At 62.0% G+C, this 57,671-nt stretch carries 49 protein-coding genes and 2 tRNA genes (1 of these 51 running past the window's edge); 16 read left to right on the forward strand and 35 right to left on the reverse strand.

Annotated elements, in window-relative coordinates:
- From ACYU81_RS00005 to hflX, 3 genes are all read left to right on the forward strand, one after another.
- On the forward strand, positions 1 to 490 hold a 490-nt coding region (locus ACYU81_RS00005), incomplete at its 5' end, for an AAA-type ATPase lid domain-containing protein (protein WP_460985806.1).
- A 141-nt stretch (positions 491 to 631) separates the two neighbouring features.
- Positions 632 to 1,123, forward strand: a complete 492-nt coding sequence (gene hfq / locus ACYU81_RS00010; RefSeq protein ID WP_449472323.1) for an RNA chaperone Hfq — start codon at positions 632 to 634, stop codon at positions 1,121 to 1,123.
- Between the two features lie 65 nt (positions 1,124 to 1,188).
- Complete coding sequence (gene hflX, locus ACYU81_RS00015) at positions 1,189 to 2,511, forward strand: GTPase HflX (RefSeq protein WP_460985807.1); 1,323 nt, start codon at positions 1,189 to 1,191, stop codon at positions 2,509 to 2,511.
- 4 nt (positions 2,512 to 2,515) lie between these two features.
- Here hflX and mazG read toward each other — a convergent pair whose 3' ends face one another.
- The 12 genes from mazG to ACYU81_RS00075 form a co-directional block, all read right to left on the reverse strand.
- Positions 2,516 to 3,304 carry a nucleoside triphosphate pyrophosphohydrolase gene (gene mazG / locus ACYU81_RS00020; RefSeq protein ID WP_460985808.1) on the reverse strand — a complete coding sequence of 263 codons (789 nt, stop codon included), beginning with the start codon at positions 3,302 to 3,304 and terminating at the stop codon, positions 2,516 to 2,518.
- Positions 3,305 to 3,548: 244 nt separating this feature from the next.
- Complete coding sequence (locus ACYU81_RS00025; RefSeq protein WP_460985809.1) at positions 3,549 to 4,967, reverse strand: ISNCY family transposase; 1,419 nt, start codon at positions 4,965 to 4,967, stop codon at positions 3,549 to 3,551.
- 262 nt (positions 4,968 to 5,229) lie between these two features.
- The gene (locus ACYU81_RS00030; protein WP_460985809.1) at positions 5,230 to 6,648 is read right to left on the reverse strand and encodes an ISNCY family transposase; all 1,419 of its coding nucleotides are present in this window, start codon (positions 6,646 to 6,648) and stop codon (positions 5,230 to 5,232) included.
- Between the two features lie 247 nt (positions 6,649 to 6,895).
- Positions 6,896 to 8,197 carry an MFS transporter gene (locus ACYU81_RS00035; protein WP_460985810.1) on the reverse strand — a complete coding sequence of 434 codons (1,302 nt, stop codon included), beginning with the start codon at positions 8,195 to 8,197 and terminating at the stop codon, positions 6,896 to 6,898.
- Positions 8,194 to 8,820 carry a retropepsin-like aspartic protease family protein gene (locus ACYU81_RS00040; RefSeq protein ID WP_460985811.1) on the reverse strand — a complete coding sequence of 209 codons (627 nt, stop codon included), beginning with the start codon at positions 8,818 to 8,820 and terminating at the stop codon, positions 8,194 to 8,196. The genes ACYU81_RS00035 and ACYU81_RS00040 overlap by 4 nt, the downstream gene beginning before the upstream one ends.
- A gap of 5 nt (positions 8,821 to 8,825) precedes the next feature.
- The gene (locus ACYU81_RS00045) at positions 8,826 to 9,611 is read right to left on the reverse strand and encodes an MBL fold metallo-hydrolase (RefSeq protein WP_460985812.1); all 786 of its coding nucleotides are present in this window, start codon (positions 9,609 to 9,611) and stop codon (positions 8,826 to 8,828) included.
- Positions 9,608 to 10,396, reverse strand: coding sequence for a TatD family hydrolase (locus tag ACYU81_RS00050; RefSeq protein ID WP_460985813.1), 789 nt, complete (start codon positions 10,394 to 10,396; stop codon positions 9,608 to 9,610). Before ACYU81_RS00050 ends, ACYU81_RS00045 begins: the two co-directional genes overlap by 4 nt.
- A 3-nt stretch (positions 10,397 to 10,399) precedes the next feature.
- Positions 10,400 to 11,968 (reverse strand): methionine--tRNA ligase, encoded by a 1,569-nt coding sequence (metG, locus tag ACYU81_RS00055; RefSeq protein ID WP_460985814.1) that lies wholly within the window; start codon positions 11,966 to 11,968, stop codon positions 10,400 to 10,402.
- A 44-nt stretch (positions 11,969 to 12,012) separates the two neighbouring features.
- Entirely contained in the window at positions 12,013 to 12,984 is a 972-nt protein-coding gene (locus ACYU81_RS00060) for an AAA family ATPase (protein WP_460985815.1), read from the reverse strand.
- A complete protein-coding gene (tmk, locus tag ACYU81_RS00065; RefSeq protein WP_460985816.1) occupies positions 12,981 to 13,607 on the reverse strand; it encodes a dTMP kinase in 627 nt (208 codons plus the stop codon). The genes ACYU81_RS00060 and tmk overlap by 4 nt, the downstream gene beginning before the upstream one ends.
- A complete protein-coding gene (locus tag ACYU81_RS00070; protein WP_460985817.1) occupies positions 13,604 to 14,767 on the reverse strand; it encodes a D-alanyl-D-alanine carboxypeptidase family protein in 1,164 nt (387 codons plus the stop codon). Before ACYU81_RS00070 ends, tmk begins: the two co-directional genes overlap by 4 nt.
- A 114-nt stretch (positions 14,768 to 14,881) precedes the next feature.
- Positions 14,882 to 15,928: a lytic murein transglycosylase gene (locus ACYU81_RS00075; protein WP_460985818.1), complete on the reverse strand. Its 1,047-nt coding sequence runs from the start codon at positions 15,926 to 15,928 to the stop codon at positions 14,882 to 14,884.
- 150 nt (positions 15,929 to 16,078) lie between these two features.
- On the opposite strand from ACYU81_RS00075, the gene ACYU81_RS00080 reads away from it, so the two are divergent.
- From ACYU81_RS00080 to ACYU81_RS00090, 3 genes are all read left to right on the forward strand, one after another.
- Positions 16,079 to 16,168: transfer RNA gene (locus tag ACYU81_RS00080), tRNA-Ser, on the forward strand.
- 64 nt (positions 16,169 to 16,232) lie between these two features.
- Positions 16,233 to 16,733 (forward strand): TIR domain-containing protein, encoded by a 501-nt coding sequence (locus ACYU81_RS00085; protein WP_460985819.1) that lies wholly within the window; start codon positions 16,233 to 16,235, stop codon positions 16,731 to 16,733.
- A gap of 2 nt (positions 16,734 to 16,735) precedes the next feature.
- Complete coding sequence (locus ACYU81_RS00090; RefSeq protein WP_460985820.1) at positions 16,736 to 17,614, forward strand: macro domain-containing protein; 879 nt, start codon at positions 16,736 to 16,738, stop codon at positions 17,612 to 17,614.
- A gap of 132 nt (positions 17,615 to 17,746) precedes the next feature.
- On the opposite strand, the gene ACYU81_RS00095 is transcribed toward ACYU81_RS00090, so the two are convergent.
- From ACYU81_RS00095 to ACYU81_RS00115, 5 genes are all read right to left on the reverse strand, one after another.
- Positions 17,747 to 18,064: a formate dehydrogenase subunit delta gene (locus ACYU81_RS00095; RefSeq protein WP_460985821.1), complete on the reverse strand. Its 318-nt coding sequence runs from the start codon at positions 18,062 to 18,064 to the stop codon at positions 17,747 to 17,749.
- 4 nt (positions 18,065 to 18,068) lie between these two features.
- Positions 18,069 to 20,915, reverse strand: coding sequence for a formate dehydrogenase subunit alpha (gene fdhF / locus ACYU81_RS00100; RefSeq protein ID WP_460985822.1), 2,847 nt, complete (start codon positions 20,913 to 20,915; stop codon positions 18,069 to 18,071).
- Positions 20,912 to 22,489, reverse strand: a complete 1,578-nt coding sequence (locus tag ACYU81_RS00105; protein WP_460985823.1) for a formate dehydrogenase beta subunit — start codon at positions 22,487 to 22,489, stop codon at positions 20,912 to 20,914. The genes fdhF and ACYU81_RS00105 overlap by 4 nt, the downstream gene beginning before the upstream one ends.
- Complete coding sequence (locus tag ACYU81_RS00110) at positions 22,486 to 22,938, reverse strand: NAD(P)H-dependent oxidoreductase subunit E (RefSeq protein WP_460985824.1); 453 nt, start codon at positions 22,936 to 22,938, stop codon at positions 22,486 to 22,488. Before ACYU81_RS00110 ends, ACYU81_RS00105 begins: the two co-directional genes overlap by 4 nt.
- A gap of 92 nt (positions 22,939 to 23,030) precedes the next feature.
- Positions 23,031 to 23,936: a LysR family transcriptional regulator gene (locus ACYU81_RS00115; RefSeq protein ID WP_460985825.1), complete on the reverse strand. Its 906-nt coding sequence runs from the start codon at positions 23,934 to 23,936 to the stop codon at positions 23,031 to 23,033.
- 206 nt (positions 23,937 to 24,142) lie between these two features.
- Here ACYU81_RS00115 and ACYU81_RS00120 point away from each other — a divergent pair, with 206 nt between their 5' ends.
- Together ACYU81_RS00120 and ACYU81_RS00125 are read left to right on the forward strand one after the other, a co-directional pair.
- Positions 24,143 to 24,382, forward strand: coding sequence for a hypothetical protein (locus ACYU81_RS00120; protein ID WP_460985826.1), 240 nt, complete (start codon positions 24,143 to 24,145; stop codon positions 24,380 to 24,382).
- A gap of 292 nt (positions 24,383 to 24,674) precedes the next feature.
- Complete coding sequence (locus ACYU81_RS00125) at positions 24,675 to 25,097, forward strand: DUF983 domain-containing protein (protein ID WP_460985828.1); 423 nt, start codon at positions 24,675 to 24,677, stop codon at positions 25,095 to 25,097.
- Positions 25,098 to 25,236: 139 nt separating this feature from the next.
- Here the strand turns inward: ACYU81_RS00125 and secA are convergent, their stop codons facing one another.
- A complete protein-coding gene (gene secA, locus ACYU81_RS00130; RefSeq protein ID WP_460985829.1) occupies positions 25,237 to 27,969 on the reverse strand; it encodes a preprotein translocase subunit SecA in 2,733 nt (910 codons plus the stop codon).
- Between the two features lie 634 nt (positions 27,970 to 28,603).
- Between secA and argJ the strand changes: the two genes are divergently transcribed.
- Together argJ and ACYU81_RS00140 are read left to right on the forward strand one after the other, a co-directional pair.
- A complete protein-coding gene (gene argJ, locus ACYU81_RS00135) occupies positions 28,604 to 29,830 on the forward strand; it encodes a bifunctional glutamate N-acetyltransferase/amino-acid acetyltransferase ArgJ (protein WP_460985830.1) in 1,227 nt (408 codons plus the stop codon).
- A complete protein-coding gene (locus ACYU81_RS00140) occupies positions 29,830 to 30,627 on the forward strand; it encodes an inositol monophosphatase family protein (protein WP_460985831.1) in 798 nt (265 codons plus the stop codon). The genes argJ and ACYU81_RS00140 overlap by 1 nt, the downstream gene beginning before the upstream one ends.
- Before the next feature lie 86 nt (positions 30,628 to 30,713).
- Here ACYU81_RS00140 and trxA read toward each other — a convergent pair whose 3' ends face one another.
- From trxA to ACYU81_RS00185, 9 genes are all read right to left on the reverse strand, one after another.
- The gene (trxA, locus tag ACYU81_RS00145; protein WP_449472362.1) at positions 30,714 to 31,034 is read right to left on the reverse strand and encodes a thioredoxin TrxA; all 321 of its coding nucleotides are present in this window, start codon (positions 31,032 to 31,034) and stop codon (positions 30,714 to 30,716) included.
- A 30-nt stretch (positions 31,035 to 31,064) separates the two neighbouring features.
- Positions 31,065 to 34,505, reverse strand: coding sequence for a double-strand break repair helicase AddA (addA, locus tag ACYU81_RS00150; RefSeq protein ID WP_460985832.1), 3,441 nt, complete (start codon positions 34,503 to 34,505; stop codon positions 31,065 to 31,067).
- Positions 34,486 to 37,461, reverse strand: coding sequence for a double-strand break repair protein AddB (gene addB / locus ACYU81_RS00155; RefSeq protein ID WP_460985833.1), 2,976 nt, complete (start codon positions 37,459 to 37,461; stop codon positions 34,486 to 34,488). The genes addA and addB overlap by 20 nt, the downstream gene beginning before the upstream one ends.
- Positions 37,454 to 38,164 carry a nucleotidyltransferase family protein gene (locus tag ACYU81_RS00160; RefSeq protein ID WP_460985834.1) on the reverse strand — a complete coding sequence of 237 codons (711 nt, stop codon included), beginning with the start codon at positions 38,162 to 38,164 and terminating at the stop codon, positions 37,454 to 37,456. Before ACYU81_RS00160 ends, addB begins: the two co-directional genes overlap by 8 nt.
- Positions 38,161 to 39,147: an aminoglycoside phosphotransferase family protein gene (locus ACYU81_RS00165; RefSeq protein WP_460988071.1), complete on the reverse strand. Its 987-nt coding sequence runs from the start codon at positions 39,145 to 39,147 to the stop codon at positions 38,161 to 38,163. Before ACYU81_RS00165 ends, ACYU81_RS00160 begins: the two co-directional genes overlap by 4 nt.
- Complete coding sequence (tsaE, locus tag ACYU81_RS00170) at positions 39,144 to 39,581, reverse strand: tRNA (adenosine(37)-N6)-threonylcarbamoyltransferase complex ATPase subunit type 1 TsaE (RefSeq protein ID WP_460988072.1); 438 nt, start codon at positions 39,579 to 39,581, stop codon at positions 39,144 to 39,146. Before tsaE ends, ACYU81_RS00165 begins: the two co-directional genes overlap by 4 nt.
- A 13-nt stretch (positions 39,582 to 39,594) precedes the next feature.
- The gene (locus ACYU81_RS00175; protein ID WP_460985835.1) at positions 39,595 to 41,943 is read right to left on the reverse strand and encodes a sensor histidine kinase; all 2,349 of its coding nucleotides are present in this window, start codon (positions 41,941 to 41,943) and stop codon (positions 39,595 to 39,597) included.
- A 262-nt stretch (positions 41,944 to 42,205) separates the two neighbouring features.
- Positions 42,206 to 43,615, reverse strand: coding sequence for an adenosylhomocysteinase (gene ahcY, locus ACYU81_RS00180; protein WP_460985836.1), 1,410 nt, complete (start codon positions 43,613 to 43,615; stop codon positions 42,206 to 42,208).
- A 362-nt stretch (positions 43,616 to 43,977) separates the two neighbouring features.
- Positions 43,978 to 44,538, reverse strand: coding sequence for a YqgE/AlgH family protein (locus ACYU81_RS00185; RefSeq protein ID WP_449472372.1), 561 nt, complete (start codon positions 44,536 to 44,538; stop codon positions 43,978 to 43,980).
- Positions 44,539 to 44,675: 137 nt separating this feature from the next.
- Here ACYU81_RS00185 and ACYU81_RS00190 point away from each other — a divergent pair, with 137 nt between their 5' ends.
- Positions 44,676 to 45,158, forward strand: a complete 483-nt coding sequence (locus ACYU81_RS00190; RefSeq protein WP_460985837.1) for a redoxin family protein — start codon at positions 44,676 to 44,678, stop codon at positions 45,156 to 45,158.
- Between the two features lie 76 nt (positions 45,159 to 45,234).
- Entirely contained in the window at positions 45,235 to 46,689 is a 1,455-nt protein-coding gene (locus ACYU81_RS00195; RefSeq protein ID WP_460985838.1) for an AMP nucleosidase, read from the forward strand.
- Positions 46,690 to 46,702: 13 nt separating this feature from the next.
- Here the strand turns inward: ACYU81_RS00195 and ACYU81_RS00200 are convergent, their stop codons facing one another.
- From ACYU81_RS00200 to ACYU81_RS00220, 5 genes are all read right to left on the reverse strand, one after another.
- The gene (locus ACYU81_RS00200; protein ID WP_460985839.1) at positions 46,703 to 47,464 is read right to left on the reverse strand and encodes an alpha/beta fold hydrolase; all 762 of its coding nucleotides are present in this window, start codon (positions 47,462 to 47,464) and stop codon (positions 46,703 to 46,705) included.
- Positions 47,461 to 48,156 (reverse strand): DUF2238 domain-containing protein, encoded by a 696-nt coding sequence (locus tag ACYU81_RS00205; protein WP_460985840.1) that lies wholly within the window; start codon positions 48,154 to 48,156, stop codon positions 47,461 to 47,463. The genes ACYU81_RS00200 and ACYU81_RS00205 overlap by 4 nt, the downstream gene beginning before the upstream one ends.
- 9 nt (positions 48,157 to 48,165) lie before the next feature.
- On the reverse strand, positions 48,166 to 49,191 hold the full coding sequence (locus ACYU81_RS00210) for an aspartate-semialdehyde dehydrogenase (RefSeq protein WP_460985841.1): 1,026 nt from the start codon (positions 49,189 to 49,191) through the stop codon (positions 48,166 to 48,168).
- A gap of 97 nt (positions 49,192 to 49,288) precedes the next feature.
- Positions 49,289 to 51,523, reverse strand: coding sequence for a S9 family peptidase (locus ACYU81_RS00215; protein ID WP_460985842.1), 2,235 nt, complete (start codon positions 51,521 to 51,523; stop codon positions 49,289 to 49,291).
- Positions 51,524 to 51,638: 115 nt separating this feature from the next.
- A tRNA-Val gene (locus ACYU81_RS00220) sits at positions 51,639 to 51,713 on the reverse strand.
- A gap of 137 nt (positions 51,714 to 51,850) precedes the next feature.
- On the opposite strand from ACYU81_RS00220, the gene ACYU81_RS00225 reads away from it, so the two are divergent.
- Complete coding sequence (locus ACYU81_RS00225) at positions 51,851 to 51,976, forward strand: entericidin A/B family lipoprotein (protein ID WP_097091531.1); 126 nt, start codon at positions 51,851 to 51,853, stop codon at positions 51,974 to 51,976.
- A 28-nt stretch (positions 51,977 to 52,004) separates the two neighbouring features.
- Here ACYU81_RS00225 and ACYU81_RS00230 read toward each other — a convergent pair whose 3' ends face one another.
- Complete coding sequence (locus ACYU81_RS00230) at positions 52,005 to 52,193, reverse strand: hypothetical protein (protein WP_449472385.1); 189 nt, start codon at positions 52,191 to 52,193, stop codon at positions 52,005 to 52,007.
- A 199-nt stretch (positions 52,194 to 52,392) separates the two neighbouring features.
- On the opposite strand from ACYU81_RS00230, the gene hslV reads away from it, so the two are divergent.
- Both hslV and hslU read left to right on the forward strand, forming a co-directional pair.
- A complete protein-coding gene (gene hslV, locus ACYU81_RS00235; RefSeq protein WP_449474625.1) occupies positions 52,393 to 52,935 on the forward strand; it encodes an ATP-dependent protease subunit HslV in 543 nt (180 codons plus the stop codon).
- Between the two features lie 132 nt (positions 52,936 to 53,067).
- Positions 53,068 to 54,369: an ATP-dependent protease ATPase subunit HslU gene (gene hslU, locus ACYU81_RS00240; RefSeq protein ID WP_460985843.1), complete on the forward strand. Its 1,302-nt coding sequence runs from the start codon at positions 53,068 to 53,070 to the stop codon at positions 54,367 to 54,369.
- Positions 54,370 to 54,502: 133 nt separating this feature from the next.
- Here hslU and proS read toward each other — a convergent pair whose 3' ends face one another.
- On the reverse strand, positions 54,503 to 56,029 hold the full coding sequence (gene proS / locus ACYU81_RS00245) for a proline--tRNA ligase (protein WP_460985844.1): 1,527 nt from the start codon (positions 56,027 to 56,029) through the stop codon (positions 54,503 to 54,505).
- A gap of 81 nt (positions 56,030 to 56,110) precedes the next feature.
- On the reverse strand, positions 56,111 to 56,710 hold the full coding sequence (phaR, locus tag ACYU81_RS00250) for a polyhydroxyalkanoate synthesis repressor PhaR (RefSeq protein ID WP_460985845.1): 600 nt from the start codon (positions 56,708 to 56,710) through the stop codon (positions 56,111 to 56,113).
- Between phaR and ACYU81_RS00255 the strand changes: the two genes are divergently transcribed.
- Positions 56,709 to 57,671: the 5' portion of an alpha/beta fold hydrolase gene (locus ACYU81_RS00255; protein ID WP_460985846.1), read on the forward strand. The gene runs 126 nt beyond the window's last position; 963 of the gene's 1,089 nt are visible here — the first part of the coding sequence; it begins with the start codon at positions 56,709 to 56,711; its stop codon lies off the right edge, out of view. The genes phaR and ACYU81_RS00255 overlap by 2 nt on opposite strands.

Here is a 57,671-nt window from a genome sequence, read left to right on the forward strand (position 1 = left end):
GTTCTATCGCCTCAACGTCGTGCCCCTGATCATCCCTTCCTTGTCGGAACGGCGAGATGACATACCACCGCTGGTTGAGCATTATCTCGCACGTTTCGCGGCCGAACGGCGGGTGCCATCGCCGGAGATCGCCAGCGATGCCATGGCCGCGCTTCAGGCGAACGAATGGCCCGGCAACGTCCGCCAGCTGCGCAACGTCATCGAACGAACGATGATCCTTGCTCCGGGCGAGCGGATTGGCCGGATCGAGCTCGACATGCTGCCTAGCGAACTTTCGAGCAATGGCGCGGGTGAAGGGATGGGTCAGTCCGCGATCATGGGGGCGCCGTTGCGGGAGGCGCGGGAAAGTTTTGAACGTGAATATCTGCGCATTCAGATCAGGCGATTTTCCGGCAACATATCCCGAACGGCCACATTCATCGGCATGGAACGGTCTGCGTTGCACCGCAAGCTCAAGCTGCTTGGGATCACGGACGGCAAAGACAATTGATGCAAGGAGATGAGCCATAGCCCATCTGGGGCATGGACGCCCCTTCGCAATTGCGGTAGCTTTCTGATTGCCCCCGGTGAGCGGGGGCGGGCAAGACACCCTGCCCAGGGGTGCAAGAGCGGGTAACGTCCCGCCAATAAGGTGAAGACCATGGCAGAAAAACTCAATAATCTTCAGGACATATTCCTGAACAACCTGCGCAAGAGCAAGACGCCCGTGACCATGTTCCTGGTAAAGGGCGTGAAGTTGCAGGGGATCATCACCTGGTTTGATAACTTTTCGGTTCTGTTGCGGCGCGACGGGCAATCGCAGCTTGTCTACAAGCACGCGATTTCCACGGTGATGCCCGCTCAGTCGATGGACCTGACCGACCTTCGCAAGGCGAGCGACGGCAATTCAAAGCCCAAGCTGCTTCAGGAAATATTCCTGAGCGCCGTTCGCAAGTCCGGTAGCCCGGTCACCATGTTTCTGGTCAACGGCGTGATGTTGCAGGGCGAGATCGCTGCTTTCGATCTTTTCTGCATGCTGCTGGAGCGCGACGGCATGGTGCAGCTTGTCTACAAGCATGCCATCTCCACTGTCCAACCTCTCCATGCGCTCGACCTGAGTGGCGAAGGCGAGGGCGAGGATTGATCAATCTATTTCGGTACGACCCGCCTTCTGATGAGGCGGGTCGGCGCTTGATGCGTTAGCCGCTCATGGCCGTCTTCAACAGGGACTCTGCCGACGAAGTATCGCGCGGCGCGCGTGCCGTAGTCGTGCGCGCTGAAACTCATGGGGTGGAACGGCGCGACAGTGATGCCCGGCTGGAGGAGGCGAAAGGCCTCGCTCTGGCTATCGGCATTGATGTGCGCGCCGCGCAGGCGTTTCGTGTGCGGGATCGGAAGCCCGCAACGCTGTTCGGAAGTGGCCAGGTCGATCAGATCGCGACGCTTGCGCGGATGGAAGATGCCGAACTGGTCATTGTCGACAACGCGTTGAGCCCGGTTCAGCAGAGCAATCTTGAAAAGGCGACCGAAGCCAAGGTGATCGACCGAACCGGGTTGATCCTGGAAATCTTCGGCGAACGCGCGGCCACCAATGAAGGACGGCTTCAAGTCGAACTGGCCCATCTTGATTATCAGGCGGGCAGGCTGGTGCGCAGTTGGACCCACCTGGAACGGCAGCGTGGCGGCTTTGGGTTCCTGGGTGGTCCTGGTGAAACGCAGATTGAGGCTGACCGGCGGATGATCCGGGATCGCATGGCAAAGATCAGGCGTGAACTTGACCAGGTGACCCGTACCCGCAGCTTGCATCGGGCGCGGCGGCAGCGGGCTCCCTGGCCCGTGATCGCGCTCGTCGGCTATACCAATGCTGGCAAGTCCACGCTTTTCAACCGGATGACGGGCGCCGATGTCATGGCGGAAGATTTGCTGTTCGCCACGCTGGACCCTACCATGCGCCAGATCGCCTTACCGGGATTGGACAAGGCGATATTGTCGGACACCGTCGGTTTTGTCTCGGACCTTCCTACACAGTTGATCGCAGCGTTTCGCGCCACGCTGGAAGAAGTTCTGTCAGCTGACCTCATCATACATGTCCGCGACATCGCCCATCCTGATAGCGAGGCACAGCGCGATGATGTGCTGGATGTGCTGAGTGAGCTTGGTGTGGCGGGAGAGGGTGCTGGAGCGGGGGACGACGTCCCCCCGATTATCGAGGCGTGGAACAAACTTGATCTGCTGGGTGAGGAAGAAGCTGCGCAACTTCGGGAAATCGCGGAGCGGCGCGGAGATGTCGTGATCCTTTCCGCCCTGACCGGAGATGGCGTGGATGATCTGCAACGATGCATAAGCGCCAGACTGACTGCTGGGGCGCAAATCCATCAACTTCGAGTGCCGTTGGCAGATGGCGCTGCCGTTGCCTGGCTTCACGAGCATGGTGAAGTGATAGCTAGCGAAACGGTGGACAGCGACCTCGTCGTTAAAGTTCGGCTGTCTGACTCTGCGCTTGCCCGGTTCACCAAGCGCGCGAGCTCTTGATCGGTTATCGGCGGGCCAATTCGCATTTGGCTTGCTGCCAAAGAGCTTCCTTTCCATCGAGGTCCAAGCTCTGGAAGTGTGATCCTGCGGCCTGTTCCATGACGCGGAAGCGGGCTTCGAATTTCGCGTTTGCGGCCCGTAACGCAGCTTCCGGATCGACCTTCAGGTGTCGGGCCAGGTTGACCACGGCAAATAACAGGTCGCCAACCTCCTCCTGATGTTCTTCGGGTGATGCGGCGTCGTGAACTTCCTGCAATTCCTCCTCGATCTTCGCGACGACTCCTTGGGTGTCGGGCCAGTCGAAACCCGTGCGGGCGGCGCGCTTCTGGAGCTTTTCGGCGCGCAGTAGTGCGGGGAGCGCGTTGGCGACGCCAGCAAGAGCGCTGCTGTCGGGTTCTCTGGCAGCGCGTTCGGCTGCTTTGATCGCTTCCCATTGAGCATGGCCATGTTCGCGTTCGGCACCTTCGCCGAAGATGTGCGGATGGCGGCGGATCATCTTGTCGGTGACGCCGTCGATGACGGCTTGAAGATTGAAGTGCCCGGCTTGTTCGGCCATGCGACTGTGGAAGGCTACCTGTAGAAGGAGGTCGCCGAGTTCGTCGCAGAGCGCGGGCATGTCGTTGCGTTCGATGGCGTCGGCGACTTCATAGGCTTCCTCGATCGTGTAGGGGGCGATGCTGGTGAAATCCTGCTGGATGTCCCAGGGACATCCGGTGTCCGGGTCGCGGAGACGGGCCATGACGTTTGCGAGCGGCATGATGTCGGCGGGGCTCGCTTTGGTGCTGGATGACATGGGGGTCCTGAAATCAAGAAGGAGGTGGCGAGAAGATAGAGTTTTGATTGGGGGAAGGCTATCCCTTCCGGACTGATATGTTCCTGCCATGTAGAGAAGTCCCTATTTCCGCCATATAGAGATGTCACAGGTTGGGTAACAGCAGGGGCTGCGTGGAGCCATCGACACAGCGCAGCGCAGACCCTGCTGATGCGCTGACCTGGGGTTAGTAAACCATGGACCCGCTGCCCTGCAGTGGGCCCGGTCATGTCCTTTGCACGAAAGCGAGCGTGCCGCGTTCACGCAACGCCTCGTCACTGAGCCTGGGACCGCGCTTGAGCTTCGAGCCACCCAGTTTGCGGCGGTCGATCTTGGGCGGCGGTGCCGGTTCGGGGAAGAGATGCATTGGCTGGTCACGGCGGGCAGGGGCATCGTTGTTGCGTTTACGATGATGCGGCATGATCGCCTGCATCTGTCTGGCCAGCAGCAGCGCTGCGTCCAGATGCTTGTTCTCTACAATCGCAGGCTGGTTCACCTGCCGCATCTTGTCGAACTGGCGATAAGGCAGGACATGGCCCTCATGCTCGATCTCCAGTCGGCCGTCGGGATATTCGCAAATCGTCACCCGCTTGCGCGCCAGCTTCCTGGCGAGATCGTTCGGCTCCAGAATGAACATCGCCTTGTTGTAATGCAGCGTCAGCGCCGCCGTCACCGTCCGCTGCTCACGCCAGACCATGATCGAGCGCAGATCATCATGCGGGGCGAGGGGGCGGTGCAGATCGCGGGCATCGAAGGCAGGGCGGGCGAACCGTTCATTGTGCCTGGTCCTATAGCTGTCCAGGAAAGCGTTGGCACCGTCGATCGACGAGATGCCTTCCAGGCGCATCGCTTTGACCAGGCGATCCTGCAAGGTGGCGTTGGCACGCTCCACCCGGCCCTTGGCCTGCGGCGAATTGGCGCAGATGATCTCGATATTCAACGCATCCAGCGCCCGCCCGAAATGCGTCATGCCATCGCCGCGCGCCGCGCTGGCCTTGGCGTTTCGAAAAACACTGTGCTTGTCGGAATAGAAGGCCACCGGCTTGCCGTGCCGTTCGATATACGCGCGCGTCGCCTCCATATAGGCGAACGTGCTCTCGCTCTCGACCATCCTGAGGTGCATCAGTTCGCTCGTCGCGTCGTCGATATAGACGAGCAGGGTGCATTGCGGCCCGCGATCCTCGAACCACCAATGCTTCGAACCATCGATCTGGATCAGTTCACCCCGGCAATCCCGGCGGTAACGTGGCTGATATGGGCGAGGGCGCCGAGCCTGGCGATCCTTCCAGATGCCAGCCTCAATCATGATCTGCCGCAGCTTCTCCCGCGAAATGCGGACATCATGGCGTTCAGCCAGGTACTCAGCGGCCAGCGTGGGACCAAAATCATTATAACACGACCGAACCAACGCGACAATCTGATCGCGAATAGCATCGTCCAAACGCCGGTTACTCGGTCGACCGCGCCGGCGCGAAACGACCCCGGATGAGCCGTCCTCGAGATAACGTGTCAGAAGTCGATGCGCGTGGCGGCGACTGATACCCATAAGCCGCGCTGCTTCAGTGACCGTCATGCGGCCCGAAACCACATGCATCAGCGTCTCAACTCGCGAAAGCTCCTCGGTACTCATCTGCAACACCGCCATGTTCAATACCTCCGAACAGCCGGAGGGCACGGTAGCCCAAGTGAGACATCTCTACTTTGCGCGACTGTGACATTTGAACGTTGCTGCTACATGATATGTTCCTGCCATGTAGAGAAGTCCCTATTTCCGCCATATAGAGATGTCACAGGTTGGGTAACAGCAGGGGCTGCGTGGAGCCATCGACACAGCGCAGCGCAGACCCTGCTGATGCGCTGACCTGGGGTTAGTAAACCATGGACCCGCTGCCCTGCAGTGGGCCCGGTCATGTCCTTTGCACGAAAGCGAGCGTGCCGCGTTCACGCAACGCCTCGTCACTGAGCCTGGGACCGCGCTTGAGCTTCGAGCCACCCAGTTTGCGGCGGTCGATCTTGGGCGGCGGTGCCGGTTCGGGGAAGAGATGCATTGGCTGGTCACGGCGGGCAGGGGCATCGTTGTTGCGTTTACGATGATGCGGCATGATCGCCTGCATCTGTCTGGCCAGCAGCAGCGCTGCGTCCAGATGCTTGTTCTCTACAATCGCAGGCTGGTTCACCTGCCGCATCTTGTCGAACTGGCGATAAGGCAGGACATGGCCCTCATGCTCGATCTCCAGTCGGCCGTCGGGATATTCGCAAATCGTCACCCGCTTGCGCGCCAGCTTCCTGGCGAGATCGTTCGGCTCCAGAATGAACATCGCCTTGTTGTAATGCAGCGTCAGCGCCGCCGTCACCGTCCGCTGCTCACGCCAGACCATGATCGAGCGCAGATCATCATGCGGGGCGAGGGGGCGGTGCAGATCGCGGGCATCGAAGGCAGGGCGGGCGAACCGTTCATTGTGCCTGGTCCTATAGCTGTCCAGGAAAGCGTTGGCACCGTCGATCGACGAGATGCCTTCCAGGCGCATCGCTTTGACCAGGCGATCCTGCAAGGTGGCGTTGGCACGCTCCACCCGGCCCTTGGCCTGCGGCGAATTGGCGCAGATGATCTCGATATTCAACGCATCCAGCGCCCGCCCGAAATGCGTCATGCCATCGCCGCGCGCCGCGCTGGCCTTGGCGTTTCGAAAAACACTGTGCTTGTCGGAATAGAAGGCCACCGGCTTGCCGTGCCGTTCGATATACGCGCGCGTCGCCTCCATATAGGCGAACGTGCTCTCGCTCTCGACCATCCTGAGGTGCATCAGTTCGCTCGTCGCGTCGTCGATATAGACGAGCAGGGTGCATTGCGGCCCGCGATCCTCGAACCACCAATGCTTCGAACCATCGATCTGGATCAGTTCACCCCGGCAATCCCGGCGGTAACGTGGCTGATATGGGCGAGGGCGCCGAGCCTGGCGATCCTTCCAGATGCCAGCCTCAATCATGATCTGCCGCAGCTTCTCCCGCGAAATGCGGACATCATGGCGTTCAGCCAGGTACTCAGCGGCCAGCGTGGGACCAAAATCATTATAACACGACCGAACCAACGCGACAATCTGATCGCGAATAGCATCGTCCAAACGCCGGTTACTCGGTCGACCGCGCCGGCGCGAAACGACCCCGGATGAGCCGTCCTCGAGATAACGTGTCAGAAGTCGATGCGCGTGGCGGCGACTGATACCCATAAGCCGCGCTGCTTCAGTGACCGTCATGCGGCCCGAAACCACATGCATCAGCGTCTCAACTCGCGAAAGCTCCTCGGTACTCATCTGCAACACCGCCATGTTCAATACCTCCGAACAGCCGGAGGGCACGGTAGCCCAAGTGAGACATCTCTACTTTGCGCGACTGTGACATTTGAACGTTGCTGCTACATGATATTTGTACGATAATATATATTATGTTAAATATGATTTGGGATGACCGTTCGTAGCATACCCAGATCAGGCAATTAGTCGCTGTCACCGATAGTCACCTGCCACCGAAACGTGAGCCCCCTCATATCAGGCGATACCGAGAACGCCCCGCATATCAGTCTTCCAGGATTTGGCTGTGGCGGCGGGTGTCGGGCATTTTGATGTAGATGATCAGCGATATGGCGATCATGACGCTTACATAGATGTAAAATGCCTGTTCGATGCCAATCTGCTTGAAATAGAGCGCCACGAATTCGGCCGTGCCGCCAAACAATGTGTTCGCCAAGGCATATGGCAGCGCGACGCCAAGAGCGCGGATATGGGCTGGGAAAAGCTCCGCCTTCACGACGGCGTTGATCGATGTGTAGCCGGTGACGATGATCAGGCCCGCCATCACCAGCAGGCCCGCCACCAGCGGATCACGCGTTACGGCGAGCGTGGCGAATATTGGATAGGTGAACAGCAGGCCCAGCACGCCGAATCCGATCATTAACGGCTTGCGCCCGATCCGGTCGGAGAGCGCGCCAGCGAGCGGTTGCAGAGCCATGAAAAAGAACAAGGTTATCCCATTGATCTGCGACGCTGTTTCCCGGCTGAGGCCCGACGTGTTCACCAGGAATTTCTGCATGTAGATCGAATAGGCATAGAAAGCGATCGTGCCGCCCGCCGTGAGCAGCATCACGGTCAGCGTCTCGCGAGGATGCTTCGTGATGAGCTCAACAAAACCGGATCGCGGCGCTCCTTCGGCTTTCGCTGCATGGAAGCTTTGCGTTTCACTTAGCCCACGGCGGAGCCAGAAGACGATCACGGCGAGAGCGCCGCCAATCAGGAAAGGTATCCGCCACCCCCATGCGTCAAGCTGCGCAGTGGTCAGCACGCCTTGAAGGATGAGCAGCACGCAAATTGCCACAAGCTGCCCGGCGATCAGCGTAACATATTGAAAGCTGGAGAAGAAACCGCGCCGATCACGCCCCGCCATTTCAGACAGATAGGTCGCGCTGGCACCATATTCGCCGCCGATCGAAAGACCCTGCATCAGGCGGGCAAGGACGAGCAGCAGGGGCGCCCCTACCCCGATCACATCATAGCCTGGCGTCACCGCAATGAGCAGCGAACCCGCGCACATGAGAGCCACGGACAGGGTGAGACCGCTCTTGCGTCCATGCCGGTCGGCATAAATGCCCATCAACCAGGCGCCGATCGGCCGCATTAGGAAGCCCACGGCGAATATCCCGGCAGCGCTTAAAAGCTGTGCGGTGCGATCTTCGCTTGGGAAGAAATGCGGCGCGAAATAGAGGGTGAAGGCGGCATAGGCGTACCAGTCATACCATTCCACCAGATTGCCGGTGGATCCGCCGACGATCGCCTTCAGCCTTTCACGCTGGGTCGGTGCGCGCAGCGCCAAGGTTGCCGTCATGGATTGAGCACCATCTCACCATTTTCGACGCCCCAGCTTTTGAGCCGGGACAGCATGTTCATCCCTATGACGTTCACCTCACCAAAAGCGGTTGATATGACGATGGGCAGATCGCTCGACCGGATCGGGCCGATGGCCAAAGTGGAGATGGAGGAACGCTTGGCGTCAATCTGGCCGTTCGCGGTCATCATCGACACGCCCGGTGCGTTCAGGTCAAAATTGAGCCCGGCCGCACGAGCGGAGGGGACGGAAAGGGCCGTTATGCTGGCGCCGCTGTCGATGAGGAAACGGGTGGCGGTGCCGTTGACCGTTCCTTCGACCCAGAAATGGCCATCAGGTGCCATGGGAATGCGAAGTGCCTGACCTTCGGCGCGGGCAGGAGGCGGTGTTGGCGGCGTTTTCTGCGAAACCGGCCCTGCCCCTTCCCCAGCCATTCTGGTTGAGAAAAGTCCGGCTTTCTCACCAATTTTGAACAATCCCAGCAGGGCCGCAAATATGGCGACCCAGACCAGTGCAAGGCGCAGCATGCCAGCCATGGGCATGCGGCGAGCCAGCAAGGCGGAGCCGACGAGAACAAGCGCGAGCACATACCAGATGCTGGAAGCCGCCTGATCCCCATTCATGCCGTTCAGCCCCCATCCCCGGTCAATTCGATGCACATGCCATCATAGCCGGGCTCCACGCCGTCCGGCAGCGTTTTCAACAGGGCCGCATAGTCCATGCTCTGATCCATATGCGTAAGGACGGCGCGGCCGGGACGGACGGCCGAGATGCCATCGAGGGTAAGGGCCAGATGCGGATGAGTCGGATGCGGCTTTTCGCGGAGGGCGTCGACAACCCAGACGTCCAACCCGTCGTAAAGACTGATCATGTCGGCCGTGAGATCATGAAAATCAGTAGCATAGCCTATCGACCTGCCACCCGATGCGAAGCGAAAGCCGGTCGAGTAAATCTCGCCATGGGGTTGGTCTGTACAAGCGATGTCGATGTCACCGATGCGCAGGCCATCGGGCAGCACATGCGGCTCTATGGTCGGATGATAGCCCTGCCGTCCTTCAAAGGCGTAGGCGAAGCGTTCCTTCAGAAGTTTGAGCGTCTGGCGGCGGGCATAGCCCGGCACGGGCGTGCGGCGGTGGTGGTAAAGCTGGCGCACGTCATCGATGCCGTGACAATGATCGGCATGGTCGTGGGTCCAGAGAATGGCGTCGATATGGATGACATCGGCGGCGAGCAGCTGGGCGCGCATGTCTGGCGACGTATCGATCAGGAGGCGCGTGGTGGGGCTTTCCACCAGGATCGAGGCTCGTGTCCGCCGGTTCTTCGGCTCGGTGGGATCACAGCTTCCCCAGTCATTGCCGATCCGGGGGACGCCCGAAGAGGTGCCACAGCCCAGGATGGTGAGCTTAAGGCTCATGCCTTTTGCGCTGCTCCGGTCTTGCTGAACAAGGTGCGGAAGTTCGCGGAGGTTGCGGCGGCCAGTTGCTCCACGCTTTCGCCGCGCAGGTTTGCCAGAAAGCGCGAGGTGTCGGCGACGAATGCCGGTTCGCAGGACTTGCCACGGTGGGGCACGGGCGCGAGGAAAGGTGAGTCCGTTTCAACCAACAGCCGGTCGAGCGGCAGACGGGCTGCGATTTCCTGAAGATCCTTCGCGCTCTTGAAGGTCACGATGCCCGAAATGCTGATATAGAAGCCGAGGTCCAGGGCCGCATCGGCGAAGGCTCCGCTGGAGGTGAAGCAGTGGATGACACCGGGATAGACGCCCTGCCCCATTTCCTCGCGCATGATGGCGAGCGTATCTTCCTCGGCATCGCGGGTGTGGACGATCAGCGGGAGACCCGTCACGCGGGACGCGGCGATATGCGCGCGGAAGCTGTTCTGTTGCCGGGCGCGGTCGCTATGATCGTAATAATAGTCGAGGCCGGTTTCCCCGATGCCGACGACCCGTGGGTGGGCCGCGCGTTCGATCAGCTTGGCCGTGTCGATATGGGGATGCTCGTCCGCCTCGTGGGGATGGATTCCCACGGTGGCGTAGACATCGGGTTGTTGTTCGGCTGTCGCGAGAACCGCATCCCATTCGCTTTCGCGGGTCGCGATGTTGAGCATCAGGTCGATGCCAGCGGAGCGCGCGCGTTCAAGCACATTCTGCTGATGTTCGACCAAGCCTTTGTAATTCAAGTGACAATGGCTGTCGATCAGCATGGATCAGGCGTCCGCTTCTGTGAGTTCAAGGCGCGGGAAGAGTGGCTTGGGCGCGCTGAGGGTGAAGCCCTGTTCCACCAATGTTTGATACCATTGCGAACGGAGACCATGATAATTCCGCGCGCTCGGTGGAACACCAATTTGATCCAGTAATGCATGTGCGCTCGCAGGGATCACAGGTAAGATCGCCACGGCGAGTTCTCCGATAGCAACATAGAGAGTCGCTAGCACGGCCTCCATTCGGGCCGGGTCGGTCTTACGCAGCGCCCATGGCGCCTGTGCGTCGATATAGGCATTGCAAGCGAAGACCGCGCGCATCCAAGATTGGATGCCGTCTGATAAAGCCAAGCTTCTGAATTCGCTCTCCAATGATACGATTTCCCTGCGAACTACGACAAGCAGATCAGTGTCGGCGTCCATTTGGGCATTACCGCCCCAAGGCAAGCGCCCTTCGAGATTCTTGGCGATGAAGCTCAGGGTCCGTTGCGCCAGATTGCCGAAGCTGTTGGCTAGGTCGCTATTCGATCGGGCGACGATCGCCTCTGCGCTATAGCTGCCGTCATTGCCGAAGGTGACTTCGGACAGGAGGAAATAGCGGAGTTGGTCCACGCCGAAACGCTCGGCCAGCTCCATTGGGTCGGCGACATTGCCGACCGACTTGGACATCTTCTCACCCCGGTTGAGGAGGAAGCCGTGGCCGAAGATCTGCTTGGGCAAGGGCAGTTTCGCACTCATCAGGAAGGCTGGCCAGTAAACAGTATGAAAACGCACAATATCTTTGCCGATGATGTGCGTTATGTCGCCGCCTTCTGACCAGTAGCGGGCCATGCGTTGGGCGTCGTCCGGATAGCCGCAGCCCGTCAAATAATTGGTGAGTGCGTCAACCCAGACATACATGACATGGCCGTCACTGCCCGGAACCTTGACGCCCCAGTCGAAGCTGGTGCGCGAGACGCTGAGGTCGGAAAGGCCGCCCTCAACGAAGCGCATGATTTCGTTGCGGCGGCTGTCGGGCTGAATGAAGTCGGGCTGGCTGTTGTAGAGGTCGAGCAGCTTTTGCTGATAGGCGGACAGGCGGAAGAACCAGCTTTCCTCGACCGTCCATTCGACCGGCGTGCCCTGGGGTGAGAGCTTTTCGCCCCCTTCCCCATCGACCAGTTCCTTTTCGTCGTAAAAGGCTTCGTCGCGGACGGAGTACCAACCTTCATAGCGGCCGAGATAGAGGTCGCCATTGGCTTCCATCGCCTGCCAGATGGCTTGGGATGCGCGGTGATGGTCAGGCTCGCTGGTGCGGATGAAACGGTCATAGCTGATGTTCAGCCTGTCGTTCATGTCCTTGAAATAGCCGGACATTTCATCAGCAAGGGCGCGCGGTTCGATGCCGCGCGTCCGGGCGGCCTGATCCATTTTCAGGCCATGTTCGTCGGTGCCGGTCTGGAAGAAGACATCGCAGCCCATCATTCGCTGGAACCGGGCGATCGCGTCGGTGGCGATCACCTCATAGGCGTGGCCGATATGGGGGCGGCCGTTGGGATAGCTGATGGCGGTGGTGATGGTGTAGGGCTGCGACATGCGCCTTCCCTAGCGGCTGTTAAGGCGCGCGCAAAGCCTGCTTTTCAACGCTGATCCGGGGCGAGCGCGGCGACATGGCCCGCGAGTTCGAAAGCGACGGCCGCGGGGTCGAGCGAGAGGATGATGGCGCCGCTGGCGAGTTGGCGCGCGGCTTCCCAGTGGTCCAGCGCTGTGCCGAGCGCCGGGCCGCTGCGCTGGCGGGCGGCGTCGGCGATGAAGGCCGGGACGCGTTCGAGGAAGGCTTCATAGCGAGGGCGCGCGGCTTTGCCGGAGAGCTGCTTTGCGAGGATGAGGCGGTGGCGGTTGCCGGGGTCGCCATTGGCTGCGATCGCGCGGAGCATGCGGTCCAAGTCGGTTACGTCTAGGCCCGCGTAGCGCAGGGCTCGGCCGGGCGCGCCCTCTCCCAGGGCGGCGAGCGCCTCTATGTCTGCGGGGGGTAGGTCGGGCTGCTCTTGGCGCAGGATGGTGCGCATCGCTTCGCCGTCGAGCGTGTCGAAGCGCAGGGTGCGGCAGCGCGAGCGGATGGTGGGCAAGAGGCGGCCGGGCGCGTGGCTGACGAGGAAAAAGAGCATGTCGGTGGGCGGCTCTTCCAGCGTTTTGAGTAACGCGTTGGCGGCGCCGCGTTCGAGGTCGTCGGCGCTGTCGATGACGACGATGCGGCGTTGGGACAGGGACGGGGCGGACTGGACGAGGCGCTGGAGGCCGCGCACCTGATCGACGGAGATGTTGCGGGCGGTGCCGGTTTCTTTTTCCAGGCAGTAGAGTTCGGCGTAGTCGGGATGGGCTTCGGCTTCGATCAGCTTGCGGATGGGGTGATCGGGGGGGACTGACAGGTCTTCCCCGTCGGGCGCGGGGCCTGCTGCTTCGGCGAGGAGGCGAAGGGCCAGGGCGCGGGCGAAGCTCGCCTTGCCGATGCCGCGCGGGCCAGCGAGTATCCAGCCATGATGCATGCGGCCACTGCGGGCGGCGGTGAGCAGCATGTCGGCTTGGGTATCATGGCCTAGGATCGCGGTCATGGCAGCAGGTCGTGGAGCGCCGCGAGGAGCCGCGAGGTTACGGCTTCGGGGTGGCCCGATGCATCGACGGTGCGGATGCGGGCGGGGTCCTGATCGGCGAAGCGGGTGAAGGCGGATGCGACATTGGCGTGGAAGGCTGCGTCGCGGCCTCCGATGCGGTCGGCTGCGTCTCCGTCGCGGGACCAGGCGCGCTGATGGGCCTCGGCTTCGGGGAGGGTCAGGACGAAGGTGCGGTCGGGGAGAAAGTCGGCGCTGCCGATGCGGTGGAGGGTCAGAATGTCGGCGTCGGTGAGTTCGCCCATGCCCTGATAGGCGCGGCTGCTGTCGAGGAAGCGGTCGGACAGCACCCATGCGCCGCGATCCAGCGCGGGGCGGATGGTTTTTTCGATATGATCGGCGCGGGCTGCGGCGAAGAGGAGCGCTTCGGCGCGCGGGCTCCAGCGGTCGGCGGCGCCGGTGAGAAGAAGCGCGCGGATGGCTTCCGCGCCTTCGCTGCCGCCGGGTTCGCGGGTTTCCACGACTTCCAGGCCCTTCGCGCGCAAGGCGGCGGCGAGGGCGCGGAGCTGCGTCGATTTACCGGCGCCCTCCCCGCCCTCCAGAGTGATGAACCGGCCGCGTGTCACCCGAAGAAGGACTTCAGGCCGTTCCAGAGGCGACCGAAGATGCCCGCTTCGGACACTTCTTCGCCCGCCACCAGAGGCAACACCTGCGGCGGGGTGTCGGGGGTGGAGACGATCAGTTCGGCGACCTTCTGCCCCTTGGCGATGGGCGCCTTGATCGGGCCGGTATAGGCGACCTTGACCGAGATGTTGCCCGATGCGGTGCGGGGCAGCGTTACGGCCATGTCCTGCGGCGCGACGAGCGGCACGCTGGTGGCACTGCCCAGTTGAACCTCCGCCGTTTCGACGGTCTGGCCTTTTTTGAAGAGCGGCTGCGCTTTCCATGCCTTGAAGCCCCAGTCCATGAAGCGGACGGATTCCGAAACGCGGCCATTGTAGGTCGGCAGGCCAGCAACAACCATGACGATGCGGCGGCCGTCCTGTTCGGCCGAGCCGGTAAAGCCAAAGCCCGCTTCCTCCGTATGGCCGGTCTTGAGGCCGTCGGCACCGGCAACCTTACCGAGGATCGGGTTGCGGTTCGCTTGCGCAATGTCGGAGCCGCCCATGGTCTTGCCCCAGGTGAAGGCGCGCGTCGCGTAGAAGCGCTTGTAGAGGTCAGGCGTCTCCTCGATCGTCGCCTCGGCGAGACGGGCAAGGTCCTGCGCAGTCACATAGGTGACGCCTTCATCCGGCCAGCCGTTGCTGGTGCCGAAATGGCTGTTCTTGAGGCCGAGACGCTTGGCTTCATCATTCATCTGCGCGACGAAGGCCTGCTCCGTCCCGGCGATCCCTTCGGCCAGCACCACGCAGGCGTCATTGCCGGACAGGGTCACAATGCCGTGGAGGAGATTTTCGACCGACACCTGCTCGCCCGCCGACAGGAACATGGTCGAACCGGCCGCCGGGCCATGCCACTGCTTCCAGGTTTCGGGGCGGACAGTGAATTTCGTGTCCAGCTTCAGGTCGCCCTTCTGGATCAGGCGGAAGGCGACGTGCGCCGTCATCATTTTCGCCATCGACGCTGGCGGGATGCGCGTTTCGCCGCCCTTGTCATACAGCACGGCGCCCGACGACAGATCCTTCATGTAAGCGATGGGCGCCTCACTGGTGTAAGGAGGCGCGGCAGCCGTGAGAGGCTGCGCCAGCAATCCGACGAAGAGGATGGCGGCTAGTGACTTGTTCATGAGGACTGCCTTCGCACTGATGGATTCGGGTGATGAGAATGCCCTGCCCCTGTCATTAGCCATGACAGACACATTCTCAAGAGGGCTGGCGCAACAGGTGACGCGGCAGCGCCCTTATTGCCTGACGGCGTCGGCGAGCAGCCCGACGGACAGGGCGTAGAAATTCGAGCAATTATAATCGAGGATCGCCCGATAATTGCTGGTGAGCAGATAGGCGGTCTTGCCCGGACCATCGGGTTCGAGCAGCGTCGCCAGCACTGTATCCGCTGGCCAACTGCCGCCCGCCGGAACGATGCCCCGGCTGCGCCATTCGGCCATCGTCAGCCAACGGCTGTGGCGGTTGAATACACGGGGACATCGGGCTGGAGAAAGCCGGGCGGTGACGCTCGACCGGTTGAACCCGTCGGGCACCGAGACGGCCACGCCCCAAGGCTGGCCACGCCGCCAGCCTGCGTTGACGAAATAGTTGGCGATCGAGGCCAGCGCGTCGGCTTCGCTGTTCCAGATATCGGCGCGGCCGTCGCCGTCGCCATCCTTGGCCAGACGCAGATAGACGCTGGGAAGGAACTGGGGATAGCCCGTCGCCCCTGCCCAACTGCCGATCAGGCGGCTGCGCGGCACGCCATTGTCCAGCATCTTGAGCGTCGCCAGCAATTCCGGTTCGAACAGGGTGCGGCGGCGGCCTTCATAGGATAGCGTCGCAAGCGAGCGGATCAGGTCGAAGTCGCCGGTATAGGAACCGTAATTGGTTTCATGGCCGTAGATGGCGACCATGATTTCCTCAGGCACGCCGGTTTCTGCCTCTATCCGGGCAAGCCGGGCGCGGTTCGCCTGATAAGCGGTGCGGCCACGGCTGATGCGCGCGGCATCGACATGCTGCCGCCGATAGGGTTCGAAATTGGGAATGGGGGAATAGGCCCCTCCCCCCGGCTGGTTCTGATCCAGTTGGACAACCCGTGGGTTGGGCGTGAGCGTGGGGAAGACGGAATCTAGCGTGGATGGGCGGATGCCCATCGCCTGCGCCTTTGGCCGCAGCGTTTCCAGATAGCTGCGGAAACCCGCGTCCTGAGCCATGTCCTGCGTCATGCCAGGCCCCGCCATCAAGCTGCCCGCCGTGACGACGGCAAGACGCAGTAGAAGCGAGTGAATGGTTGAACGCATTAGAGAATCTCCCTCAGCCCTTTGTGGCACAGCGACAGCAGGAGGCGAAATCCCCCTTGTCGCTTCCGTCCCGACAAGAACGCGCCGAAAGCGGATTTTGGTCATTTTACGCTTGGCATGACGCAAAGCTTCGCTAGGAAGCGAGCGGACGGACAGGTGGCCGAGTGGTTTAAGGCAGCGGTCTTGAAAACCGCCGTGGGTTTACGCTCACCGTGGGTTCGAATCCCACCCTGTCCGCCAACTAAGTTGCCCATTATTTCGATAGCGATATAACCGACGATTATTCATGAATCGTGGGGACTCAGTGGCATACCGGAATAAAACATACATCGCCTTCGACGGCGATACAGACATGCATTATTACCGGCTAATGACGGCATGGTCAGCCCACGACAGCTTCGATTTCGATATCCACAATGCCCACGACCTAAATACGGCCCGCGACTCCAGCCAAGAGGAAAGCATTAAGCGCCAATTGCGTGAGCGTTTCGCAAATTCAAAGCTGTTCCTCGTGCTTATCGGAGAGAATACGCGCTTCCTGACGAAATTCGTGAAATGGGAAATTGAGACAGCAATTCGGTTGGACCTTCCAATTGTTGCCATCAATATAAACGGCAGCAGGCAACAGGATGGATTTTGCCCGCCCTCCCTCAAAAATTCGTTGGCAATTTACGCGCCATTTAATGAAAAAATAATCACTTATGCGATGAATAACTGGCCGAACAGTCACAAAAAGTACTCGGGTGATGGCAAGACGGGACCGTATTACTACAAGGAAGAAATCTACAAGTCACTTGGGCTATAAAATTGAAATACTTCTTCAAGTCGATAGCGACCCTCTCATTCTGGCGGTATGCGCTTCTTTCCAGTGAGGCGCTGGCGAAGATATTCGCTGTGGTCGGCGTTTTATACGCCTTCATGGAAATGCTCGACTTTTTTGGAATCTACACGAAGGATCGATATAGCGCCTATTCTATTATTCCGATGCTGATGCTCGCTATCGTGTATGTGGTCATTACCCGGCGACCGATCACCCGCGTTTCATACAAGGTGCCCGGTAAAGACTACCTAGTCGAAGTGCGGATTGGGGACATTTTTAGTGGGTCGAATGACGTCATTATTAGTACCAATACGACCTTCGACACAAATATGGCGAGCGGCCTAATCGCTACTGATAGCCTTCAAGGTCAAGTTGCAACTCGGTTCTTCCAAGCGAACACGGATGAGATAGATCGCCAACTGAACATTGATCTCGTGAAAGCGAATGGGACGCCTCGCCATGACGCGCCATGCAAGGTAACTGAATATCCGATTGGCACTGTTGCGCGGGTGAAGGCGCATGGGCGCACTTTTTATTTCGTTGCGATGTCGCGGCTTAACGCCCAAGGAACCGCCGGGACCACGCTCCGGGAAGTCGAAGATGCCTTATCGTCACTTTGGGCCTTTATCCTGACTCACGGCGAACTCAAAAATCTGTCGGTCCCACTGATGGGCACCGGCCGTGGACGCACAGGCTATCCCCGCAAAAAGATGGCTGAACGGATTGCCCAATCATTCGCAGATGGATCAAAGGATCGAATCTTTTCCAATCGACTATCGATCGTCATTCGTCCGGAAGATGCAGAGAATTTTGGGGTCAACCTATACCAGATCCGGGATTATCTCGTTCAAGGTTTACACGGCTGAAAGCAATGCGTCCGATGTGCCGGTAGTGGCTATCGGTCTAGGCACGCATGGTCAATCGGCCGAGCGACGTTGGTGATTAGGAACAATATAGCCCCAGCATCGCCAGCTACGATCATGCCCACGGCACACTATTCACACGATACCTGCGTCCTTTGTCGAACCTACTTCGTTCACGCTGTTAAACTCCGTAGCGCGCGTCTGCGGCGGTGGCGAACCTCCGACGCGCAAAAGAGCGATTGCCCTGGCGGCAACCGGAGCGAATGTCGCTTCCCCCTTCTCGTGCAGAGCGAATATCTGCGCGCGCATTCGTGGTTCCCAGAATTTGGCGATGTGATCGGCGACTGCCTGTGCCGCTTTCTCTTCGCCCATGGTCATGAAGTTTCTGGCGATCTGGTTGGCCATATAAAGCAGCCGGTCCTGATTGGACATCATCGAGTGGTCTTCGGTCATGCCGTCATTCCGCTGCGTGGATCATGTCGATGCGCCGACTGTGCCGGGCTTGCGCGTCATAGCTTTTCTGCCAGTCGCTGGGGCCGTTGGATGCGGACACCTGCACCGCCGTCACCTTATATTCCGGGCAATTGGTGGCCCAGTCCGAATAGTCGGTGGTGATGACGTTCGCCTGCGTTTCCGGATGGTGGAAGGTCGTGTAGACAACGCCGGGCGCGACGCGTTCGGTCACCAGCGCTCGCAGGGTGGTCTCCCCTGCCCTGCTACGGAGCGTTACCCAATCACCGTCCTTAAGGCCCCTGTTTTCCGCATCGCTGGGATGGATTTCCAGTCGGTCTTCGGGATGCCAGGCGGCATTGGCGGTGCGGCGGGTCTGCGCGCCGACATTATATTGGCTAAGGATGCGCCCTGTGGTCAGCAGTAGCGGGAAACGTGGGCCGGTCTTTTCATCGGTCGGCACATAGTCGGTGACGACGAACTTGCCCCGGCCCCGAACAAAACCGTCGATATGCATGGTCGGCGTGCCGTGGGGAGTCCGGTCGTTCGCGGGCCATTGCAGCGACCCCTCCGCGTCCAGACGGTCATAATGCACGCCCGCGAACGTCGGGGTGAGCGCGGCGATTTCGTCCATGATCTGCGCCGGGTGGCTGTAGGTCCAGTCCAACCCCATGGCGTTGGCGACCAGTTGCACGATCTCCCAATCTTCATAGCCGTTGAGGGGCGCCATCACCTTGCGCACGCGCTGAATGCGCCGTTCGGCGTTGGTGAAGGTTCCGTCCTTTTCCAAGAAGGTGGAGCCGGGCAGGAAGACATGCGCGTAATTGGCGGTCTCGTTGAGGAAGAGGTCCTGCACCACGACGCACTCCATCGCCGCCAGTCCGGCCGCGACATGATGCGTATTGGGGTCGGACTGGAGAATATCCTCGCCCTGGATGAAAATGCCCTTGAAGGTGCCGTCGGTCGCCGCATCCAGCATGTTGGGGATGCGCAGCCCCGGTTCGGGGTCCAGCGCAACGCCCCAGCTTTGTTCGAACAGCGCTCGCGTGGCGTCGTCGGAAACGTGGCGATAGCCGGAAAATTCGTGCGGGAAGCTGCCCATGTCACAGGCGCCCTGCACATTATTCTGCCCCCGCAGCGGGTTCACGCCCACGCCCTCGCGCCCGACATTGCCGGTTGCCATGGCGAGATTGGCGATTGCCATGACGGTCGAGCTGCCCTGGCTATGTTCCGTCACGCCCAGGCCATAATAGATCGCGCCGTTGCCTCCGGTGGCGTAGAGGCGAGCGGCGGCGCGCACCTCCTGCGCCTTTACTCCTGTCAGCGGTTCGATCGCTTCGGGAGAACGGGCTGGCTGTGACACGAACTCGGCCCATTCGGTAAATTCGTCCCAATCGCAGCGCGCGCGAATGAAGGGTTCATCGTACAGCTTTTCGGTCACGACGACATGAGCGAGAGCCGTCAGCATGGCGACGTTGGTGCCCGGACGCAGCGGCAGATGATGTTCCGCCTCGACATGCGGGGACTTCACCATGTCGATGCGACGCGGGTCGATGACGATCAGCTTGGCGCCCTGCCGCAAGCGCTTCTTCATGCGCGAGGCAAATACCGGATGGCCGTCAGTCGGGTTGGCGCCGATGACGAGGATCACGTCGGACTGCATCACGCTGTCGAAATCCTGCGTCCCGGCAGAGGTGCCGAAGGTCGTGCTGAGCCCATAGCCGGTCGGCGAGTGGCAGACGCGGGCGCAGGTATCGACATTGTTGTTGCCGAAGCCCTGGCGGACAAGCTTCTGGACGAGGAAGGTTTCTTCATTGGTGCAGCGGCTTGACGTGATGCCGCCGATGGAGCGCGTACCATATTTGGCCTGGATGCGGCGGAACTCCGCTGCCGTGTGGGCAATGGCTTCGTCCCACGACACCTCGCGCCAGAGCTGGTCCACGGACGCGCGGATCATGGGGTTGAGTATCCGGTCCTGATGCTGGGCATAGCCCCAGGCGAACCGGCCCTTGACGCAGCTATGGCCGCGATTGGCCTTGCCCTCTTTCCACGGCACCATGCGCACCAGCTCCTCGCCCCGCATTTCCGCGCGGAAGGTGCAGCCGACGCCGCAATAGGCGCAGGTGGTGACGATGGCCCGGTCGGGCGTGCCGACTTCGACCACTTTCTTTTCGATCAGCGACGCGGTGGGACAAGCCTGCACACAAGCGCCGCAGGACACGCATTCGGAGCCGAGGAAATCTTCGCCCTGCGACGCCGAGACTTTCGATCCGAAGCCCTTATCCTCGATAGTCAGCGCGAAGGTGCTCTGCACCTCTTCGCAGGCGCGCACGCAGCGGGAGCAGACTATGCATTTGCTGGGATCGAAGTCGAAATAGGGGTTCGACTGGTCCTTGGCCTGCCCCATATTGGTTGCGCCATCATAGCCATAGCGGACCTCGCGGAGACCCACCGCACCGGCTTGATCCTGCAATTCACAGTCGCCATTGGCCGCGCAGGTCAGGCAGTCGAGTGGATGGTCGGAGATATAAAGCTCCATCACCCCCCGGCGGAGCTGCTTTAGCCGGTCGCTTTGGGTGCGAACCACCATGCCCTCGGCGATGGGCGTGGTGCAGGATGCGGGATAGCCGCTGCGTCCTTCCACCTCGACCAGACATAGGCGACAGGAGCCGAAACTCTCCAGATTGTCGGTGGCGCACAGTTTGGGAATGGAGCAGCCGGTGAGCGAAGCGGCGCGCATGATGCTCGTGCCCTCGGCCATCGTGACGCTTTGGCCGTCAATGGTGAGCGTGACCGGTTTGCCGGTGGAAATGGCTGGCGGGGTGCCATGATCGGCTTCGCGGTTGAAGGTCATTCCGCAGCTTCCTTGGTAGAGGCGGGCGCGCCAAAGTCCTCGGGGAAGTGATCGAGCGCGCTCAGCACCGGATAGGGTGTGAACCCACCCAGCGCGCAGAGCGAGCCGTATTTCATCGTGTCGGCCAGATCGCGCAGCAGTTGCAGATCCTCGTCCACGCCGCGTTGCATGGCGCCGGGCGCTCGTGAATAGAGCGCTTTGTTCAGTCCTGGCGAAATTGATGGATTAGCAGAGGGCGGCCCCTCCGCCCTGCGGGTCAACAGCCGATCCATGATCTCTACCCCTCGTGTCGATCCGATCCGGCACGGCGTGCATTTGCCGCAGCTTTCGACCGAACAGAACTCCATGGCAAAGCGCGCCATATGTGCCATATCGACGCTGTCATCGAAGACGGTGATGCCGGCATGGCCGATCAGCCCGCCAGCTTGCGCAAAGGCTTCATGATCGAACGGCAGATGGAACATCGATGGCGGGAAATAAGCGCCGAGGGGGCCACCCACTTGCACCGCCCGCACGGGGCGACCGCTCGCCGTCCCGCCGCCGATCTGGTTCACCAGTTCCCCCAACGTTATGCCAAAGCCGACCTCATATAGGCCGCCATGCTTTACATTGCCTGCGATCTGCACCGGCATGGTTCCGCGTGAACGACCAAAGCCAACCGCCGCATAGGCATCCGGCCCCTCCGCCAGGATGAAGGGCACCGCAGCCAGCGACAGCACATTGTTGATGACGGTCGGCTGACCAAATAGCCCCTGCAAGGCCGGGAGCGGCGGCTTTGCCCGTACCTGCCCACGTTTGCCCTCGATACTGTCGAGCAGCGCTGTTTCCTCGCCGCATACATAAGCGCCCGCGCCCTCGCGCACCTCCAGCGTGAAGGGCGTGATGAGATGCGCGCTGGCATCGATCGCCGCGCGCATGGTGGCGATGCTGTAGGGATATTCGCTGCGGATGTAGATATAGCCATGGGCCGCGCCGACGGCATGGGCGGCGATCGCCATCCCTTCGATCAGGCAGAAGGGATCGCCCTCCATCAGCATCCGATCCGCGAAGGTGCCGCTGTCACCTTCATCGGCGTTGCAGACGATGAACTTAGGCGCGCCCGGCGCATCCAGCACCGTCTGCCATTTGATCCCGGTCGGGAAACCGGCGCCGCCGCGCCCGCGCAGCCCCGACGCCTTAACCGCATCAACCACTTGCTGGGGGTTCATGGCGCGAGCCTTTTCCAGCCCCTTCCAGCCATTATGGGCCGCATAATCGGTAAGGCTCAGTGGATCGATGATGCCGCATCGTGCGAAGGTAAAGCGCTGCTGACCAGCGAAGAAGGGCAACTCGTCGACCTTGCCCAGTCTGGCGGGATGCGTGCCGTCCAGCACCGCCGCGACGTTCTGCGGTCCGACCGGCCCATAGCCGATGCGGCCCCCGTCAGTCTCCACTTCCACTAGCGGCTCGATGGAAAACAAGCCGCGCGATCCAGTGCGCACCACTTCGCACCCTGCCTGCGTGAAGCCGCGCGCGACTTCGTCGGCGCCGAGCGCGACGGAGGCCATATCTCGGCTGATGAAGACCCGGCTCATGCCGCCATCTCCGCCGCGATCCGCTCCAGGGCTTTGGCATCGACCCCTGCAACCGGTCGGCCGTCCACCAGCGCGTTCGGGCCGATCGCACAAAGGCCCAGGCAATAGACAGGCTCCAGGCTTAGCTGACCATCAGCCCGGGTCTCCCCCATGGCGACGCCCAGAATTTGCGCTGCCTGATGTTCGATCGCCGCGCCGCCGCGTGATTGGCAGCTTTCCGCGCGGCAGAGCTTCACAATGTGGCGGCCGGGCGGAACACGGCGAAAATCATGGTAGAAGGTGATGACGCCATGCACGTCCGCGCGAGTGAGGTTCAACGCCTGCGCAATTATCGGGACCTGCGCATCGTCGATATAGCCCGCCTCGTTCTGCACCGCATGCAGAAGGGGCAGTAACTGGTCGCGCGTGGCGCCATGCCGCGCGGTCCAGCGTTCAATAAATGCTTCCATCCTGCCCTGCCTGCAGCCTTCGATCCGCAGCCATGGTGCCGGGCCACCCGGCTCGGGTCAAATTGAAGCCCCTAATGGATGATAGAGATATTCTATGAAGCGGTGCGATAGCCATTAGGCAAGCGCAGGTCGCGCGCGACGCTGAGGACCGCTTGAGCCAACGGTCCCATCGGTGCACGATCCGACACTATGACGCCCACGCGACTGCCTTCCGCCGTGGCGGGCAGCGGATAAGTGCGCGCCCAGGCCAGCCCTTCCAGCAAGGTGGCATGATTTTCCGGAATGATAGAACAGAGCCGCCCCTGCTGCACAAGGCCGAGCAGTGCGACATAGCTGTCCGCCGTGACCACCGGGCGCAGGGCAAGCCCCCGTTCGGCCAGACGCGCGTCCAGGATACGCCTGTTCTGCATGCCCTGATGCAACAGGCACAGCGGCAGGTCTGCAAGATCGGCCCAATCCAGCGGATCGGGTATCGCCGCACAGCCGACCGCACCGATGAGGATCGCCCGCTCCATATAAAGAGGCACTGACAAGGCGTGGGCCGGTGGTTCGAAATCGAGATAGGTGATCCCGGCGTCCAGTTCGAACGCAGCAAGGCCCCGCTCGATCTGCCGGGAAGTGAGCGCGCGGACGGAGATGTTAAGGCCCCGATGGCGCTCCAGCATCGCTTCAGTGAGATGGCCGATCACCGGCATGGCGGCCGGGATCGCGCCCAGCCTTAATTCGCCCTTCAGCGGACCACGGGCCGTTTCCGCCGCGTGACCAAGGGCTTCGGCAGCGGCGATCAATTGACGTGCCCATGGCAGGATAGCCTCTCCCTCAGCCGTCAAACCCACATATTTGCGATCGCGCCGGATCAGCCGCTTTCCCAGCTGCGCTTCCAGTGACGCGATGCCCACGGACAGCGTGGGTTGCGAGACATTGCAATAGGACGCGGCGCGCGCGAAATGACCTTCGCGCTCCAACGCCAGGAAATATTCGACAAGGCGCGTCTGCATGCTGTCATCTACACTGGATCGGGCGGAAGTTCATAGAGCGAAACTATGGTAATCGTTTGAAGGGGATGCCGGGCGAGAATTCAGCCATATGAGCATCTCGTTGGTCAATTTCGCAGATGATCGCACCTGTGCCTCGCCTTAACCCTCGTTAAGGAGTATTGTGAACCAGCATGCTATCACTTCCAACTCACCATCTGGAGGTTGCAATGTCTGGGCAAGCGGATGCACCTTATTTGTTCCGGCGCGCGCGGGAAGAAGCTGCCAAGGTAAACGAGGCCTTGGCAAGGCACGCTCCTGCCGAAGAGGTCGCGGCGCATCGGGAATTGGCCTTGCGGTATAAAGTGCGGGCACTGGCCGCTTCCTGTCCCGATCAGGTCCTGCATGACGCCATGGAAAATTTTGACGTGCCGAGTGACCCCGTAGGCGGAAAGCCCGCGCATCAATAACCTATGGGGATTGCAGCCGATAAAAATGAAAGCGCCCCCGAGCAAGGGATGCCGGGGGCGCGACTTGTATGCTGTCGGGCATCCAAATCGCGGCGCGTTTAACAGACATTGTTGACGACTGCAATCCAGTGATAACTTTCCAGCGGCCATGCCGTAACGTCAATGCGGACGACGCCCTTTGGAGCGAGGCAATATGCAGGTGGGACAAAAAGGCTAATTGAATTAGGCTCCCCTATCATCACATGGACTTGTGGCAACAAAGGCCCGGAATCAGCACAGGGGAAAGCAGGACATGGTTCAACCGTCGGATAAGTTGCCGCGGCGTTCGCTGATCGAAACGGGCGCTCTGGGCCGTTGCCCCCGATGCGGCGAAGGGCATATTTTCAAGGGATTTCTTACCGTCCGCGATCGATGTGAAGTTTGCGGGCTGGATTATTCCTTTGCGGACCCGGCGGATGGCCCAGCGGTGTTCGTGCAGTTGTTCGCCTGCGTTCCCGGCGTCATCTTTATCGTGATGCTGGAGATATTGGCGCGGCCGCCTCTATGGGTGCATATCGCCGTCGGCATCCCGGTGCTCATATTGACGACAGTGCTGCCGTTACGCCCGATCAAGGGCTGGCTGGTCGCCGCCCAATATGTGACGAAGGCGCAGGAGGCAGGGACGGCGGACCTATGGGCCAAGCTGCACGGAGATGGGGCAGACAAGCGGGATTGAGGGATGGGGGCGATATGGATCGCCCCTCCAGAAGGCCCCGTGCGCGCCCGCCTCGTTTCAGATATGAGCCCCGCCGCGCCAGTTTGCTGGCATGACGGTGATTCGATAAGCTGCCAGAACTGCCGCTAGCGGTTGGCGCTCAGGCGAGCGCGCCATGGCAGTGCTTGTATTTCTGACCGGAGCCGCACGGGCATGGCGCGTTGCGGCTGATATCCAGATTGGTGAACTCGCCGGGCTGTGCATTGCCGACCGGCGGACGCGGGAGCGTGGTCGTGATGCTGCCCAACTGGCCAGCGTCGATGTCACCGCTATTATCTTCACCTGAGAAGGGGTCGATGTGCGTGGTGATGAAGTCGGGAAGCACGGGCAGGTCGAACTCGGGCAGCGGTTCTTCCATCCTGAACTGCACGCGCGCGATCGAGCCGGTCACATCCTCACGGATGTTGCTCAGCATGCGCTCAAACAGGGCGAAGGCTTCCTGCTTATATTCGTTGATCGGCGTCTTTTGCGCATAGGCGCGCAGGTGAACGACCTGGCGCAGCGCGTCGAGGGTCGACAGATGCTCTTTCCAGTGATGGTCCAGGCTCTGGAGCAGGATCGATTTTTCGATCATGTGCCAGTTTTCCGGATCGATCCCGCCAATCTTTTCGGCGACCGCTTCATCGGCAAGAGCCTTGAGGCGTTCCTCGATCAATTCCGGATCGACGGCATCTTCCGTCAGCCATGCGTCGAAGTCGGGTTCAAGCCCGAGGATTTCGGCGGTGCGCGCCTTCAGCCGGTCGATATCCCACTGTTCGGGATATGTGCCCGGAGGACAGGATGCGCCGACAAGGTCGTTGACCGTTTCGTGCCGCATGTCCGTCACGACGTCGTCAACGGTATCAGCGTCCATGATGTCGGCGCGCTGTTCATAAATGACCTTGCGCTGGTCGTTCATGACGTCGTCATATTCGACGACCTGCTTGCGGATGTCGTAGTTGCGCGCTTCGACTTTCCTCTGCGCGGTTTCGATCGCCTTGCTGAGCCACTTGGACGGGGGCAGCGCCTCGCCATCCTCAAGGTTCGAGCGGATCATTTTGGCAAACATGGTGTCCGGGCCGAAGATGCGCATCAGGTCATCGTCGAGGCTGAGGTAGAAGCGCGAGAGGCCGGGGTCGCCCTGACGCCCTGAACGACCGCGCAGCTGGTTGTCGATGCGGCGGCTTTCATGCCGTTCGGTCGCGAGGACGAAGAGACCACCAGCGGCGAGCACCTCGGCCTTTTCAGCTTCGATCTCGGCGTCGATCCGGGCGATCGCGGCTTCGCGTTCCGGTCCTTCCGGCATGTCGCGCAGTTCGTCCTCGACGCGCATTTCGAGGTTGCCGCCCAATTTGATGTCGGTGCCGCGACCAGCCATGTTCGTCGCGATGGTGACGGCGCCCTTCCGGCCCGCCTGCGCGACGATGTGCGCTTCGCTTTCATGGAAGCGAGCGTTGAGGACGGCGTGCTTCACGCCTTCCTGATTGAGGAATTCGGACAGCATTTCCGACTTTTCGATCGACACCGTGCCGACGAGGACCGGCTGGCCCTTTTCGGCATGGACCTTGATCGTCTTGGCGATGCCGCGGAACTTGTCTTCCAGATTCTTGTAGAAGCTGTCTTCCTCATCGACACGCTGCACCGGCCGGTTGGTCGGGATGGTGACGACGTTCATCTTGTAGATTTCGTAGAATTCGGTCGCTTCGGTCGCGGCCGTGCCGGTCATGCCGCCCAGCTTCGGGTACATGCGGAAAAAATTCTGGAAAGTGATGGAGGCGAGCGTCTGGTTTTCCGGCTCGATCTGAACGCCTTCCTTGGCTTCTACTGCCTGATGCAGGCCGTCCGACCAGCGGCGGCCATCCATCATGCGGCCGGTGAACTCATCGATGATGATGACCTTGCCGTCTTTCACGATGTAATCGATGTCGCGGCGGAACATCACGACAGCGCGCAGCGCCTGGTTGACGTGGTGGACGACGGCGGTGTTTTCGAAATCGTAGAGGTTGGCGCCCTCCAGCAGGCCAGCATCTTCCAGCAGACGCTCGATCTTTTCCGTGCCGTCCTCCGTCAGGGTGACGGTGCGCTGCTTCTCGTCCTTCTCATAATCGGCTTCGTCCAACCGCTTCACGATCGCATCCACGGAGACATAAAGCTCCGACTTGTCGTCGGTCGGGCCGGAGATAATCAGCGGCGTGCGGGCTTCGTCGATCAGGATCGAGTCTACCTCATCGACGATGGCGAAGTTGAAGGGCCGCTGCACCATCGATGCGCGGTCGTACTTCATGTTGTCGCGCAGATAGTCGAAGCCGAGTTCGTTGTTCGTCGCGTAGGTGATGTCGGCGTTATAGGCTTCGCGCCGCTGGTCTTCCGACAGGTTGGGCACGATGACGCCCGTGGTGAGGCCGAGGAAACGATAGACCTGGCCCATCCATTCGCAGTCGCGGCTGGCGAGATAGTCGTTGACGGTGACGACGTGGACGCCCTTCCCCTCCAGCGCGTTCAGATAGGTGGCGAGCGTCGCGACCAACGTCTTGCCCTCACCCGTGCGCATTTCGGCGATCTCGCCGCGGTGGAGGACGATGCCGCCGACCATCTGCACATCATAGTGGCGCTGGTGAAGGGTGCGCTTGGCAGCCTCACGAACCGTGGCGAAGGCTTCGGGCAGCAGGTCATCGAGCGTTTCACCCTGCGCCAGGCGTTCCCGGAATCGGGCCGTCTGGGCCGTCAGTTCCTCGTCGCTCATCGCTGAAATGACGGGTTCGAAAGATGCGATGCGTTCGACGATCTTGCCCAACGACTTTACGTAACGTTCGTTGGACGATCCGAAGATGGACTTGGCGAGTGCGCCGAACATGCAAGTTCCTGACAATAGGGGAGCGCGCGCCCTTTTAAAGCAACGCACACGGATATGCGCGGCGATTTAGGGTTTGGCTGTGGGATAGTCAATTGATGAGCGCGTCTGCGTCACCGGCAAACCGGTCGGCCATCGCGGGAACGAAGCGTGGCTTCGACATCTATCACCTTTGCGCCTGGGCTTACCTGCTGCCTTGTCGGCCAGCGTCGACGCTGCGGAAACGTGCGTGGGCAACGGTCAACCGTGCGGAAAGTCTGTATAGGAGCCACAACTACCCGGGGCGCCAGCACTGGCGCCGGATTAAACACCGGCGGTGGGCGACGGAATATTGGTCGAGGCACCACGGATTTACGGGCTAGGCGCACGGTAGACGTGGTGCGGCAATAACGGTCTCCCTTTCGGTCGGTCCAGCATGACCAACTCCCGCTGACCGGCTCGGTCTGCGCGAGCGCCCCGTCCACGGCAAAAACCGTCAGCAGCAGGAAAGCAATACGCGAATGAAGCTGTGGCAAGCTCGCCCCCTTTCGGAGGCGCACCTTACGTATCAGGCTACAGAGCGCCATGGCTAAAGGTGGTTAACGTTTGCAATCATCGCGGGCGTTGACGGTTTCCGCAATTACGCTAATCCGCGCTCATGACACAGCGCTCTCCCCTCGCCCCCTTAGCCTTTCCTGAACTTCCCGCGATTTCGGGCGTGACCGCGCGCGTTGCCAGGGCGCGGTACAAGAATTGGGATCGGTGCGATCTGACATATGTGGAACTGGCCGAGGGGACGGCGGTTGCTGGCGTGACGACGCAGAGCAAGTGCCCCTCCCCCGAGGTCGAATGGTGCCGGGACGCCATTCCGCTCGGGTCGGCACGGGCGCTGGTGGTGAATGCGGGCAATGCCAATGCCTTCACCGGCCATCGCGGGCGGGCGGCTGTCGAAGCGATCGCGGCGAAGGTCGCCAATCATCTTGGGTGCCTGCCTTCGGATGTGTTCGTGTCTTCGACTGGGGTGATCGGTGTTCCCTTACCGGTGGACAAGGCGGAGGCTGGGCTGGAGGCAGCTTTCTCCGCCGCGCCTTGCGAGTGGGAAGAGGCGGCGAATACGATCGGGACGACCGACACCTATGCCAAGGGTGCGCGCACGAGCGCCATGATTGGCGAGACGCGCGTTGAGCTGGTGGGGATCATCAAGGGATCGGGCATGATCGCGCCGGATATGGCGACGATGCTCGGCTATATCTTTACCGACGCAGCGGTCGAGCCGAAACTGTTGCAGCAGATGCTGTCGGCGGCGAACCGGCGGACTTTCTCCTGCATCACGGTCGATAGCGATACGTCGACCAGCGATACGGTGCTGGCCTTTGCCACGGGCAAGGCAGGCAACGCCCCGTTGGCGTCGATGGACGATGCGGGAGCGGATGCCTTTCAGGCGGCGCTGAGCGATCTTTGCCTACAACTGGCGCATCTGGTGGTGCGCGATGGCGAGGGCGCGTCGAAGTTCATCGAGATCAACGTCGAAGGCGCGGAGAGCGATACGAGCGCGCACCGGATTGCGTTGTCGATCGCCAATTCGCCGCTGGTGAAGACAGCGATCGCGGGCGAGGACGCCAATTGGGGCCGCGTCGTCATGGCCGTGGGCAAAGCGGGCGAGCCGGCGGATCGCGACAAGCTGTCGATCAGGTTTGGCGTGACGCAGGTGGCCTCGGGTGGGCTTGCCGTAGAGGGATATGACGAGGCACCGGTTGCCGCGCACCTCAAGGGGCAGGATATCCAGATCGGCGTGGACCTTGGCCTTGGCGAGGGCCGCGCGACGGTGTGGACGTGTGATCTGACGCATGGATATATCTCGATCAACGCGGATTACCGTAGCTGATGCCGATCGAGCTGCATGACGATGTCGTCACGTTGATGCGTGAGGTGGCGCGAGACATCGTCATGCCGCGCTTCCAGAATTTGCGCGCCGACGAGATCAGCGAGAAGGCCATCGACGACTTCGTTACCATTGCCGACAAGGAAAGCGAGATCAGGCTGGCCGAAGGGCTGAGCCAGATCCTGCCCGAAGCGGGAATCATCGGCGAAGAAGCCTGCGCGGCGGACCCGGCGATATTGGATCGGGCTGGCGACGGGCTCAACTGGATCATCGATCCGATTGACGGGACAGGCAATTTCGCAGCGGGGCGGCCGCCCTTCGGAATCATGATCGCTTTGGCGGATGCCGGGACCACGTTGGCGGGATGGATATTGGACCCGCTTACCGGACGCTTGTGTCACGCCACGCTGGGCGCTGGCAGTTATATCGATGGCGAGCAGGTCCGGGCGCGGGAGAGCGGTGATCCGCTGCCGATAGCGGCGCTGGCGGTTTATTTCATGTCGGACGAGGAGCGAGCTGACATTCAACGGCGGGCGGAAGGGGCTTTTGCGCTTGTGGACATTCCGCGCTGTGCGGCGGAGCAATATCCTCGGCTGGTGTTGGGGCAGAATGATGTTTCGGTCTTTGCGCGAACATTGCCGTGGGACCATGCCGCCGGGACGCTGTTCCTGAACGAAGCTGGCGGATGCTGTCAGCGGTTGGATGGGTCGCCCTATGTGGTGGGCGATTTGCGACGGGCATTGCTTGGGGCTTCGTCGCCGCGGTTGTGGGAGGCTGCGGCGGGGGTGTTGTTTCGGTAAGGCGCGGTGGCCGGAGTGGTGGAGAGGTTGCGCGTTCCCCTCTCCCCGGCCCTCTCCCCTGAAGGGGAGAGGGAGTCTTGGACAGATTAGAGGACGCTTTCGATCCAGCCTTTTAGGGCGCTCTTGGGCGCGGCGCCGACTTTCGTGGCGGCGGCTTCGCCATTTTTGAACAGGATCATCGTCGGGATGCCGCGCACGCCATATTTGCCGGGTGCGTCGGGATTTTCGTCGATGTTGATCTTGGCGATAATGACCTTGTCAGCGAGTTCCTCGGAGATTTCTTCCAAGGCCGGGCCGATCATCTTGCAGGGGCCGCACCATTCCGCCCAGAAGTCGACAAGCACGGGCTTGTCTGCGTCGATCACGTCCGCCTGGAAGCTGGTGTCGGTGACTGCCTTGGTAGCCATGTTATATTTCTCCTTCAGTTGGGCGGATATCTAGGACGGTGACGCGTCCGTCTCAACGGGTGAAAGCGGCAAATTCTCCTGCGCGGGGGGAAAGCCCGGCTTGTGCGCGGCGAGAAAATCGTGCGGAAGCGTGATGAGGCGCGGGGCGCTGGTGTAGAGCAGCGCGGCTTCTATCCGCCGGTCGGGGAAGATCACCTGAAGCGCGGCGGCATAGGCTGCCATTTGGCGGACATGGGCGGCGGGGACTTCCTCCACACTGAGCGGCGCTATGCGGCCCGTCTTGAAATCGACGACCTGCACGCGATCGGGGGCGATGCACAGCCGATCCACGGTGCCGGAGATCACCATGTCGCCGACGACCGCCGCCACGGGCGCTTCAGCAAGGGCGCCGGGGGCGAAGAGCGTAGCGAAGTCGCTGTCCTCGATGACGCGGAGGGCCTGCGCGATGACGTCATGACGCAGTGATGCGTCCGCCGCGCCCTGCTGTTCGAGCCAGCGGTCGGCGCGTTCGTGGCGTTGTTCGGGCGAAACGTCAGGCAAACGCTCGAACAAGGCGTGCAGCCAGCGCCCCCGCTCGCTCGCCGCCCGCATGGCAGGCGTGGGCGGGGGATAGGGCACGTCATCCTCTACCGGAGCGGAAGGTGCGAGGGGCCGGGGGGGGCGCGCTTCCTCTGGCGCGGGCTGACGGAGCCAAGCGGGCTCGGCATGCGACGCCCTTTCAACCGTGGCGGCCTTTTCGAGGTCACGTGGAGACAGGGCTTCTGCGCCCAGCCAACGCCGACGCGCGCCCCATAGATGATCGTCCTCCCATTCCGCGCCAAGGGCGATCATGGCGTTCTCGACTGCCGTGAACCAGCTTTCGGGTTGTGGCATGCCACGGGCGCGCGGGCCTAGCGAGCCGGTGACGACCAGTCTTTCCTCGGCACGGGTCAGCGCGACATAGAGCAGCCGCCAATGCTCCTGCCGTTCGGCAGCGTGGGCTTCCTCCAGAACCTGCCCGATGGGGCCAAGCCGCTCGGACTTGCGGGGAGGGAGGATAGGCAGGCCGTTCCATTCCAGCGAATCGCTGCGTGTCCCGGCATCGGGATCAAGGCAGGCATCGGCCAGAATGACGACCGGCGCTTGCAACCCCTTCGCGCCGTGGACGGTAAGAAGGCGGAGCGAATCGCCCTGCGCCGCCGCGTCGCGGACGATCTCCACTTCGCCCCGGTCGAACCAGTCCACGAAGCGCTGCAAGGAGGGGTGATCGTCCGTCTCGAAAGCGAGCGCGGCGTTGAGCAGTTCCTCGATCGGATCGGCGGCTTCGATGCCGAGCCGTTCGATGAGGCGGCGGCGACCTTCCATCGGGCCGGACAGCATCAATTCGAGATAGCGATAGGGCGTGGTCAGGTCGGCGCGGTTCAGCAGGGTGCGAAGCGGGGCAAGCGCCTCTTCGTCCTGGGTGCGGGTGAGATGCTGCCAGAGCCCAACGCGGCGGTTCATGGCGCAGGCCATGAGGTCGTTCTGCGACCAGCCGATCAGCGGCGACACCAATAGCGAGGCTAGATTGAGATCATCCTCAGGCTGAACGGCGAAGCGGAGCGCGGCGAGGAGGTCGCGCACGGCAAGCGGTGCATTCAGGCGAAGGCGGTCAATGCCTGCGACGGCGACGCCCTCCTCATAGAGGCGGGCCACGATCAGCCGGGCTAGTTCGCTGCGGCGGCGGACGAGGATCATGATATCGCCTGCCGTAACCGGGCGGCCACGGCTTTCGAGCATCATGCCGTCATCGATCCATTGGCGGATCTGCCGCGCAATATTCTGGGCGAGCTGGCGTTCCTGATCGGCGGCCCAATCCTCCTCCCCTTCGGCGTCGTCGGACAGGCCAGCGATGGCTGGTTTCCATAGCAAGACTTCGCCGGGGAAGCGGTTGGCGCTGATGTGCTGGACGGCGCCCGAGAGGAGGCCGAGCCGCTCGGCGCTCAAGGTCGCGATTGTCTGATCGACGACATCGAGCACGGCGGGTGTGGAGCGGAAGCTGCGTTCGAGCGACAGGTCGTGGAAGATGTGGTCGGCATCTTCCGCATGGCGCTGGAAGGCTATTTGCGCGGCTGCGAACGCTTGCGGGCTGGTGCCCTGAAAGCCGAAGATCGCCTGCTTGAAGTCGCCGACCGTGAAGATGGTGCGGACGCGATCGCCCTTGGCCCCCTCCCCTGCGAAGAATTCGGCCGCGAGCGCGCCGACGATCTGCCATTGGCTGACGTTCGTGTCCTGCGCCTCATCGACCATGATGTGATCGATGCGCTGGTCGAGCTTGTAGCGAATCCAGTCGGCAATGCCGGGTTGGGACAGAAGGTCGGCGGTGCGGGCGATGAGGTCGTTGAAATCCACGGCGCCGGCAAGCTGCTTCGCCTCATGATAGGCGCGGGCATAGGCGCGGCCTGCATGCAGCCCCTCGGCGAGCAAATCGGCATAGGCGGCGAGCGCTTTGAGATTCAAAAGCTCGGCGCAGCGTGAGTGAAGGCGCGCGCTTGCCTCTCCATAGCCATCGACCGGGGGCACCCAGCCCTTGGTCGAAATGAGGTCGCCGTCCTTCTTCGCCCAAGCGGCGTGCAAATCCTCCAAAGATTCCGCGCGGTCGCGAGCGCTCAGGGCTCGCCATCGGGCTATGCGGTCACAGCGCTCCAGGGCGCGGCCGGTGCCCCAATCGGCATTGGCCTGAGCGATCCAGGCGAGGGTTCGCATGTCGAACTGCGCGTCTTCGCACTGGCTGGCGAGGTGAGCGATGACGTCACCTTCGGGAAGGCCAAGTTCGCGATAGAGCGAGGCGGCGATGTCTTCCGGCAATTGCTCCAGCGCGGGCAGATGGGCGGCGCAGCGCAGGAGGAATTGTTCGGCGCCGCCTTCCCCCAGACGCAGGCTGATTGCCTGAAGCGCTTCCATGAGCCGGTCGTCGCCCTGATCCTGCGCGCGCACGGCGAGATCGGCCAGGGTCTGGCGGGCGAGCGCCGCCTGCTCCCGCTGGTCGAGGGGGCGGAAGCCCGGTGGCAGGTCAGCTTCGAGCGGGAAAGCGGTCAGCAATTGCTGGCAAAAGCCGTGGATGGTCTGGATGCGAAGGCCGCCGCCGGTGGATTCCAGCACTTCCGCAAAGAGGCGGCGGGCGCGGTCGCGGGCTTCCGGGCCGCTGTCCTCGTGCAGCGCCTCCAGATCCTCAAACAGTTCGCCTTCCTCCATCTGGACCCAGGCGGCGAGGCGATCATGGATGCGGTCGGCCATTTCCGCCGCGCCCGCTTTGGTGAAGGTGAGGCAGAGGATATTTTCAGGGCGCACACCCTGTAGCAGCAGGCGGAACACGCGAGCGGTCAGCACATGCGTCTTGCCTGTGCCCGCCGAAGCCGACAGCCACACATGCGCGTCAGGCGACGCAGCGCGCGCCTGCGCTCCCGCGAGGGGTTGAAGGGCCGAGGTCTTCCTAGACATCGTCGCGGCCATACCATTCCTCCAGCCGCATCAGCTGGTCATAGTCGCCATAGTTTGCGACTTCGGGATTTACCTGCGCGTCGAAGGGGGCGTTACCGGTCAGATAATCCCCGGCGATTTTCTCGAACCATTCGTGGACGAGCGCGGTGAAAGACGATGTCACGATCTTGTCTCGCTTCCCCATCGGATCGACGGGGCTTTCCCGGTAACCGAAGGCGTCGTTCTTCTTGGCGAGGGACCAATATTCGAAGCATCCTGCGGTTCCAGCGCCGTCGATGGCAGGGAAGCCACCTTGTTCGGCGATGAGGCCCAGTAGCCCCAATTGCAGGGAATAGCCCGCCTTCACCTGCTTGGCGCTCGGCGGTTTGCCGGTCTTGTAGTCGACTATGGCGAGCGAGCCGTCCGGCATGCGATCTATCCGGTCAGCCTTACCAGTGAGGGTCACGCCAGCGATCTCCGCACGGCCGTCCGTCTCCACCGCCAGGATGGAGCGCCCTGCTGCCTGATCGGCAGCCACCTCCGCAGCGATCCAGCGGATCGCCTCGATCAACCTTGGTTGCCAAAGCGCCTTCAGCAACGGGTGGACATCGGGCCGGTCGAACATCGCGCGGGCGCGGGCTTCCAGATCGGCGGGATCGCGCCGCCCGGCCTCTGCCCAGTGCTGGAGGATTTCGTGGACCGCCGTGCCGCGCCATGCGGGACCCGCGTCTGCATCGACCGGGTCGAGGCGATTGAGGCGCAATATGCGCTTGGCATAGAAGGCGAAGGGGTCAGCCTTTAGGCGGTCCACATCCGTTACGGGGATCAGCTTCGGGCGGACCGAGGCGGGTGGCACTGGCGCGGGGCGGCGGCTTGGCTGGTGCCGCGCTGGGCGGTCCAGTGCTTGCGCCAGCGCTACATAACGATCGGCGATCTTCCATTGTGGACCGGTCATGGCCTTGAGGCGCAGCCAGAAGCGGGAGGCTATGGCGGGACCGCCCGATCCTCTGCGCGCGCGGGTGATGAGGACATGGGGAGCGCCCAGTGCGCTGGCAAAGTCATGGGCGGCGCGGCCGATGCGGGTTTCGAGGCCGGGCAAGCCGAGTTCCCGTCGGATGCGGGGGGCAAGCCAGGGATCGGGTGATGGCAGGCCGGGCCATGTGCCCTCGTTAAGACCGCCCAGGATCATGAGGTCGGCCTGAACCAACTGGGCTTCGATCAGACCCAATATGGAGATGCGCGGATGGCCGCCCTGAACCGGGCGCACCGAAACGCCGCCCAACATATTATCGAGCAGGGTCGGGAGGGAGCGGATGTCGGATTGCTGAGGGCCTTCGGGGGCTGCCTGTTCCATTTCCGCGAACAGGTCGGCGGCGGCGTGGCCCTGAACACCCGACCATATGGCATCGCCGGTCAATGCTCCGGCTTGTTCGCGGAGGGCCGCCAGTTGCGCGGCGAATGTGGGGGCGGCGGCGCAGGCTTGCTCCAGCGGCTCGAGCAGCGCGCGCGCCTGTGACCACCATTGCCGCGTTTGGGCTCGCAAGGTTTGCTGGCGATCCTCTCCTTCCCGTTCGGCAAGGAGCAGGTCGATCCCTTGAAGGCCCGCAGGAGGACGCGGGCCGCGCAGTAATAAATCAAGGCCGCGCACGCCTTCCAGCCATGGAAGGCGTCCTTCGCCGCGCATGACCAGCGGATGCTTGAGCAATGTCAGGAGCGCGACGGGCGCGAAGCGTTCGGCCACCGCCTGGGCCAGCGCGATGAGCAAGGTGCCCGGCGGCAAGCGAGACAGCGGCAGGCCCGCGGAATCGTCGGCTGATATTCCCCAGCGCGCCAGATGCGCCGACACCCGCGTGGCAAGTTGGCGGTCGGGCGTGACCAGCGCGGCGGTGCGGCCCTGCGTTTCCACCGCCTCACGCAGGGCGATGGCGATCGCCTGAGCTTCCTCACCCGGCGTTGCGACTTCCAGCGCCTCCACTCCGGCAAGCGACCGGTCGGCGGTCTTCAGATCGCGCCAACGGCTGGTCAGGCGCGGGGGAAGCATCGCGTTGCAGATGTTGCGGCTGCGGACGGCGCGCGCATCATGCTCGCTGCCCCAGCGCCAGAGCGCCACGTCATCGCGGGTTGCGCTCATTCCATTGAGCAAGCGCTTGAGGGCATATTGGGGATGGGTTTCATGCGCAGGGGGCGCACGGCCGGTGACGGGGTCCGGCGCGAAGGGACCGATGGCGTTCCATGCGGCTTCGTCCATTTCATGGTCGAGGCCAGCGAAAACGACGCTGCCGCGCGGCAGGACGGCAATCCTTCGAAGCAGACCCGCAACCGCCGGAGCGGTCGTGGCTATGCCAGCGGCGATCACGAAGCCGGACGGCGGCTCTGCAGCCCAGCGGGTAGCGAGACGATCGAACAGGCGATTGCGGCGGTCGGCCAGGTCAATGAGGCCAAGCCGTGCCAATTCCTCCGGCCAGCGGCGAATGAGGATGGAAAATAGATCGAGCGATCTTTGCCAATGGCCCGACAGTTCATCCGACAGCGTGAGTTCGGAAAGCGCGGTGATGGGCACCCGCTCCACCTGCATCTGGTCGAGCACCGTGCCGAGCGCCTGACCGAGCTTGATCGCCTGCGCGGCGTCCATTGGCTGGCCGGATGCCTGCTGAACCATGCGGGCCAGGATCATCTGGCGGCGCATGGGCGCGATCGCGGGGGGAATGGCCTCCCCCTCCGCCAGAGGATCGAGCGCACCGCCTGCCTGTTCGCCAAGATCGGGATCGCCGATCGCGACCAATCGGGGAAGAAGCAGGCCTCCACCCGATCGGCGGACGAAAGCGTCACTGACGGCACGGATCGCGCGGTTGGTGGGTAGCAGGATCATGCCCTGCGCCAGCGCCATGGGATCGCTGCCATGCTGCGCGACTATGCCCGCTGCCAAGGCGTCGGAAAAGGCGCGGTGAGCTGGGATGTTGAACAAGGCGGGCCGGGTGCGGTCACCCATAGGCGAGCATCGATTCCACAAAAGGAATGGCGCGCGGCGTGCCGACGTCGAACCAGAGGCCCTGATGGGAAACGCCGTAGAGGCGCCCCGCTTCGATAGCGCGGTTCCAGAAGATATTGGTCGAAAAGACGTCGGATGGCGGATCGACCAGCAGGCTGGGCGAAAGGATCTGAACGCCCGTAAAGACGAAGGGCGCGACATGGCTCGTCTTGCGGCGGCTCAACCGGCCAGAGGCGTCCATGTGGAAGTCGCCCGGTCCCGTATGGCAATGAGCGCGGGCGAGTGGCACCAGCAGCAGCAGCGCATCCATGCGATCGGGGTCCCACAGGCGCTGCATCATGCTCAGCGTTTCCTGCGGCCCGTCGATCCAGAGATTGTCGCTGTTCGCGCAGAAGAAGGGTTTGTCCCCCAGCAGAGAACGCGCATGGATCAAGCCCCCGCCCGTTTCGAGCAGCTTGGGGCGCTCGTCCGAAATCAGCACCTGCATGCCGTTCGAATGGGCATTGAGATGCGCCTCGACCGTGTCGGCGAGGTAATGAACATTGACCACCACCTTGCGGATGCCGCCAGCGGACAGCCGGTCCAGCGCATGGTCCATCAGCGGCTTGCCAGCGACCTTGACCAGCGGCTTTGGGCGCGTGGCGGTGAGCGGGCGCATCCGCTTGCCAAGGCCAGCCGCCATCAGCATTGCCGTGTCGATCATGCGGGGGCGTTATCCTGAAGCGCCAGGTGTCGCTTTTCTGCCGGTATGTTGGCGGCGAACCAGTCCGCTACCGGCGCGAGCGCGGGGTGCGCCAGGTCGCGTTCCAGCAGGTCCCACATGCGCGGCAGGAAGGACAGGTAGCGTGGCTTTCCGTCCCGCTTCCATAGGCGCGTGAAGAGGCCGATGATCTTTGCATTCCGCTGCGCGCCCAGCACAGCATAGGCAGCGTCGAAGTCGGCCGGGGGATTTGCGATTGCCTTATAGTGGCGGATCATCGCAGCCTCCACCTCCGGCGGCACATCGCGCCGAGCGTCCTGAAGCAGCGACACGAGATCATAAGCGGGATGCCCGGCCAGAGCGTCCTGAAAGTCAAGAAGGCCAAGCCCGCGCACTTCAGGTCGATCGATGAGCATGATATTTTCGGCATGATAATCGCGCAGCACTGTGACTGTGGGGCTGGCGGATTGCTCCACGATCGGCAGCACGGCATCCCAGGCCCGTGTATAGGCATCTGTATCGACAGGGAGGCCGATCGCGGGGCAATACCATTCGGTGAGCAGCCCTGCCTCGCGCTGATAGACCGCGCGGTCATAGGGCGGCAGGTCGGCGGCAGGCTGGCGATGAAGATCAGCGAGCAGTTCGACTGCTCTGCTGTAAACGCCTTCCTCGTCGGCGGGGACATCATCCAGATGTTCCTTGACCCGCAAGTCGCCAAAATCCTCAATGAGCACCAGACCTTGTTCCAGATCGCGGCCAAGAATCGCCGGGGCAGCAAAACCCTGCTGAACCAAATGTTCGGCAATGGCGATGAACGGGCGCGGGTCCTCATGTGGCGGCGGCGCGTCCATCAGCACGGCACGGCGCGCGCCATCGACCACGCGGAAGTAGCGGCGGAACGACGCATCACCCGCCAGCGGGACGATAGCGGCATGACCCCACCCCGCAGCTGAGAGAAAGGCGGGAGCGGAAGCGGGCGGGATCATATCTGCGACCATCGCTCTGTCCAAGCGTCCGGCACGCGCACTGTCAAGCGCCGAGCGCCGTCGGGTTCGATGTCGATGTGGAGCCGCAGCGCATGCGGCCATGCATCCGGACCCAGGCGATCCGGCCATTCGACGATCAGCAGGCTGTCCATCAGATATTCGTCCAGAGCCAGTTCCCGCGCCTCTTCCGCATCGTCAAGGCGATAGAGGTCGACATGGGCGACGGGCAGCTTCACCTCCGGCACATCATAGGGCTGGACGATCGCGAAGCTGGGGCTTGGCGCCTCGCCTGCAAGGCCAAGCCCCTCCAATATGCCGCGCGCGAGCGTCGTCTTTCCCGCGCCAAGGCCGCCCTCCAGCGCGATGACGTCACCGATGCGCGCCAAGTCAGCCAGACGGCGGCCGAGGGCCAGCATCGCCGCTTCGTCGGGCATGGTCAGGCTTTGCTCAGCCACGGGGTAGCTCGATCACGGCCATGGTGCCCTGCCCCGGCTCTGACACGAGCTGGAGGGTGCCGCCATGCGCCTCTGCCAATTGCTTGGCGAGCGGTAGGCCGATCCCGGCCTTTTCGCCGCTTCGTGCCTGTTCCGCGCGAGCGGCTGCATCGAAGATCGTGGCGCGGCGCTTTGCGCTGATGCCTGGACCGTTGTCGGAGACGACGAGCCGCGCGGAATCGCTGCTGCCGTCGCCGTGCAGCAATACGCGCGCGCCACGTCCGCTGTAGCAGACGGCGTTCTCAAGCAGATGGTCGAGCGCCTGCCCTATCCGGCGGCTGTCGCCTTCCACCTTCCCCAGCGTTTCATGCAGGGAGATCGCAAGGTCGATGCCCTTGGCCGTTGCCTCGGCCTCGATCCGCTCGATGCTTTCCTTTGCCAGGGCGGCGAGATCGACAGGGGCACGGTCGATCGGGAGCGTCCCGGCTTCTCCCTGTGTCAGGTCCAGCACATTGTCGATCAACATCGACAGGCGACTGGTACTCTGGAGAATGCCATCGACATATTCCTTGGCGGAATCGCTCATGTCTCCGGCGTAGCCCGCGCTCATCATCTCGGCGAAGCCGGCGATGGTGGTGAGCGGCGTGCGCAATTCATAGCTCATATTGGTGACGAAGGCGGTCTTGACCCGATCGGCCTGCTCCAACGCTTCGTTGCGGTCGCGCAGCACCTGCTCGACACGGCGGCTGTCGGTCACGTCCAGCATCGTGAAAAGCGCATTGCCGTCGGGCAGAGGGATGGCGGCAAATTCGAAGATGCGGCCGTCCGCGAAACCGACATGGCCGACGCGCTGCTTGCGCTCCACTGTCGCGGCGCGGACCAGTTCGCGGACAAGATTGGCTTGCTGCGGCTTGGCGAGGCGGGATTGGACGGCGCGGAGAAGTTCGTCGATGCGCGGGTGCTGCGCCAGAAGATCTTCGGATATTTCCCAGATCGAGCGGAAACGGCTGTTCCACAGCGACAGGCGGCCATCGGAAGAAAATACGCCGATCGACTCGAACAGATTGTCGAAGGTCGCTGTGCGGACTCGCAGCAGCGTGTCGCGCGCGCTGGAAAGCTGGACCTGCTCCGTCCGATCCTCGAATATCAGGAGCAGGCCGCCGTCGGGCAATGGCTGACCATAGACGCGCAGATGCGTGCCGTCGGCGAGCAGCCAGTTTTCCTCGCGCGGGTCGGGGGAGAGGAACCAGTCCCGGCGTTCCGCCCGCCAGGCCGGAAAGTCGCGATGTTCGGGCAGGCGGCGGGCCTCCCGCATGCGATCGAGGACGCGTTCAAACACGGGCTGGTCCGCCAGATGTTCCTGGTCCAACCCGAACAGGCTCATAAATGGCTGATTCCAGAAACGCAGGGTGCGATCCGGGCCAAAGCGGGCCACGCCAGCGGAGAGGCGATCGAGAAGGTCGCGCTGAGCCGCTTCAAGGCGGCGGTGCTCGACGCGGGCCTGTTCAAGCTCATTCTGGTCCATCGCGAAACCCGCGACGCCAGCTTCGCCAAGCGGCACATCGACGACCCGCATCGTTCGGCGTTCGCCATCGATTGTCGCTGGCACCATGCGCTCGACCACCCGATCCTCGGTCAGCGCCTGCTCTGCTGATGACTGAGGGCCGAGGCCGCCCACCGCCTCGACCAACTCCGTGCCCTGAGCGATGACATCTGCCGCATTGGCCCCATCCACCGCCTGGACATAGGCTGCGTTGACCAGACTGAGGCGCATGTCGGCGGTGCGATGCCACATTGGAAACGGCGCGGCTTCCACAAGGCCCGCGAGCGCTTCCAGGGCTTCGCGCAGTTGCTCGACCTTGCTCTTCAGCGCCTGGATTTCCGACTGGCTGTCGGTCGCGTCGAATATCCACAGGACTACGCCGCCGCTTTCGGCAAGCACTGGCCCGGCAGGCGCGCCGCGCACCAGCAGGAGCCGGGAGGAACCCTCCCCCCGCACAGGCAGGGCGAAGCTGCGTCCGGCGCGCTGGGCCGCCGCTATTTCCTGCGCGAGGGCCGACGCGTCCTCCGGCTCCAGGCCGCCGTCGGGCGCGGTCAGTTCGGATACGAATGCGGGCACCCGGTCCTTGCCAAGCCATTTGGCGAGCCGGTCGGCGGCTTCTATCTGGCCATCGGCATGAATGATGATGGGTGCAGCGGGTGCCGAGGCGAGCAGGCTGGACAGGCGATCGAACTTGCCCTGCACTTGCGTGCCTTCGCGACGCATGCGCTGCCCGGTCGAAAGCGCCCACACCGCGGCGGCCAGCCACGCGGCCAGCACGATCCCCAATATGACTGCGGCAAATGGGGTCAATGACGTCATTGCGCCTGTTCACCCCTCATCGCGACCTGCCACCCCATTGCATGATTATCAGGGGACTAACCCAAGTCGGGAGCAGCGTGAAGCGGGGAGTTTGAAGAAATGCGCGGATCCTTCAAGACGGACACGCCCTCATCTTTGTCATCCCAGCGGTAGCTGGCATCTCAGCCGGACGCCGTTGGCAATAGATCCCAGCTTTCGCTGGGATGACGAGAGGCTGAGCATAAAAAAAGGGGAGACTTTCGCCTCCCCCTTTCCAGTTTGCTTAGTAGCGGTAATGATCCGGCTTGAACGGACCTTCCGGCGTCACGCCGATATAGGCGGCCTGCTTGGGGGTCAGCTTGGACAGCTTCACGCCCAGCTTTTCGAGGTGAAGCGCCGCCACCTTTTCGTCCAGATGCTTGGGCAGGACGTATACGTCGTTCTTGTAGGTGTCCGACTTGGTCCACAGTTCGATCTGCGCCAGCACCTGGTTGGTGAAGCTGGACGACATGACGAAGCTCGGATGGCCGGTGGCGCAGCCCAGGTTCACCAGGCGGCCCTTGGCAAGGACGATGATCTTCTTGCCGTCGGGGAATTCGACTTCGTCGACCTGCGGCTTGATTTCAGTCCACTTCATGTTCGAAAGACCGGCAATCTCGATCTCGCTGTCGAAGTGACCGATGTTGGACACGATCGCCATATTCTTCATGGCGCGCATGTGATCGACGGTAATGACGGCTTCATTGCCGGTCGCGGTGACGAAGATGTCGGCGCGGGTGGCGGCCTCTTCCATCGTCACGACTTCATAGCCTTCCATCGCGGCCTGAAGCGCGCAGATGGGATCCACCTCGGTCACCAGCACGCGGGCGCCGCCATTGCGGAGCGAGGCTGCCGAGCCTTTGCCAACGTCGCCGAAGCCCGCGACGCATGCGACCTTGCCAGCCAGCATCACGTCGGTGGCGCGGCGGATGGCGTCGACCAGCGATTCCTTGCAGCCATAGAGATTGTCAAACTTCGACTTGGTGACGCTGTCATTGACGTTGATCGCCGGGAAAGGAAGCTTACCCTTCTTCGCCAGCTCATAAAGGCGGTGAACGCCGGTGGTGGTTTCTTCCGACACGCCCTTGATCGCGGCGACGGTCTTGGTCAGGTAGCCCGGACGATCGACCAGGAAGCGCTTGAGCGTCGCGACGAAGATTTCTTCTTCCTCGTTACCCGGCGTGAACAGTTCTTCCCCAGCCTCGACGCGCGCGCCCCACAGGGCGAACATGGTGGCGTCGCCGCCGTCGTCCAGGATCATGTTGCAGGGCGTGTCACCCCAGTCGAAGATGCGGATGACATAGTCCCAATATTCCTCCAGCGTCTCGCCCTTGACGGCGAAGACGGGGATGCCGCGCGCGGCGATGGCAGCGGCGGCGTGGTCCTGGGTCGAGAAGATGTTGCACGAAGCCCAGCGGATTTCCGCGCCCAGCTCAGCCAGCGTCTCGATAAGCACGGCGGTCTGGATCGTCATGTGCAGCGATCCAGTGATGCGCGCGCCCTTCAGCGGCTTGGCAGCGCCAAACTCGTCGCGCAGGGCCATCAGGCCGGGCATTTCGGTTTCGGCGATCTCGATTTCCTTGCGGCCGAACGCGGCAAGGTTGATGTCGGCGATCACATAGTCCTGCGCCTGGGTGGCGGGTGCGGTGGCCACGAGCGTGTCTCCATCGGTTTAGAATGTGCCGGAGCCGCTCGCATGGCGAAACGGCGGCGATGGCCTGCGCTTTACCAATCGCCGCCGGTGATGGCAACTCAATATAAAGTTTTCTTTATGTCACTCTTCTCCGGGTCGAGAGGCGACCGCGACTCCCGAAAGATGCCACGACAAACTTCTTCATGATTTGAACCCCCGAGCAATTCTAGAGGATGAAGGTGCGCCCCCGCGCTTGTCACATTCCAAGGCAGTTAGCGGGAATTTACCTGGAAATGTTCAGTTACGATGCGGAAACAAGCTCTGTTCCGCGCCATCGTTACGCAGTTGAACCGGGAAAATATCTCGCAAATTATGCGACGCGATCAGGCGGAGCCAGCGCCGCTCACCAGATGAGACGCATCGACTCCGGCAGCGGCATAGGCCGCCGCCCATTTTTTTTCCGCCGGAACGTCGAACAATATATCTGCGCTGCATGTCGCCGGGAACCAGCTTTCGCCGGTCATCTCCTGATCGAGTTGCCCTGCGCCCCAACCGGCATAGCCGAGGGCGACGATGTAGCGACTGGGACCAGTGCCTTCCGCGATCGCCTTCAATATCTCCAGCGAGCCGGAAAGCCCCCAGTCCTCCCCGACCTCCACCATGTCATGCCCTTTCCAATCGAGGGAATGCAGCACGAAGCCCCGGCGCGGTTCGACCGGCCCACCGCGAAGCACGGGTATGTCGGGGACATTGGCAGGGTTGATGTCAAAGCTTTCGAGCAGTTCATGCAGCCCCACGCCCTCGATTTCATCGCTGACCGCGATGCCGAGAGCGCCATTTTCATCATGGACGCAAATGGCGATCACGGAATGATCGAAGCGCATGTCTTCCATGCCCGGCAAAGCGAGCAGGAACTGACCGGCATAGGAGCGAAGTTGATCCATAGGATGAATATACGCTGCCCAGCGGCTTTGCCAATGGCGGGCTGTCGTTCACCGGGGGCGATGCGACACGTAAGCGCGCCTTGACACAGGACCGCCAAGCGCCGACCTCCCGCCTCATCAACGGCAGGAGACAGAATATGACCATCGCAAAAGGGGATCGCATCCCCGCTACCACCTTTGCCAAGATGACGGAAAATGGGCCGGAGCAAGTTTCCTCCGACGAGTTTTTCAAAGGCCGGACGGTGGCGCTCTTCTCCGTTCCCGGCGCCTTTACGCCGACCTGCTCGGCCAAGCACCTCCCCGGTTTTGTGGAAAAGGCCGACGCCCTGAAGGAAAAGGGCGTGGACGAGATTGCCTGCACCGCCGTCAATGACGCGTTCGTCATGGGCGCATGGGGCAAATCAGCCGGAGCAGACGATAAGGTCACCATGCTGGCGGATGGCAATGGCGACTTCGTCAAGGCTGCGGGCCTGACGATGGACGGCAGCAAGTTTGGCATGGGCACGCGTGGCCAGCGCTTTTCCATGATCGTAAAGGATGGCGTGGTGACCGAACTGAATGTCGAGGCACCGGGCGAGTTCAAGCTTTCGTCGGCTGATCATCTGCTGGGGCAGCTCTGACGCGATGGCCGCGCGATGCCCTCATCGCGCGGCCACCGGCCTTCCTTCCGTCACATATCTGCGGTAGCAAGGTTCGATGACGAAAAGCATCGGCAGCGCGGCGGTCGCGCAACTGGACCGGATCTACCAGACCTCTATCGGAAATCTGCGCGAGGCCATGCAGGCCTATGCCCGCGATGGCAGCGTGCCTCCGCCAGAGGCAAAGTCCGATCGCCGCTTCTGTTATCCCGAACTGCGCATCACCCACCATGCCGAAACCGATGCCCCGCCGCCGGGGCGATCCTTCGCCCGCCTGTCCAAGCCCGGCCTTTATACAACCACGGTCACCCGACCGGAGATGTTCGGCGATTATCTGGCCGAGCAGATTGATTTGCTCGTCCGGGATTATGGAGTGGAGGTCGAAACAGCGGTCAGCGATCAGCAGATCCCCTTTCCCTATGTGCTGGATGGGCTGGACATCAGCGCTCTTGACGGCACCCCTCCGACCGAACTGGCGCGTCATTTCCCCGCAACCGAGTTGGCGGAGATCGGGGACGAGATCGCCGATGGCCTGTTCATGCCGGATGCAGATGGGCAACGGCCGCTGGCTCTGTTCGACGGGTTGCGCACCGATTTCTCGCTGGCCCGTCTGAAACATTATACGGGGACGCCAGCCGAGCATATTCAGCGATACATCCTCTTCACCAACTATCATCGCTATGTCGATGAGTTCGTGGCCTGGGCCTGCGCGGAACTGCAAAAGGATGGCACGCCCTACACCGCCTTGTCCGGCGCAGGCGGCGTCTATGTGACGCGGGAGACGGCCGATCCAGCGCGCATGATCGCGGACAGCGCATGGCGCAAACATCAGATGCCCGCCTATCACCTGATCGCGCCCAATCGCAGTGGCATCACGCTGGTCAATATCGGCGTCGGTCCTGCCAATGCGAAGACCATCTGCGATCATCTGGCGGTGCTGCGACCGGAAGCCTGGTTGATGATCGGCCATTGCGGTGGCCTGCGGCCCAGCCAGCGGATCGGCGACTATGTGCTCGCCCATGCCTATCTGCGCGACGACAAGGTGCTGGATGATATGCTGCCCCCGGAAATTCCGGTGCCAGCCATTGCAGAGGTTCAGGTCGCCCTCGCCAAATCCGCCGAAGCGGTGCTCGGCGGTAGTAGCGAGGAAGATTTCAAGCGCAGGCTGCGCACTGGGACCGTGGTGACGACCGACGATCGCAATTGGGAGCTACGCTATTCCAGTTCAGCGCTGCGGTTCAGCCTGTCGCGCGCGGTCGGGATCGACATGGAGTCCGCGACGATCGCGGCACAGGGCTATCGTTTCCGCGTCCCCTACGGAACATTGCTCTGCGTGTCCGACAAGCCGATCCATGGCGAACTGAAGCTGCCGGGGCAGGCGAACCGCTTTTATGAGGAAGCGATTGCCGGGCATCTGCGGATCGGCCTGATGACGTGCGAACTGCTGCGGCAGGAAGGCCCTAAGCTACACAGCCGCAAGTTGCGGGCGTTCAACGAGCCGCCATTCCGGTGATCGATTGGCGGGGTCAGCTGGTCAGGAACTCCACCATGGCCTCGCCCAGTTCCTTTTTCGTGACCGCGGCCATGTGATTGCCGGGTATCTCGACATAGCGGCCATTGGGCAGAGTATCGACAAGCTCCTGCGCAATCCCATTATCCTGATCGTCGACGCCGCAGATGACTTCGGTCGGCTGCGTGAAGGTCGCGATCGTTTCGGCGGACGTGTCCACGAAGGTGTTCAGGATATGCAGTAGCGCGACTGGATCGCCCTTCGTCGTTTTCAGGAAGGCTTCCGTCATCCATTCCGACGTGCCGCGCTCGAACGTGCCGAGGTTGGTGAGGACGTTACGATAATAGCCGCCCTTGTCGAGCGTATTGACGAGGCCGCGTAGTCCCATGCCAGCCAGGATCACCCGGCGCGGGGTCGCGCCGCGCGCCAGCATCCGCACCGTCGTCCGCGCACCTAGCGAATAGCCGCCCAAGTCGTAATCGGTCAGGCCAAGCTGATCAATGACGGCCAGATTGTCGTCGGTCAGGGCATCCGGCGGATAGGCGGCGGGGTTATGCGGTTTGCCGCTTTCGCCATGTCCGCGCAGGTCCGGCATGATCAGCCGGAAGCCAGCCTCCACAAGCCGCGCGGCATGGCCGTAACGGATCCAATTGGTCCAGGCGTTGGAGAAATAGCCATGAATGAGGACGAGGTCACGCCCCTCCCCCGCGATATGGACCGCAATGGGTAGACCGCCGAGCCCCTCGACTTCCACTTTCTCTAGCTCAAGGTCGGTCATGATAACTCCCTCACTGTGTCGGCGCTGCTCGATATGGCCTTGGCGCCGCCTTGTCGATGGCGGCGTAGGCCAAGGATCAGCAGGGCGATTAGTGCACCGACCTGAGCGGCGGCCATGTCCTTCTGCGGGTCCCAGACATCGCCTTGCTGGCCATTATACCAGTCGGCGGTTTCTCCTTCCGCCATCAGCGTCAGCAGCCATTCGAAGGATTCATAAAAGGCGCTGATGAAGCCGATCGTGACGAAGCCGAAGGCCAGGCTCCAGCCCAATCCCATGCCACCCCGTCGCCGCGCGATCTGCGCCAGTGGGTGCGTCAGAAGCAGGCCAAAGGCGAAATGGACGAGCCGGTCATAGCCATTGCGCCGCCACCCGAAGGTGCTCGAAAGGTCATGGCCTGTCATCGAACGCGCCCAATCGTCATAGGGCACATAAGAATAGATGTAGCGCCCGCCCAATGTATGCAGGAGCAGGAACAGGGTGATGCAGGCCACTGCGCCATTGCTTAGAGGCCAGCGCCGCAGAAGCCATGGCGCAGCCAAGGCGAGCGCGATTGTCGGCCCATGCTGTAACGGCGCGAGTTCGGGAAATGGCTGATTGATCTGTGCGGCGGCGATGGCGCCGATCAGCAGCAGGATCATCTGGCGCTGCGCTATCGGAAGGCTTTTCCAAACAGCGACAGCGCCGGACGTCATCAGTTGGCCTCAGCCCTTCTTCAGGTGGCGGCGGCCCAGCAGCTCAGCGATCTGCACGGCGTTAAGCGCCGCGCCCTTGCGCAGATTGTCGCTGACGCACCAGAGCGACAGACCATTTTCGATGGTCGAATCCTCGCGGACGCGGCTGACGAAGGTGGCATAATCACCCACGCACTCGACGGGGGTGACGTATCCGCCATCCTCACGTTTATCGACGAGCATGATGCCCGGCGCTTCACGCAGGATGTTCTGCGCCTGCTCAGCCGAAATCTCGTTCTCGAACTCAATGTTCAGCGCTTCGGAGTGACCGACGAACACGGGAACGCGCACGCAGGTCGCCGTCACCTTCACCTTGGGATCGAGGATCTTTTTGGTTTCCGCGACCATCTTCCATTCTTCCTTGGTCGAACCATCGTCCAGGAAGACGTCGATGTGCGGGATCACGTTGAAGGCGATCTGCTTGGTGAACTTCTTCGCCTCGGCCGGGTCGCCCACGAAGATATTGCGCGACTGTTCGAACAGCTCGTCCATGCCCTCTTTGCCAGCACCGGAAACGGACTGGTAGGTAGCGACGACGACGCGCTTGATCTTCGCGGCGTCGTGCAGGGGCTTCAAGGCCACGACCATCTGCGCGGTCGAGCAGTTCGGGTTCGCGATGATGTTCTTCTTCTTATAGCCATCGATCGCGTCCGGGTTCACCTCGGGCACGATCAACGGCACGTCCGGGTCCATGCGGTAAAGCGACGAATTGTCGATCACCACGCAGCCAGCCGCAGCCGCCTTGGGCGCATATTCAGCCGTCGGGCCAGAGCCTGCGGCGAACAGGGCGATGTCCCAGCCCGTGAAGTCGAAATGCTCGATATTCTTGACTTTAAGAGTCTTGCCGGTGTCACCGAAATCAACTTCGGTGCCATGCGACCGGGACGATGCGACCGCCGCGATCTCGTCAATCGGGAACTCGCGCTCGGCGAGAATGGTCAGCATTTCGCGGCCCACATTGCCCGTGGCACCAACGACGACGACCTTGTAACCCATGACTAAAGACTCCACTCCATGCAAAAATGCGGAGTGGGCGCCATAGCGTTGTCCCTGCAATTGTCCAGCATGAAGCGGCTTTGCGGGCCGATAGCCTTTATTTACCCGGCGGCGGCTCCTCGCGCGCGGTTCCGTTGCGGCGGAGGAAATCCTCGATCGTGCGCCACAGGTGGATGCTGATGCCGGGGCCGCCCACGCGGTGCGTCTGGCCGGGATAGACCATCATCTCGAACGGCACGGCTTCTGCCTGCATCCGCGCCATCAAGGCGGTGGCGTTGTCGAACACGACATTGTCATCGGACATGCCGTGGATCAGCAGCATCGGGTCCTTGATCTTGACGGCATCGTCGATGGCGCCGGACGCCGGATAGGCGCTTGGGCGATCCTGTGGCTTGCCCAGATACCGCTCCGTATAATGCGTGTCGTAAAGCTCCCAGCGAGTTACGGGAGCGCCCGCGATAGCGGCAGAGAACAGGCCTGGCGCCTTTTCCAGCAGCTTGACCGACATATAGCCGCCATAGGACCAACCATAGGTCGCGATCCGCTGCGGATCGACATAGGGCTGAGATTTCAACCACTCGACGCCCTTTAGCTGGTCGTCGACCTCTACCGTGCCCATTGCACGATATAATTGATCCTCGAACGCCTTGCCGCGATCCGGCGTGCCCCTGTTATCGATTGCAAAGACAATCCAGCCGCGATCAACCAGATATTGATAGACGGGCGATCCCCATTGATTGGTGACGACCCTTCCCGCTCCCGGCCCGCCATAATGCAGCATGAAGACGGGGTATTGCTTTCCCGGCTCCAGTGGCGGGGTCATGATCCGTGTATAGAGCGTTGATCCGTCCGCCGCCTTGATCGTGCCAAAGCGCGTCTTGGCATGGCTGGCGAGGTAAGGGGCGTAGGGGTGATCCCCGGTCATGGCATTTTCCGACAGCCACCGAAGCCGCTTGCCGCTGCCATCGGCCAGATAGACCTGCTTGGGCTGGTCCGTGTTGCTGCGAGAGATCACCAGATGCGTTGCGCCGCTGTCCATCACCGCATCATTCCACCAGCCATTGCTGGTCAACTGCCGCAACGGCCCCTTGCCCGAGAGGGCGCCTACGTAAAGCTGCTGCTCCAAAGGCGTTTCGCGATTGCCGGTGAAATAGACGGCGCCCTGCCGCTCATCCACCGCGACCACGTCCCGCACTTCCCATGCACCGCTGGTCAGCGCGACCCACTTGCCGCCGCGAACATGGTAGAGATGGCCGTGCCCCGTCTTCTCCGACCACCACAGGAAGCTGCCGTCCTTCAACGACTTGAAGTTATTGCTGAGGTTGACCCAGCTTTTCGCTCTTTCGGTCAGGACGATCCTGGACTTGCCCGTCGCAGGATCGACCGCCAGCAGATCGAGCCGCTTCTGATCACGGGTCTGGCGTTGGACGTAGAGCGTCCGCCCGTCCTTCGACCAATCGACCCGCGCCAGATAGATGTCGCTGTCATCGCCAAGGTCGACTTTCATTTGCCCACTGCCATCCGGGCGCATCACATAGAGATCGACCAGCGCGTTGGCAGTCCCCGCAGCGGGGTAGCGTTGCTGATAGACCTTCGTGCCCTCGCCGCCGATCGCCGTGCGGGTGACGATACCGACCGGTCCTTCATCCACGCGAGCAACCGCGATCAACTGGTCGTCGGGCGACCACCAGTAGCCGGTGCGCCGGCCCATTTCCTCCTGCGCCACGAACTCGGCCACGCCCCAACTGACCGTCTCACTCGCCCCCTGCGTCACTTGCCGCTCCCGCCCGCCGATCGGCTGCACGTAGAGGTTGCCGTCGCGCACGTAGGAGACAAAGCCACCCTTGGGACTGACCACGCCATTCAGTTCGCTGCTCGGAGTGTTGGTCAGGCGCGACACCTGGCCATCGAGCGATGCAAGGTAAAGATCGCCATCCACCGGGACGAGGATGCTCTTGCCATTGGGAGCCCAGTCATAGCTGGCGATCCCGGTGCTGCCCGCAACCGACCGATCCCGTTCGCGCTGCATTTTTTCCGCTTCGGAAAGTTCGGCGCCGCTGCCGATCTTCCTTGAATCCACGAGCATGCGCTCCGCTCCGGTCGCGCTGTCGATCGCCCAAAGGTCCAGCCGTTCTTTCTCGTCCGCGCGGGGCTTGAGCAGCGTGACAAGCGTGCCATTCGGCGAAAGTTTGAGCGCGCGCGGCTGAGGCCCCGACAGATCGGGATTGGCGAAGATGCGCTCCAGCGTCAGTTGCTGTTGTGCGCAAACCGGGATGGCAGCACTTGCCAGCAGTGCCAGAGCGGCTGCGCTGCCCTTCAGCAATGAGGACATCCTTATCCTTTCGCCTCGGCCAAGACAGCCGGATGTATCACCGCGAGTTAACGCGGAGCGGACGAAAAGATCAATGTAGGGACATAATCTTTCTCACCATGACCGGAGGAGATCATGGTGGGCGCGACAGGGATTGAACCTGTGACCCCACCCGTGTGAAGGGTGTGCTCTACCGCTGAGCTACGCGCCCCCTGAAAGGAGGATGCGGCCATTGGCATCGGCCACGGCTCCTGTCAAGACGAGCTTGGACGGGGAGTTGCAAATTGCACTCATTGCCTTTTAGGCGTGAAAGTTTAGTGGCGGGAACGATAAAGGGAGTGACTATCGATGCGTCAGACCATTGCCCTCATGATCACTGGGCTTCTTCTCACCAGCTTGGCGGCCTGCAACACGGTCAAGGGCGTTGGCCGGGACATTGAATCGGTCGGTCGGGCCGGTGAGAGGGCGATGTAAAGATTGGTCAGCCCTTCCTTCACACCGATTATTGGAGGACGCGGTTAGTCATGGCCGCGCTTCTTTCCAGCTTCACGCCGTCGCAATCCGGCTGGCCGCAGTTGCATGCCGCGATGGTGTAGCGGACCCCGCACATCACAAGGACGTCATGGTCGAAGGTATAGTTGGAAATCCCTGCCCGCTCGACCTTCTCTCGCGCTCTGGCTTTCAGAGACATGTGAAATTTCCTCCCATTCACCGTCCGGACATGATCTTTGCTGCTCTGCACAAAGTCAATTGACCGGGATCGGTTCCTGAATGGATTGTCATAAATCCGTCCAGAAAATGACACGATCCGACGCCCTCCGCTACTATGCTTGCGCGGTAGCCCATTCGCACCCATATGCCGCGCCATGAACGACCAACGCTCCTCCGCCATGCCCGTCTGGCACGGCACCACCATCATGTCCGTACGAAAAAATGGGAAGGTGATCGTGGCCGGTGACGGCCAGGTTTCCATGGGCCAGACGGTGATGAAGCCCAATGCTCGGAAGGTTCGGCGCTTGCATGATGGTTCCGTCATCGGCGGTTTCGCTGGAGCGACGGCTGACGCTTTCACCCTGTTCGAACGACTTGAAGCGAAGCTGGAACGGCACAATGGGCAGTTGATGCGCGCCGCCGTGGAGTTGGCCAAGGACTGGCGCACCGACAAATATCTCCGCAATCTGGAAGCGATGATGATCGTTGCCGACAAGGAAGTGACGCTGATCCTGACGGGCAATGGCGACGTGCTGGAGCCGGTCGGCGGCGTGGCGGCTATCGGATCAGGTGGCAATTTCGCGCTCGCAGCAGCCCGCGCGCTCGTTGAGTATGAGGAAGATGCAGAGACGCTTGCGCGTAAGGCGATGGCGGTGGCGGCGGACATCTGTGTCTATACCAACGATCAGCTTGTGATCGAAGAGCTGGCGAGCGTGAGTTGATGTAAAGCCCCTCCCGCAAGCGGGAGGGGTTGGGGTGGGCATTTTCCCTATCCCTAAAAGTTGAAGTCGATTGCTTTCGCAATCGCCCCCACCCCCGGCCCCTCCCGCTTGCGGGAGGGGAGTGAGAAGAAGATGAACGACAATCTGACACCCAAGGCCATTGTTTCCGCGCTCGATGCGCACATCGTCGGTCAGGCCGATGCCAAGCGCGCCGTTGCCGTGGCGCTGCGCAACCGCTGGCGTCGGCAGCGCCTCTCGCCCGATCTGCGCGATGAGGTTACGCCGAAGAATATCCTGATGATCGGCCCCACCGGCTGCGGCAAGACCGAGATCAGCCGCCGCCTTGCCAAGCTCGCAGACGCGCCGTTCGTGAAGGTCGAGGCGACGAAGTTTACCGAAGTCGGCTATGTCGGCCGCGATGTGGAGCAGATCGTGCGCGATCTGGTCGAGGAAGCGGTGCGCCTGGAGAAGGACCGCCGCCGCGAAGCGGTGCGTGAAGCTGCTTCCGAGGCGGCGATGAACCGTCTGCTCGATGCCCTCACCGGCAAGGAAGCGAGCGAGGCGACCCGCCTCTCCTTCCGCCAGCGGATCGAAAACGACCAGATGAATGATGTCGAGGTTGAGGTGGAAGTCGCCGACAGCCCCTCCATGCCGATGGAAATCCCCGGCATGGGCGGCCAGATCGGCATGATCAACCTGTCCGACATGATGTCAAAGGCATTCGGCCAAACCCAGAAGAAGCGGCGCAAGCTACGCGTAGCCGAGGCTTGGGACAAGCTGGTCGAAGAAGAGCAGGACAAGCGGCTGGACCAGGACGATGTCGCCCGTGTCGCCATCGCGAGCGCCGAGCAGAATGGCATCGTCTTCCTCGATGAGATCGACAAGATCGCCGTCAGCGATGTGCGCGGCGGTTCCGTCAGCCGCGAAGGCGTGCAGCGCGACCTGTTGCCGTTGATCGAGGGTACGACGGTCTCGACCAAATATGGCCCGCTAAAGACTGATCACATCCTGTTCATCGCATCGGGTGCTTTCCACGTCGCGAAGCCCAGCGACCTGCTGCCGGAGCTTCAGGGCCGCCTGCCGATCCGTGTCGAACTGAAGGCGCTAACAGAGGATGATTTCGTTTCGATCCTGTCCGACACCAAGGCGAGCCTGGTTGCGCAATATCGCGCATTGTTGGCGACCGAAGGCGTCACGATCGACCTCACGCCCGACGGCATTCGCGCGGTGGCGAAGATCGCCGCCGAGGTGAATGGCGAAATCGAGAATATCGGCGCCCGCCGCCTCCAGACGGTCATGGAAAAGCTGCTGGAAGATGTGAGCTTCGAGGCGGAGGATCGTCAGGGCGAGACGCTGGTGGTCGATGCAGCCTATGTCGAGAAGCAACTGAGCGAGGTGGCGCGCAACACCGACCTCAGCAAATATGTGCTGTAACTACTCCCCTCCCGCAAGCGTTCAAACGAGGCACGTGACTCGTTTGAAGGGCCGGGGGTGGGCGCGAGCGTAGCGAGCCTCCTTCGGAGGCCCCACCCCTTGATCCCCTCCCGCCTGCGGGAGGGGAAATTCATCAGTAGCTGCGTCCTACCAGCACCCGCTCCACCGCCTTCTCGCCGGTGAAGATGCACGCACCATCAGCAGCGTCCGCATCCAGCGGCACGTTGCGCAGCGTCAGCTTCTCGCCCTTCAGCCACTCGATCACCTTGTCGAGCGCCGGACCCGTGGGCTTTGACCATTGCACCAGCGCCCAACCCTGCTTCTTGCTCGCAGCGAAATAGCCTTTCAGCGCATCCAGCGACGTGATCGACTTGTCGATGTTCCCATGCAGCCGGGCCTGCGCATCGGCGAACAGAGCCTGCTGAATCTCCTCCAGCATGCCGGTCGCAGCGCCCAGAAAATCGCCCTTTGCGACGATCTGGCTGTCGAGCTTCCCGTCTTCCCGATAGAGGCGATCGCGGCGCAGAACCGATACGTTCCCGCCCGCAACGTCTCGGCCGCCCACCTCGATCACGATCGGCGCGCCCTTCTTCACCCAGCCCCAGCGCTTGTTCGCTGCTTTGGCGGGTCGCTTATCCAGAAGCGCGCGGACGGGCTCACGGAATACGTCCTGCTTGTTCAACTCGGCGACCAGATCGGCGCAATAATCCAGGATCGCGCCATCCTCGTCATTATCGCGCAGCATCGGCACGACCACGATCTGATAGGGCGCAAGGCGAGGCGGCACGCGCAGGCCGTCATCGTCGCCATGCACCATGATCAGGCCGCCGATCATGCGGGTCGACATGCCCCAACTGGTCGTCTGCGCCAGCTCCTGTTGCCCTTCGGCATTCTGGAACTTGATGTTCTGCGCCCGCGAAAAAGTCGTGCCGAGGAAATGCGACGTGCCCGCCTGAAGCGCCTTGCCGTCCTGCATCATCGCTTCGATGGAATAGGTCGCGACAGCGCCGGGAAACCGTTCATTCTCCGGCTTCTCGCCAGCGACCACCGGCAGCGCAACGCACTCTTCGGCGAAGCTGCGATAGACTTCCAGCATCTTCATCGTCTCTTCCATCGCCTCATCGACGGTGGCGTGCGCCGTATGCCCTTCCTGCCAGAGGAACTCGGCGGTGCGCAGGAACATGCGCGTGCGCATTTCCCAGCGGACGACATTGGCCCATTGGTTGATCAACACCGGCAGGTCGCGCCAGCTCTGTACCCAGCGCGAGAAAGCCGCGCCGATCACCGTTTCGGAAGTCGGACGAACCACCAGCGGTTCTTCCAGCTTCGCCTCGGGGTCGGGCACCAACTTGCCGTCTTTCTGGATCAGGCGGTGATGCGTGACGACCGCCATTTCCTTGGCAAAGCCGTCCACATGCTCCGCTTCTTTTTCGAAGTAGGAAAGCGGGATGAAAAGGGGGAAATAACAATTTTCGTGGCCGGTCGCCTTGATCCGATCGTCCAGTAACTTCTGCATCCGTTCCCAGATACCGTAGCCCCATGGCCGGATGACCATACAACCACGAACGCCGCTTTCCTCGGCCATGTCGGCTTCGCTGACGACGGCCTGATACCAGGCGGCGAAATCCTGTTCGCGGGTAACGGAAAGGGCGTGCTTCACGGGTCCGGCCTTGTTCTTCGACTTAAAGGATGGCGCGCCATAGGCGAAGCGCGCCGTCCCGTCGACCCCGAACGCGCGGGCTCAGCCCAGCTTGTCGATCTTGGCATTGAGGGCGGAAAGCTGCGCCTTCAAATTCGCGATCTCGTCGTCCTTGCTGCTTTCGGAGGCAGGCTGCGCAGGCGCCGATGCGCCCGGCATTCCCGGCATTCCCGGCATGGTAGGCATTCCCGGCACGTTGCCGAAGGCATTCGCCGCGGCTTCTAACATCTGCATGTTGCGCTTGGCGATCTCCGCCAGCGGGCCACCGCCAAAGGCACCCTTCATCGCTTCCTGGAACTGCATCTGGTTCTTGCGGAAGGCATTCATCGACTCTTCCAGATATTGCGGCACCATCGACTGCATGGAATCGCCATACATGGCGATCAGCTGCCGTAGGAAGTTGACGGGCAGCATGTTCTTGCCCCGCTGCTCTTCCTCCATGATGATTTGCGTGAGGACATTATGTGTTATGTCCTCCCCGGTCTTGGCATCCACCACCACGAACTCGCGCCCCTCACGAGTCATTTGCGACAGCAGATCAAGAGTGATGTAACTGGACGTTTCCGTGTTATAGAGACGCCTGTTCGCATATTTCTTGATAATGACCGGCTCTGATTCATTGGCGGTCTTGGTTTTGGCCATGGATTCCTCTCCCACACCTGTACATTCCGCATTAGCACAAGGTGTTGCCGCACCGCAACATGGCCCTAGGCCGTTGCCCCTCTTTCTCGACATTTTATGGCGGGAAACGGAACATGACCCCGATCTGCGACGGGCAGCTTTCCAAGGTCTGCGTAAATATCAGGGCGCCACCCGCCCATCTCTGCCACCGGCGCCCGCCGTCTTTGCTGCGGCCGGAAGCGCCAGATTGCTGCGATACGGCACGGAAAATGGCCGTGCGCCCGTGGTCTTCATCCCTTCGCTAATCAACCCGCCACAGGTTCTTGACCTGTCGGAAGGGCGATCCATGCTGCGCCACATGGCCGCAGCAGGACATGACGCCTATCTGGTCGATTGGGGCAGCCCCCGTGCCGAGGACGCGCACCTTGACCTTGAGCATCATGTGACGAAGCGCCTTCTTACTCTGCTGGAATCGCTCCCCCAGCAGCCCATCCTCGTGGGCTATTGTCTGGGGGGCAGCCTTGCGCTGGGAGCGGCGGCGGTTGCCGAGATGAAGGCCGTCGCCACCATCGCGGCGCCGTGGCAATTTGATGGCTTTCCCGATGCCGATCGCAACCTTATCGCGTCGCTCTGGCGCGGCGCGAAGGCTACCAGTGAGCAGCTCGGTTATGTGCCGATGGAAGTGTTGCAATCGGGCTTCTGGGCGATGGACCCGGCCCGCACCATCCGGAAATACGCGGCATTCGCGGGAATGGAGCTAGGCTCTGAAGCGGAGCGCGCTTTCCTGGCCGTGGAGGATTGGGCGAACGGCGGATCACCCCTAACCTTCGCAGCAGGCCAGGAGCTGTTCGAGAACTTCTACGGACGAAATATCACTGGCCACCGGCAATGGCGAGTCGATGGCAAGACGGTCGATCCTGAAAGCCTTCGCTGCCCGACATTCTCCGTCCGATCCGCCACCGACCGGATCGTCCCGGCCAGC

The organism is Sphingobium sp. TomTYG75 (assembly GCF_054771635.1).

Excerpts from the sequence above, each read along its gene's own strand:
- ACYU81_RS00050 (WP_460985813.1), bottom strand. The coding sequence starts at position 10,396 with ATGCTGATCGACAGCCATTGTCACTTGAATTACAAAGGCTTGGTCGAA.
- ACYU81_RS00045 (WP_460985812.1), bottom strand. The coding sequence starts at position 9,611 with ATGAGCCTTAAGCTCACCATCCTGGGCTGTGGCACCTCTTCGGGCGTC.
- mazG (WP_460985808.1), bottom strand. The coding sequence starts at position 3,304 with ATGTCATCCAGCACCAAAGCGAGCCCCGCCGACATCATGCCGCTCGCA.
- ACYU81_RS00165 (WP_460988071.1), bottom strand. The coding sequence starts at position 39,147 with ATGATCCCGCCCGCTTCCGCTCCCGCCTTTCTCTCAGCTGCGGGGTGG.
- metG (WP_460985814.1), bottom strand. The coding sequence starts at position 11,968 with ATGTCGCAGCCCTACACCATCACCACCGCCATCAGCTATCCCAACGGC.
- addA (WP_460985832.1), bottom strand. The coding sequence starts at position 34,505 with ATGGCCGCGACGATGTCTAGGAAGACCTCGGCCCTTCAACCCCTCGCG.
- ACYU81_RS00035 (WP_460985810.1), bottom strand. The coding sequence starts at position 8,197 with ATGACGGCAACCTTGGCGCTGCGCGCACCGACCCAGCGTGAAAGGCTG.
- argJ (WP_460985830.1), top strand. The coding sequence starts at position 28,604 with ATGACACAGCGCTCTCCCCTCGCCCCCTTAGCCTTTCCTGAACTTCCC.
- ACYU81_RS00070 (WP_460985817.1), bottom strand. The coding sequence starts at position 14,767 with ATGAACAAGTCACTAGCCGCCATCCTCTTCGTCGGATTGCTGGCGCAG.
- hflX (WP_460985807.1), top strand. The coding sequence starts at position 1,189 with ATGGCCGTCTTCAACAGGGACTCTGCCGACGAAGTATCGCGCGGCGCG.
- ACYU81_RS00225 (WP_097091531.1), top strand. The coding sequence starts at position 51,851 with ATGCGTCAGACCATTGCCCTCATGATCACTGGGCTTCTTCTCACCAGC.
- ACYU81_RS00115 (WP_460985825.1), bottom strand. The coding sequence starts at position 23,936 with ATGCAGACGCGCCTTGTCGAATATTTCCTGGCGTTGGAGCGCGAAGGT.
- ACYU81_RS00030 (WP_460985809.1), bottom strand. The coding sequence starts at position 6,648 with ATGGCGGTGTTGCAGATGAGTACCGAGGAGCTTTCGCGAGTTGAGACG.
- ACYU81_RS00200 (WP_460985839.1), bottom strand. The coding sequence starts at position 47,464 with ATGACCGACCTTGAGCTAGAGAAAGTGGAAGTCGAGGGGCTCGGCGGT.
- fdhF (WP_460985822.1), bottom strand. The coding sequence starts at position 20,915 with ATGACCTTCAACCGCGAAGCCGATCATGGCACCCCGCCAGCCATTTCC.
- ACYU81_RS00110 (WP_460985824.1), bottom strand. The coding sequence starts at position 22,938 with ATGGAAGCATTTATTGAACGCTGGACCGCGCGGCATGGCGCCACGCGC.
- ACYU81_RS00195 (WP_460985838.1), top strand. The coding sequence starts at position 45,235 with ATGACGAAAAGCATCGGCAGCGCGGCGGTCGCGCAACTGGACCGGATC.
- ACYU81_RS00230 (WP_449472385.1), bottom strand. The coding sequence starts at position 52,193 with ATGTCTCTGAAAGCCAGAGCGCGAGAGAAGGTCGAGCGGGCAGGGATT.
- ACYU81_RS00185 (WP_449472372.1), bottom strand. The coding sequence starts at position 44,538 with ATGGATCAACTTCGCTCCTATGCCGGTCAGTTCCTGCTCGCTTTGCCG.
- secA (WP_460985829.1), bottom strand. The coding sequence starts at position 27,969 with ATGTTCGGCGCACTCGCCAAGTCCATCTTCGGATCGTCCAACGAACGT.
- ACYU81_RS00175 (WP_460985835.1), bottom strand. The coding sequence starts at position 41,943 with ATGACGTCATTGACCCCATTTGCCGCAGTCATATTGGGGATCGTGCTG.
- ACYU81_RS00105 (WP_460985823.1), bottom strand. The coding sequence starts at position 22,489 with ATGAGCCGGGTCTTCATCAGCCGAGATATGGCCTCCGTCGCGCTCGGC.
- ACYU81_RS00160 (WP_460985834.1), bottom strand. The coding sequence starts at position 38,164 with ATGATCGACACGGCAATGCTGATGGCGGCTGGCCTTGGCAAGCGGATG.
- ACYU81_RS00210 (WP_460985841.1), bottom strand. The coding sequence starts at position 49,191 with ATGGGTTACAAGGTCGTCGTCGTTGGTGCCACGGGCAATGTGGGCCGC.
- hslU (WP_460985843.1), top strand. The coding sequence starts at position 53,068 with ATGAACGACAATCTGACACCCAAGGCCATTGTTTCCGCGCTCGATGCG.
- ACYU81_RS00215 (WP_460985842.1), bottom strand. The coding sequence starts at position 51,523 with ATGTCCTCATTGCTGAAGGGCAGCGCAGCCGCTCTGGCACTGCTGGCA.
- phaR (WP_460985845.1), bottom strand. The coding sequence starts at position 56,710 with ATGGCCAAAACCAAGACCGCCAATGAATCAGAGCCGGTCATTATCAAG.
- ACYU81_RS00040 (WP_460985811.1), bottom strand. The coding sequence starts at position 8,820 with ATGAATGGGGATCAGGCGGCTTCCAGCATCTGGTATGTGCTCGCGCTT.
- addB (WP_460985833.1), bottom strand. The coding sequence starts at position 37,461 with ATGGGTGACCGCACCCGGCCCGCCTTGTTCAACATCCCAGCTCACCGC.
- tsaE (WP_460988072.1), bottom strand. The coding sequence starts at position 39,581 with ATGCCCGACGAAGCGGCGATGCTGGCCCTCGGCCGCCGTCTGGCTGAC.
- hslV (WP_449474625.1), top strand. The coding sequence starts at position 52,393 with ATGCCCGTCTGGCACGGCACCACCATCATGTCCGTACGAAAAAATGGG.
- ACYU81_RS00025 (WP_460985809.1), bottom strand. The coding sequence starts at position 4,967 with ATGGCGGTGTTGCAGATGAGTACCGAGGAGCTTTCGCGAGTTGAGACG.
- ACYU81_RS00060 (WP_460985815.1), bottom strand. The coding sequence starts at position 12,984 with ATGACCGCGATCCTAGGCCATGATACCCAAGCCGACATGCTGCTCACC.
- ACYU81_RS00075 (WP_460985818.1), bottom strand. The coding sequence starts at position 15,928 with ATGCGTTCAACCATTCACTCGCTTCTACTGCGTCTTGCCGTCGTCACG.
- ACYU81_RS00095 (WP_460985821.1), bottom strand. The coding sequence starts at position 18,064 with ATGACCGAAGACCACTCGATGATGTCCAATCAGGACCGGCTGCTTTAT.
- ACYU81_RS00125 (WP_460985828.1), top strand. The coding sequence starts at position 24,675 with ATGGTTCAACCGTCGGATAAGTTGCCGCGGCGTTCGCTGATCGAAACG.
- ACYU81_RS00140 (WP_460985831.1), top strand. The coding sequence starts at position 29,830 with ATGCCGATCGAGCTGCATGACGATGTCGTCACGTTGATGCGTGAGGTG.
- trxA (WP_449472362.1), bottom strand. The coding sequence starts at position 31,034 with ATGGCTACCAAGGCAGTCACCGACACCAGCTTCCAGGCGGACGTGATC.
- ACYU81_RS00120 (WP_460985826.1), top strand. The coding sequence starts at position 24,143 with ATGTCTGGGCAAGCGGATGCACCTTATTTGTTCCGGCGCGCGCGGGAA.
- ACYU81_RS00190 (WP_460985837.1), top strand. The coding sequence starts at position 44,676 with ATGACCATCGCAAAAGGGGATCGCATCCCCGCTACCACCTTTGCCAAG.
- ACYU81_RS00205 (WP_460985840.1), bottom strand. The coding sequence starts at position 48,156 with ATGACGTCCGGCGCTGTCGCTGTTTGGAAAAGCCTTCCGATAGCGCAG.